Annotated in this window: 52 protein-coding genes, 2 tRNA genes and 1 pseudogene (2 of these 55 cut by a window edge); 15 read left to right on the top strand and 40 right to left on the bottom strand. The window is 59.2% G+C overall.

All coding sequences use genetic code 11. The annotated features are described in order from the left end of the window. From pheT to aceA, 9 genes and pseudogenes are all read right to left on the bottom strand, one after another. Positions 1–921, bottom strand: the beginning of a protein-coding gene (gene pheT / locus B9Z31_RS07970; RefSeq protein WP_100119019.1) for a phenylalanine--tRNA ligase subunit beta. The gene continues 1,509 nt to the left of window position 1, outside the view; the window shows 921 of its 2,430 coding nt (coding positions 1–921); the start codon lies at positions 919–921; its stop codon lies off the left edge, out of view. Positions 922–948: 27 nt separating this feature from the next. Then, positions 949–1,986 carry a phenylalanine--tRNA ligase subunit alpha gene (gene pheS / locus B9Z31_RS07965; RefSeq protein ID WP_100119018.1) on the bottom strand — a complete coding sequence of 346 codons (1,038 nt, stop codon included), beginning with the start codon at positions 1,984–1,986 and terminating at the stop codon, positions 949–951. A gap of 120 nt (positions 1,987–2,106) precedes the next feature. After that, complete coding sequence (rplT, locus tag B9Z31_RS07960; RefSeq protein ID WP_100119017.1) at positions 2,107–2,469, bottom strand: 50S ribosomal protein L20; 363 nt, start codon at positions 2,467–2,469, stop codon at positions 2,107–2,109. A 25-nt stretch (positions 2,470–2,494) separates the two neighbouring features. Next, complete coding sequence (gene rpmI, locus B9Z31_RS07955; RefSeq protein WP_019428895.1) at positions 2,495–2,698, bottom strand: 50S ribosomal protein L35; 204 nt, start codon at positions 2,696–2,698, stop codon at positions 2,495–2,497. A gap of 135 nt (positions 2,699–2,833) precedes the next feature. Beyond that, positions 2,834–3,433: a translation initiation factor IF-3 gene (gene infC / locus B9Z31_RS07950; protein ID WP_100119016.1), complete on the bottom strand. Its 600-nt coding sequence runs from the start codon at positions 3,431–3,433 to the stop codon at positions 2,834–2,836. An 86-nt stretch (positions 3,434–3,519) separates the two neighbouring features. Then, positions 3,520–5,439, bottom strand: a complete 1,920-nt coding sequence (gene thrS / locus B9Z31_RS07945) for a threonine--tRNA ligase (protein ID WP_100119015.1) — start codon at positions 5,437–5,439, stop codon at positions 3,520–3,522. A 49-nt stretch (positions 5,440–5,488) separates the two neighbouring features. Continuing rightward, a pseudogene (locus B9Z31_RS15730) lies at positions 5,489–5,683 on the bottom strand (hypothetical protein); the annotation flags it as partial. Between the two features lie 68 nt (positions 5,684–5,751). Further along, on the bottom strand, positions 5,752–6,579 hold the full coding sequence (locus B9Z31_RS07940; protein WP_158235664.1) for an alpha/beta fold hydrolase: 828 nt from the start codon (positions 6,577–6,579) through the stop codon (positions 5,752–5,754). 306 nt (positions 6,580–6,885) lie between these two features. Continuing rightward, complete coding sequence (aceA, locus tag B9Z31_RS07935) at positions 6,886–8,217, bottom strand: isocitrate lyase (protein WP_089958116.1); 1,332 nt, start codon at positions 8,215–8,217, stop codon at positions 6,886–6,888. A gap of 538 nt (positions 8,218–8,755) precedes the next feature. Here aceA and B9Z31_RS07930 point away from each other — a divergent pair. Further along, positions 8,756–9,157: an SWIB/MDM2 domain-containing protein gene (locus tag B9Z31_RS07930; protein WP_100119013.1), complete on the top strand. Its 402-nt coding sequence runs from the start codon at positions 8,756–8,758 to the stop codon at positions 9,155–9,157. A gap of 88 nt (positions 9,158–9,245) precedes the next feature. On the opposite strand, the gene B9Z31_RS07925 is transcribed toward B9Z31_RS07930, so the two are convergent. Then, complete coding sequence (locus tag B9Z31_RS07925; protein ID WP_100119012.1) at positions 9,246–10,949, bottom strand: thiamine pyrophosphate-binding protein; 1,704 nt, start codon at positions 10,947–10,949, stop codon at positions 9,246–9,248. A 78-nt stretch (positions 10,950–11,027) separates the two neighbouring features. Then, entirely contained in the window at positions 11,028–13,634 is a 2,607-nt protein-coding gene (gene clpB / locus B9Z31_RS07920; protein ID WP_100119011.1) for an ATP-dependent chaperone ClpB, read from the bottom strand. Positions 13,635–13,719: 85 nt separating this feature from the next. Here clpB and B9Z31_RS07915 point away from each other — a divergent pair, with 85 nt between their 5' ends. Further along, a complete protein-coding gene (locus B9Z31_RS07915; RefSeq protein WP_199174457.1) occupies positions 13,720–14,271 on the top strand; it encodes a hypothetical protein in 552 nt (183 codons plus the stop codon). Positions 14,272–14,327: 56 nt separating this feature from the next. Here the strand turns inward: B9Z31_RS07915 and B9Z31_RS07910 are convergent, their stop codons facing one another. The 6 genes from B9Z31_RS07910 to B9Z31_RS07885 are packed head-to-tail and all read right to left on the bottom strand — an operon-like array spanning position 14,328 to position 20,394. Continuing rightward, positions 14,328–14,816 carry a molybdenum cofactor biosynthesis protein MoaE gene (locus tag B9Z31_RS07910; protein WP_100119010.1) on the bottom strand — a complete coding sequence of 163 codons (489 nt, stop codon included), beginning with the start codon at positions 14,814–14,816 and terminating at the stop codon, positions 14,328–14,330. A 4-nt stretch (positions 14,817–14,820) separates the two neighbouring features. Next, on the bottom strand, positions 14,821–15,072 hold the full coding sequence (locus B9Z31_RS07905; RefSeq protein ID WP_100119009.1) for a MoaD/ThiS family protein: 252 nt from the start codon (positions 15,070–15,072) through the stop codon (positions 14,821–14,823). Next, positions 15,069–16,328 (bottom strand): gephyrin-like molybdotransferase Glp, encoded by a 1,260-nt coding sequence (glp, locus tag B9Z31_RS07900; RefSeq protein WP_100119008.1) that lies wholly within the window; start codon positions 16,326–16,328, stop codon positions 15,069–15,071. Before glp ends, B9Z31_RS07905 begins: the two co-directional genes overlap by 4 nt. A gap of 5 nt (positions 16,329–16,333) precedes the next feature. Continuing rightward, positions 16,334–17,779, bottom strand: a complete 1,446-nt coding sequence (gene thrC, locus B9Z31_RS07895; protein ID WP_100119007.1) for a threonine synthase — start codon at positions 17,777–17,779, stop codon at positions 16,334–16,336. Next, positions 17,779–19,101 (bottom strand): homoserine dehydrogenase, encoded by a 1,323-nt coding sequence (locus B9Z31_RS07890; protein ID WP_100119006.1) that lies wholly within the window; start codon positions 19,099–19,101, stop codon positions 17,779–17,781. Before B9Z31_RS07890 ends, thrC begins: the two co-directional genes overlap by 1 nt. A 51-nt stretch (positions 19,102–19,152) precedes the next feature. Beyond that, positions 19,153–20,394 carry a pyridoxal phosphate-dependent aminotransferase gene (locus B9Z31_RS07885; RefSeq protein WP_100119005.1) on the bottom strand — a complete coding sequence of 414 codons (1,242 nt, stop codon included), beginning with the start codon at positions 20,392–20,394 and terminating at the stop codon, positions 19,153–19,155. 133 nt (positions 20,395–20,527) lie between these two features. Between B9Z31_RS07885 and B9Z31_RS07880 the strand changes: the two genes are divergently transcribed. From B9Z31_RS07880 to B9Z31_RS07870, 3 genes are all read left to right on the top strand, one after another. Next, entirely contained in the window at positions 20,528–20,905 is a 378-nt protein-coding gene (locus B9Z31_RS07880; protein ID WP_100119135.1) for an Mth938-like domain-containing protein, read from the top strand. 160 nt (positions 20,906–21,065) lie between these two features. After that, positions 21,066–21,551 (top strand): peroxiredoxin, encoded by a 486-nt coding sequence (locus tag B9Z31_RS07875; protein WP_100119004.1) that lies wholly within the window; start codon positions 21,066–21,068, stop codon positions 21,549–21,551. Between the two features lie 149 nt (positions 21,552–21,700). After that, entirely contained in the window at positions 21,701–23,413 is a 1,713-nt protein-coding gene (locus tag B9Z31_RS07870) for a PhoH family protein (RefSeq protein WP_100119003.1), read from the top strand. 27 nt (positions 23,414–23,440) lie between these two features. On the opposite strand, the gene dnaB is transcribed toward B9Z31_RS07870, so the two are convergent. From dnaB to uvrC, 8 genes are all read right to left on the bottom strand, one after another. Beyond that, entirely contained in the window at positions 23,441–24,859 is a 1,419-nt protein-coding gene (dnaB, locus tag B9Z31_RS07865) for a replicative DNA helicase (RefSeq protein ID WP_100119002.1), read from the bottom strand. A gap of 174 nt (positions 24,860–25,033) precedes the next feature. Beyond that, positions 25,034–25,109, bottom strand: a tRNA-His gene (locus tag B9Z31_RS07860). A 26-nt stretch (positions 25,110–25,135) separates the two neighbouring features. Then, complete coding sequence (locus B9Z31_RS07855) at positions 25,136–27,067, bottom strand: SurA N-terminal domain-containing protein (RefSeq protein WP_100119001.1); 1,932 nt, start codon at positions 27,065–27,067, stop codon at positions 25,136–25,138. 64 nt (positions 27,068–27,131) lie between these two features. Beyond that, a tRNA-Val gene (locus B9Z31_RS07850) sits at positions 27,132–27,207 on the bottom strand. A 278-nt stretch (positions 27,208–27,485) separates the two neighbouring features. Beyond that, entirely contained in the window at positions 27,486–28,571 is a 1,086-nt protein-coding gene (locus tag B9Z31_RS07845) for a tartrate dehydrogenase (RefSeq protein WP_100119000.1), read from the bottom strand. A 78-nt stretch (positions 28,572–28,649) separates the two neighbouring features. Then, the gene (locus tag B9Z31_RS07840) at positions 28,650–29,561 is read right to left on the bottom strand and encodes a DMT family transporter (RefSeq protein WP_100118999.1); all 912 of its coding nucleotides are present in this window, start codon (positions 29,559–29,561) and stop codon (positions 28,650–28,652) included. Continuing rightward, complete coding sequence (gene pgsA / locus B9Z31_RS07835) at positions 29,558–30,127, bottom strand: CDP-diacylglycerol--glycerol-3-phosphate 3-phosphatidyltransferase (RefSeq protein WP_100119134.1); 570 nt, start codon at positions 30,125–30,127, stop codon at positions 29,558–29,560. Before pgsA ends, B9Z31_RS07840 begins: the two co-directional genes overlap by 4 nt. A gap of 122 nt (positions 30,128–30,249) precedes the next feature. Next, positions 30,250–32,190 carry an excinuclease ABC subunit UvrC gene (gene uvrC / locus B9Z31_RS07830; protein WP_100118998.1) on the bottom strand — a complete coding sequence of 647 codons (1,941 nt, stop codon included), beginning with the start codon at positions 32,188–32,190 and terminating at the stop codon, positions 30,250–30,252. Between the two features lie 54 nt (positions 32,191–32,244). Here uvrC and earP point away from each other — a divergent pair, with 54 nt between their 5' ends. The 5 genes from earP (at position 32,245) to B9Z31_RS07805 (ending at position 35,962) form a co-directional block, all read left to right on the top strand. After that, positions 32,245–33,345, top strand: a complete 1,101-nt coding sequence (gene earP / locus B9Z31_RS07825) for an elongation factor P maturation arginine rhamnosyltransferase EarP (RefSeq protein ID WP_100118997.1) — start codon at positions 32,245–32,247, stop codon at positions 33,343–33,345. A gap of 92 nt (positions 33,346–33,437) precedes the next feature. Further along, complete coding sequence (locus tag B9Z31_RS07820) at positions 33,438–33,920, top strand: YeeE/YedE family protein (protein ID WP_100118996.1); 483 nt, start codon at positions 33,438–33,440, stop codon at positions 33,918–33,920. Further along, positions 33,917–34,351, top strand: coding sequence for a DUF6691 family protein (locus tag B9Z31_RS07815; protein ID WP_100118995.1), 435 nt, complete (start codon positions 33,917–33,919; stop codon positions 34,349–34,351). The genes B9Z31_RS07820 and B9Z31_RS07815 overlap by 4 nt, the downstream gene beginning before the upstream one ends. Positions 34,352–34,467: 116 nt before the next feature. Beyond that, positions 34,468–35,022 (top strand): elongation factor P, encoded by a 555-nt coding sequence (gene efp / locus B9Z31_RS07810; protein WP_019428318.1) that lies wholly within the window; start codon positions 34,468–34,470, stop codon positions 35,020–35,022. Between the two features lie 67 nt (positions 35,023–35,089). Further along, the gene (locus tag B9Z31_RS07805; RefSeq protein WP_100119133.1) at positions 35,090–35,962 is read left to right on the top strand and encodes a TIGR00730 family Rossman fold protein; all 873 of its coding nucleotides are present in this window, start codon (positions 35,090–35,092) and stop codon (positions 35,960–35,962) included. On the opposite strand, the gene B9Z31_RS07800 is transcribed toward B9Z31_RS07805, so the two are convergent. From B9Z31_RS07800 to B9Z31_RS07750, 11 genes are all read right to left on the bottom strand, one after another. Further along, positions 35,944–37,101 (bottom strand): MFS transporter, encoded by a 1,158-nt coding sequence (locus B9Z31_RS07800; RefSeq protein WP_369804680.1) that lies wholly within the window; start codon positions 37,099–37,101, stop codon positions 35,944–35,946. The two genes, B9Z31_RS07805 and B9Z31_RS07800, sit on opposite strands and share 19 nt — an antisense overlap. A gap of 32 nt (positions 37,102–37,133) precedes the next feature. Continuing rightward, positions 37,134–38,525 (bottom strand): DNA recombination protein RmuC, encoded by a 1,392-nt coding sequence (locus tag B9Z31_RS07795; protein WP_100118993.1) that lies wholly within the window; start codon positions 38,523–38,525, stop codon positions 37,134–37,136. Beyond that, the gene (locus B9Z31_RS07790; RefSeq protein WP_100118992.1) at positions 38,522–39,508 is read right to left on the bottom strand and encodes a D-glycerate dehydrogenase; all 987 of its coding nucleotides are present in this window, start codon (positions 39,506–39,508) and stop codon (positions 38,522–38,524) included. The genes B9Z31_RS07795 and B9Z31_RS07790 overlap by 4 nt, the downstream gene beginning before the upstream one ends. Further along, positions 39,508–40,914: a sodium:proton antiporter gene (locus B9Z31_RS07785; protein ID WP_233200852.1), complete on the bottom strand. Its 1,407-nt coding sequence runs from the start codon at positions 40,912–40,914 to the stop codon at positions 39,508–39,510. Before B9Z31_RS07785 ends, B9Z31_RS07790 begins: the two co-directional genes overlap by 1 nt. Positions 40,915–40,982: 68 nt before the next feature. After that, complete coding sequence (pncB, locus tag B9Z31_RS07780) at positions 40,983–42,167, bottom strand: nicotinate phosphoribosyltransferase (RefSeq protein WP_100118990.1); 1,185 nt, start codon at positions 42,165–42,167, stop codon at positions 40,983–40,985. An 87-nt stretch (positions 42,168–42,254) separates the two neighbouring features. Then, the gene (locus tag B9Z31_RS07775; protein ID WP_100118989.1) at positions 42,255–42,905 is read right to left on the bottom strand and encodes an ABC transporter ATP-binding protein; all 651 of its coding nucleotides are present in this window, start codon (positions 42,903–42,905) and stop codon (positions 42,255–42,257) included. Continuing rightward, a complete protein-coding gene (locus tag B9Z31_RS07770) occupies positions 42,892–43,737 on the bottom strand; it encodes an ABC transporter ATP-binding protein (RefSeq protein WP_100118988.1) in 846 nt (281 codons plus the stop codon). The genes B9Z31_RS07775 and B9Z31_RS07770 overlap by 14 nt, the downstream gene beginning before the upstream one ends. After that, complete coding sequence (locus B9Z31_RS07765) at positions 43,734–45,602, bottom strand: ABC transporter permease (protein ID WP_100118987.1); 1,869 nt, start codon at positions 45,600–45,602, stop codon at positions 43,734–43,736. The genes B9Z31_RS07770 and B9Z31_RS07765 overlap by 4 nt, the downstream gene beginning before the upstream one ends. A gap of 26 nt (positions 45,603–45,628) precedes the next feature. Next, positions 45,629–46,366 (bottom strand): nitroreductase, encoded by a 738-nt coding sequence (locus B9Z31_RS07760; protein ID WP_100118986.1) that lies wholly within the window; start codon positions 46,364–46,366, stop codon positions 45,629–45,631. After that, positions 46,363–46,815 (bottom strand): thioesterase family protein, encoded by a 453-nt coding sequence (locus tag B9Z31_RS07755; protein WP_100118985.1) that lies wholly within the window; start codon positions 46,813–46,815, stop codon positions 46,363–46,365. Before B9Z31_RS07755 ends, B9Z31_RS07760 begins: the two co-directional genes overlap by 4 nt. Further along, positions 46,812–47,741 (bottom strand): histone deacetylase, encoded by a 930-nt coding sequence (locus B9Z31_RS07750; protein WP_100118984.1) that lies wholly within the window; start codon positions 47,739–47,741, stop codon positions 46,812–46,814. The genes B9Z31_RS07755 and B9Z31_RS07750 overlap by 4 nt, the downstream gene beginning before the upstream one ends. 200 nt (positions 47,742–47,941) lie before the next feature. Here B9Z31_RS07750 and phaP point away from each other — a divergent pair, with 200 nt between their 5' ends. Next, entirely contained in the window at positions 47,942–48,475 is a 534-nt protein-coding gene (phaP, locus tag B9Z31_RS07745; RefSeq protein WP_100118983.1) for a TIGR01841 family phasin, read from the top strand. Positions 48,476–48,624: 149 nt separating this feature from the next. Here phaP and B9Z31_RS07740 read toward each other — a convergent pair whose 3' ends face one another. Beyond that, complete coding sequence (locus B9Z31_RS07740) at positions 48,625–49,551, bottom strand: patatin-like phospholipase family protein (protein WP_100118982.1); 927 nt, start codon at positions 49,549–49,551, stop codon at positions 48,625–48,627. Between the two features lie 81 nt (positions 49,552–49,632). Between B9Z31_RS07740 and B9Z31_RS07735 the strand changes: the two genes are divergently transcribed. Beyond that, positions 49,633–50,676, top strand: a complete 1,044-nt coding sequence (locus tag B9Z31_RS07735) for an extracellular solute-binding protein (protein WP_100118981.1) — start codon at positions 49,633–49,635, stop codon at positions 50,674–50,676. Positions 50,677–50,759: 83 nt separating this feature from the next. Here B9Z31_RS07735 and ahpF read toward each other — a convergent pair whose 3' ends face one another. From ahpF to B9Z31_RS07720, 3 genes are all read right to left on the bottom strand, one after another. Next, complete coding sequence (gene ahpF, locus B9Z31_RS07730; protein ID WP_100118980.1) at positions 50,760–52,310, bottom strand: alkyl hydroperoxide reductase subunit F; 1,551 nt, start codon at positions 52,308–52,310, stop codon at positions 50,760–50,762. A 159-nt stretch (positions 52,311–52,469) separates the two neighbouring features. After that, the gene (gene ahpC, locus B9Z31_RS07725; RefSeq protein ID WP_100118979.1) at positions 52,470–53,033 is read right to left on the bottom strand and encodes an alkyl hydroperoxide reductase subunit C; all 564 of its coding nucleotides are present in this window, start codon (positions 53,031–53,033) and stop codon (positions 52,470–52,472) included. 188 nt (positions 53,034–53,221) lie between these two features. After that, a complete protein-coding gene (locus B9Z31_RS07720) occupies positions 53,222–53,620 on the bottom strand; it encodes a DUF423 domain-containing protein (RefSeq protein WP_100118978.1) in 399 nt (132 codons plus the stop codon). A gap of 201 nt (positions 53,621–53,821) precedes the next feature. Between B9Z31_RS07720 and B9Z31_RS07715 the strand changes: the two genes are divergently transcribed. The 3 genes from B9Z31_RS07715 to B9Z31_RS07705 form a co-directional block, all read left to right on the top strand. Next, positions 53,822–54,580 (top strand): 3-hydroxyacyl-CoA dehydrogenase, encoded by a 759-nt coding sequence (locus B9Z31_RS07715; RefSeq protein ID WP_100118977.1) that lies wholly within the window; start codon positions 53,822–53,824, stop codon positions 54,578–54,580. A gap of 183 nt (positions 54,581–54,763) precedes the next feature. After that, the gene (locus B9Z31_RS07710; protein ID WP_100118976.1) at positions 54,764–56,578 is read left to right on the top strand and encodes a gamma-glutamyltransferase family protein; all 1,815 of its coding nucleotides are present in this window, start codon (positions 54,764–54,766) and stop codon (positions 56,576–56,578) included. Positions 56,579–56,686: 108 nt separating this feature from the next. Then, positions 56,687–57,209, top strand: the 5' portion of a protein-coding gene (locus tag B9Z31_RS07705) for a tripartite tricarboxylate transporter substrate binding protein (RefSeq protein ID WP_100118975.1). 461 nt of this gene lie beyond the right edge of the window; only the first 523 of its 984 coding nucleotides appear in the window; the start codon lies at positions 56,687–56,689; its stop codon lies beyond the right edge, outside the window.

The following is a 57,209-nucleotide window of genomic DNA, read 5'->3' as shown; positions in this document are numbered from 1 at the left end:
ACCCACCTTCTCGTCCACCGTCACGGTATTGCCATTGAGCAGCTTGAGCGACTCCCCGGGCTGGCCCCAGCGCACCTGCAGGCCACCGTGGATCTTGTCGAGGTCGAAAATGTGCGAGGGACGCCCGAACTCGAACATCACGTAATTGGAGATGTCCACCAGCGGGCTCACGCTGCGCTGGCCGCAACGCGCCAAACGGTCCACCATCCACTGCGGCGTTTGGGCCTGGGTGTTCACGCCCTTGACCACACGCCCGCTGAAACGGCCGCACAGGTCCAGGGCCTGCACCCGCACCGCGAGCTGGTCACTGATCTGGGTGGCCACAGCCGGGAAAGTCGGGGCCTTCAAAGGGGCGCCGGTCAAGGCCGAGACTTCGCGGGCGATGCCGTACACGCTCAGGCAATGCGCCAGGTTGGGCGTGAGCTTGAGCGTCATCAGGGTGTCGTCCAGGTTCAGGTACTGGCGAATGTCCTGACCCAGGGGCGCATCTGCAGGCAACTCGAGCAATCCACCATGGTCATCGGCAATTTGCAGCTCCTTGGCTGAGCACAGCATGCCCTGACTTTCAACACCGCGCAGCTTGCCGACCTTGATCACGAAAGGCTTGCCGTCTTCGCCAGGCGGCAACTCGGCCCCCACCATGGCACAAGGCACGCGAATGCCCACGCGTGCGTTGGGTGCACCGCAAACAATGTTCAGCAAGGCGCCCTGCCCCACATCCACTTGGCAAACACGCAGGCGGTCGGCATTGGGGTGCTGCACGGCCTCCTTGATTTCACCGACCACGATTTTCGTGAACGGCGGTGCCACGGGCTCGAGCTCTTCCACTTCGAGACCGGCCATGGTCAGGGTGTCGGCCAGTTGCTGGGTCGTCAGGGACGGGTTGCAGAATTCGCGCAACCAGGATTCAGGAAATTGCATGTCTCGTGTCTCGGACTTGGAAGGGAATTACTGGAACTGGCTCAGGAAGCGCACATCGCCATCAAAGAACAGGCGCAGGTCGTTCACGCCGTAGCGCAGCATGGTGAAGCGGTCCATGCCCATGCCAAAGGCAAAGCCGATGAATCGTTCGGGGTCCAAGCCCATGTTGCGCACCACATTCGGGTGCACCTGACCGGAGCCGCCCACTTCAAGCCAGCGACCGGCCAGCGGGCCGCTCTGGAACTGGATGTCGATCTCGGCGCTGGGTTCGGTGAAGGGGAAGAAGCTGGGGCGAAAGCGCAGCACCAGATCGTCGCTTTCGAAGAAAGTGCGGCAAAAATCCGTGACCACGACCTTGAGGTCCTTGAAGCTCACGTTCTCGCCAATCCACAGGCCTTCGCACTGGTGGAACATGGGCGAATGGGTGGCGTCGCTGTCCACGCGGTAGGTACGGCCCGGCGCGATCACGCGGATTTCGGGCATCCCTTGGCCCGCGTCGAGTTGGTTTTTGTAGCGTTTGACGTGCTGCACCGCATGGCGAATTTGCATGGGGCTGGTGTGTGTGCGCAGCAGATGACCGCCTTCAACATAGAAAGTGTCGTGCATGGATCGGGCTGGGTGGTCTTCGGGCGTATTGAGCGCGGTGAAGTTGAACCAGTCGGTCTCGATCTCGGGGCCCTGGGCCACTTCAAAGCCCATGGAGCCAAAAATGTTTTCGACCCGCTCGAGTGTGAGGGAGACGGGGTGCAATCCGCCCACGTTGGCGCTGCGACCGGGCAAACTCACATCCAACGCCTCGGCCTTGAGCTGGGCTTGCAACTCGGCGTCAGCCAGGCATTGACGCCGCTCATTCAGCGCCGACTCGATGGCCTGCTTGGCGAGGTTGATGGCGGCGCCTCGGGTTTTCTTGTCTTCCACGCTCAGAGCGGCCATGCCCTTCATCAGCTCGGTGATGCGTCCAGCTTTGCCCAGAAACAGGGCTTTGGCGTTTTCGAGGTCAGCAGGTGTCAGTGCCTGCACAAAACTCTGGCGGGCGGATTCGACCAGGGTGTCCAGCTCGTTCATGGTGTGGGAGATCGGTGATCTGTGTGAGAAAGAACAAAAAAGGGATTGAAGCTTTTGCGAGCCTCAATCCCTTTGATCGAGTGCGCGGCACAGGCCCAAAGGCCCATGCCACTCATGAACTCAAGCTGCGGCCAGTTTGGCTTTGACTTGGTTCACGATGCCAGCAAAAGCGGCCTTGTCGTGCACGGCGATGTCCGCCAGCATCTTACGGTCGATTTCGATGACAGCCTTTTTCAGGCCGTTGGCGAACTGGCTGTAGGTCAGACCGCATTCACGCGCAGCGGCGTTGATACGGGCAATCCACAACTGACGGAACACACGCTTTTTGGTGCGGCGGTCACGGTAGGCGTATTGGCCAGCCTTCATCACCGCCTGTTTGGCGATGCGGAAGACATTGCCGCGGCGACCGCGGAAACCTTTTGCAAGGGCCAAAACTTTCTTGTGACGGGCGCGTGCCGTTACACCACGTTTAACGCGAGGCATATTTATTCTCCTTGTTCGTCAGTAATTACAGGCCAGCCATGGGCAGCATCTGAGCGATGTGACCCATATTGGTCTCATGCACAGCAACTGCACCGCGAAGGTGACGCTTGTTTTTGGTGGTCTTCTTGGTCAGGATGTGACGTTTGAAGGCTTGGCCGCGTTTAACGGTTCCACCGGGACGAACACGGAAGCGCTTTTTAGCACTGCTTTTGGTCTTCATCTTGGGCATATCAATGCTCCTTTAATTGTGCTCGCGAGGCGTCTGCAAAAAATTTGCAGCCTTGTTGGCCCCGAGCCACTTTTAACAAGAGTCACCCGAAAGTGACTCTCGACCCAATCGGCCCGAAGGCCGATCAAATTCTGTTTATGCTGTCTCAGCAGGCGCAGACGCATCTGCCGCCTTGCCACCCGCAACCGGCTTTTTACGGCCAGGTGCAATCATCATGATCATTTGGCGGCCTTCCAATTTGGGAAACTGCTCCACGATGATCGAGTCGGCCAGTTCGTCACGAATCCGGTTCAGCAAATCCATGCCCAACTCTTGGTGGGTGATCTCGCGACCACGGAAACGCAATGTGATCTTGCACTTGTCACCATCGGCCAAAAAGCGGCGAATGTTGCGCATTTTGATGTTGTAGTCACCATCGTCAGTACCGGGACGGAATTTGACTTCTTTGATGTCAATGACCGTCTGCTTGGCTTTGGCTTCTGCCGCACGCTTTTGCTCTTGGTATTTGAACTTGCCATAGTCCATCAGACGGCATACCGGAGGCGTGGCTGTGGCGGCAATTTCAACCAAGTCCACATCCATCTCACCTGCAAGGCGCAAGGCCTCGGCCAAGGACAAAATGCCCATCGGCTCATTTTCAGGGCCGGAAACACGGACCTCAGGGGCCATGATTTCACGGTTCAAACGGTGTTTACGTTCTTCGCGGTGGCGACGATCACGAAATTCGGTAGCGATGACTCAATCCTTTACGGAACAAAACTGCAACAAGCAGCCCATCCATCTTTGTGCCCACGGGCCAAAGCTTGTGGCGAAAAACACCTTCAGGCTTTAGAAGCAATGTCGGCTGCAATGAGTTCAATGAACGCATCGATCGACATCACACCGAGGTCTTTGTTGCCTCGGGCGCGCACTGCGACGGTACCTGCTGCCTTCTCTTTGTCGCCAGCGACAAGGATGTAAGGCAGCTTTTGCAACGAATGCTCGCGTATTTTATACGTGATTTTCTCGTTACGCAGGTCCAAATCCACCCTAAGGCCTTGATTTGACACTGATTTTTGCAGTTTTGCAGCGATTTCACGACAGTAATCGGCTTGGGCATCGGTGATGTTCAAGACGGACACATGGATGGGGGCCAGCCAGGTGGGCAAGGCGCCGGCATGCTGCTCGATCAAAATGCCGATGAAACGCTCCATGCTGCCCACAATGGCGCGGTGCAGAATCACCGGGCGTTGGCGGCTGCCGTCTTCGGCGGTGTATTCAGCGTCCAGGCGCTCAGACAGGTTGAAGTCCACCTGAATCGTGCCGCACTGCCACTCACGGCCAATGGCGTCTTTCAGGGTGTATTCGATCTTTGGCCCGTAGAACGCACCGTCGCCTTGCGAAATCACGAATTCGCATCCTGACGCACGCAAGCTGTCCATCAAAGCTTTTTCGGCCTTGTCCCACAACTCATCTGAACCGATACGGGCAGCAGGACGTGTGGACACTTTGTACAAGATGTCGGTGAAACCAAAGTCGGCATAGACCTTCTTGAGCACCTTGGTGAAGGTACCGCACTCGGGCAGGATCTGGTCCTCGGTACAGAAGATGTGGCCATCGTCCTGAGTGAAACCGCGCACACGCATGATGCCGTGCAAACCGCCCGAAGGCTCGTTGCGGTGGCACTGGCCGAACTCGCCATAGCGCAAGGGCAAGTCACGGTAGCTCTTGATGCCCTGCTTGAAAATCAGGATGTGACCCGGGCAATTCATCGGTTTGAGGGCGTAGTCGCGCTTTTCCGACTCGGTCGTGAACATGTTGTCACGGTACTTGTCCCAATGCCCCGTCTTTTCCCACAGGCTCTTGTCGATGATCTGCGGGCCTTTGACCTCTTGGTACCCGTTGTCACGGTACACCTGGCGCATGTACTGCTCAATCGTTTGCCAGACAGTCCACCCTTTGGGATGCCAAAACACCAGACCCGGCGCATGCTCGTCGATGTGGAACAGGTCCAATTCACGGCCCAATTTGCGGTGGTCGCGCTTTTCAGCTTCTTCCAGGCGCACCAGGTACTGCTGCAGGTCATCCTTGCTGGCCCAGGCCGTGCCGTAGACGCGCTGCAGCATTTCGTTTTTGCTGTCACCGCGCCAGTAGGCGCCCGCCACTTTCATGAGTTTGAAGTGCTTGAGTTTGCCCGTACTGGGCACATGGGGGCCGCGGCACAGGTCCTCAAAACGGCCTTCGCGGTAGAGGCTGACGTCCTGATCGGCCGGAATGCTGGCAATGATTTCGGCCTTGTAATGCTCGCCCAGACCTTTGAAATAGGCCACCGCCTCGTCGCGCGGCAAAACTCGGCGCACCACTGGCTCGTCCTTGCCCGCCAGCTCGGTCATGCGTTTTTCGATGTTGACCAGGTCGTCTGGCGTGAAAGGACGCGAGTACGAGAAGTCGTAATAAAAACCGTTGTCGATCACGGGGCCGATGGTGACTTGCGCCTCGGGGAACAAATCCTTCACGGCATAGGCCAACAGGTGAGCCGTTGAATGGCGAATCAGCTCCAGGCCCTCGGCGTCTTTGGCGGTCACGATGGCCAAATGGGCGTTGGCCGTCATGCTGAAACTGGTGTCCACCAGTTGGCCGTCGACCTTGCCGCCTAAAGCAGCTTTGGCCAAACCAGCGCCAATAGAAGCGGCCACTTCGGCCACGGTCACAGGACCTGGAAATTCTCGCAAGGAGCCGTCGGGGAGAGTGATCTGAACCATGTGTCTACAAATAATAAAGCGCGGCTCAGGCCGCGCTTGGAAGGAATGTCTAAACGCTGAGGGCGGATTTTACGCCGCCCTCACCTTCAGCACACCAAAATGGCTCGGTGGAACTGCTCTTCTCGGTCGAACCGGTCAGGGCATTCACAGAAGACAAGCCGCCCTGGATCACGGTGATCACGTCCTCGAAGTGGCCTGCGCCCACTTCTTGTTGGTGTGACGCGAAGGTGCAGCCCTTGCCACGTCAACTGCAGCGTCATGTTGAAGCGAAGTCAGCACTTGACAGATCACCCTGCCCTGCCCCACGAAATTTCATGGAGCGGCGATCGAATCAACCCAGGCAACAATGTGTTCAAGTCCATCCATGGGTGTCCGGAAGTGGTTGCTGCCAATCTCGACATACTGACTTTTAGGGTTCTGCGGCAACGAGTCAAATACATAGCCTTTACCAAGCTTGACCAATGCGTCATTGGATCCAATGATCCACAGCACGGCCGTACGTGGAGGTAACTTCTGAGCAGCAACCGACATTTCTGCATCCCCCGTTGGATCGAAGTAGCTCATGAACTCGTTGGCCGTTGCAAAGTTAGCGACTCTCGAACCTTGGTTGATATCTGTAAACCGGCCCTTTTGGTCACCCTTGCCTGACGCGATCATTGATCTGGCCTCATCGAGCGATTCTTTGACAGCACACAGTGAGATCGGTGCAATCCGCGTCAAACATTCGCTGTAAAGAAGGGGTACATGGCCAGGTGCCATCATGGCGACACCGTCAACATCTCGGCTTTGGGCAGCATACGACAACGCTGCTGGACTGCCGATGCTGTGCCCAGCAATCACAATTTTCTTAGCCCCCTTCGCCCTCAACTGGTCCACGGCCGTCTTGATCTCGGTCATGGCTTGCTGCCAGTGACCTTCCAGATACCTTTTGCGAGACCATGGCATCTCTGGCCTGCTCACCACATATCCCCTGGACGTCAATGCATCAAAGAGCTTATTGATCGGGCTGAACGACCCTTCCGGCATCCCTTGCTTTCCATGAAGTATCAAGACCCCCACTTCTTGCGGGGAAGCAGCCGCCGCGGAAAAAGACCCGAGCAAAGTCAAAAATGCAAAGACAAACTGGAGGATTTTTTTCATGCGACAAGAGACCTCGGTTGAAATGAAAGAACCAAAACAATGGCATTCTACGAAGCACGTGAACAAACCAACAGAGGTGAATGAGCCCCTCCCAGCCGCCAAGGCAAAAAGGGAAATCCACTTGACCGCCAGAGCTTGAGCAGCCGTCTTTGCAGCATCCCACAAAGTCTCCTGATTGGGTGGAATGACCGTCAGCCTCAGTCTTCCCATCACTTATTGGACAAACGCCGACAAAAAAGCCACCTGACACCGAAGCATCAGATGGCTGGTCTTGAAAGCACCTCTTCAGGCGCTCTCCAATCAAGATCAGTGGAACTGCTCTTCTTCAGTAGAACCTGTGAGGGCTTTCACAGATGACGAGCCGCCTTGGATCACGGTGGTCACGTCGTCGAAGTAACCGGCGCCCACTTCTTGCTGGTGCGACACGAAGGTGTAGCCCTTGTCGCGTGCTGCGAACTCAGGCTCTTGCACCATGTTGACGTAGTGCTTCATGCCTTCGCCGTTGGCGTAGGCATTGGCGAACTGGAACGTGTTGTACCAGTTGATGTGGATGCCCGCCAAGGTGATGAACTGGTACTTGTAACCCAATGCAGACAAGTCTTCTTGGAACGAAGCGATTTGGCTGTCGTTGAGGTTTTTCTTCCAGTTGAAAGAAGGTGAGCAGTTGTAAGACAAGAGCTTGCCTGGGCATGCGGCGTGCACAGCTTGAGCGAATTCGCGTGCGAAGCCGATGTCTGGCACACCTGTTTCGCACCACACCAAGTCGGCATAAGGCGCGTAGGCCACGCCGCGGCTGATGGCTTGCTCCAAACCGTTTTTGACACGGTAGAAGCCTTCTTGTGTGCGCTCGCCTGTCAAGAATGGCTTGTCGTTGGCATCGTGGTCAGAAGTGATCAGGTTGGCAGCTTCCGCATCGGTACGGGCCAAAACGATGGTGGATGTCCCCATGACGTCGGCTGCGAAACGTGCAGAGATCAATTTTTCGCAGGCTTCTTGTGTGGGCACCAACACTTTGCCGCCCATGTGGCCACATTTCTTCACCGCCGCCAATTGGTCTTCGAAGTGAACACCCGCAGCGCCGGAAGCGATCATGTTCTTCATCAATTCAAAAGCGTTCAACACACCACCGAAACCGGCTTCAGCGTCGGCGACGATGGGCAAAAAGTAGTCGATGAATTCTTTGTCGCCGGGGTTGATGCCACGGCCCCACTGGATTTCGTCAGCACGCTTGAAGGTGTTGTTGATGCGGCGAACCATGGTGGGCACCGAGTCGTACGCGTAGAGCGATTGGTCTGGGTACATGGTTTCAGAGGTGTTGCCATCCGCAGCCACTTGCCAGCCTGACAAGTACACCGCTTCCAAACCAGCTTTGGCTTGTTGCATGGCTTGGCCAGCAGAGATCGCGCCGAATGCGTTGACGTAGCCTTTCTTGGCGCCGCCGTTGACTTTTTCCCAGAGTTTTTCTGCACCGCGCTTGGCCAGTGTGTGCTCAATGGGCATGCTGCCGCGCAGACGCACGACGTCGGCAGCGGAGTAACCACGTTTCACGCCTTTCCAGCGTGGGTTGGTGGCCCAGTCTTTTTCGAGGGCTGCGATTTGTTGTTCACGGCTCAGTTGTTCGGTGAGGTTTGCGGGCATGAGAAGACTCCTGAAGTCAAGTTGAAATCGGGCGATTTGGGCAGCGAATTCTGCTTTGTCGGTGGATCCATCTTAACTCTTATAGAAGACTTATTGCGATTCTTATGTCTTATACAAGACTTATTTTTTATTGTTTAAAAACAATGGCTTGAGATTGAAATTTCACAATATGATTTTAATTTTTCCATATTGAGAAATATTTTAGATCATCGAAGTCGTTAAATTTTGCATTATGGAATTTGCAGATGTATCCTGAAATACAAGAGTCTCCAATAAAGTGACGCCAGAACTCAAGCGGACGAATCCGATAGCAGCGCTAGAAAAAACAGGTCACGGTGGCGTTCCAATCGTCAACAGCCATGAATGAGATGACTGAGCGCCAACAAATTGCCCTGCACCTGTCAAAAAATCAGGATCAACCCCTATAGAAAAATGAGATTTCGGGTTGGAAAGGCGCCGTTTCTCCAGTAGCATGCTCTCAGCTGAAAACAAACTGTGAATCAGCGACGAACTCTTTTCCGATCAAAGGAACATCATCATGGCAACTGCGAAAAAAACCCCGGCAAAAAAAGCTGCTCCCGCTACCAAAGCAGCCCCAGCCAAAAAAGCTGCTCCTGCTAAAAAAGCGGCTGCAAGCGCGCCTAAAGCTGCTGCAAAAGCACCCGCCAAAAAAGCGGCTCCTGCAGCCAAACGCACCCCTAACCCTGCGTTCATGAAGGCTTTGACACCCAGCGCTGCATTGGCTGCTGTGGTCGGCGCCACACCACTGCCACGCACCGAAGTGGTCAGCAAAATGTGGGTTTACATCAAAAAGCACAACTTGCAAGACAGCGTGAACCGCCGTGCCATCAACGCCGACGACAAGCTCAAGGCTGTGTTTGGCAAAGCCCAAGTCACCATGTTTGAAATGGCTGGCTTGATCGGCAAGCACCTGAAGTAATTCAGCAACGCTTGTGCGCAACAAAAAACCCGCCTTGGCGGGTTTTTTGTTTCTGGGCTGAAGTGCCCAGAATCCAATGAACAAAAGATCAGCTTTGAGGGGCTTGCTTGGCCAAGGCCGCTTGGGTGATGGCGCTCAGGGTTCCGCGCGTGGTGATCACCTCGGGGTCCAGCATCACCTCGATCAAGGTGCCTTTCGCACGCGCGAGGGCCTCGAGCAAGGCGGCTTCAAAGTCTTCGGTCTTGTCAAGGCGGACCCCCACATAGCCATAGGCTTGGGCCAATGCCACAAAATCAGGATTTTGAAGACTTGAACCGGTCACATGCTGGGGGTATTCGCGCTCTTGGTGCATGCGGATGGTGCCGTACATGCCATTGTTGAGCAAAACAATGATGCTTTTACCGCCATGCTGGACCGCCGTGGCCAACTCTTGACCGTTCATCAAAAAGTCACCGTCACCGGCGATGGTGAATGCCAGACGACCCGTCAATAAGTTCGCCGCAATGCCAGCAGGCACGCCGTAACCCATGGCACCCACGGTGGGCGCCAACTGGGTTTTGTGGCCTTTCACCAAGCCATGGTGTTTGAAAAACCGGTGCACCCAGCTGGCAAAGTTTCCTGCGCCGTTGGTGAGCACCGCATCGGTTGGCAAATGCTTCTGTAGCGTCGCGACGATGGCGGGCATGTCAATTGGTCCGGGCAGCGCTTGTGGCTGCAAGTTGAGCAGATAGTCCGCATGTGCGGCCTGCGTCCAGCCAGACCAAGGCAACTCCGGGGGCGCCGTCAAGACCTCCAGGCTGCGAGCGGCGGCGTTCATGGTGGCGTGGATGGCCAAATCCGCTTGGTACACCCGGTTGAGTTCTTCCGCACTCGAATGGATGTGCACCAGTTTCTGACGGGTTTTAGGCGCTTGCAGCAAGGTGTAGCCCCCCGTGGTCATTTCCCCCAAACGCGGGCCAATGGCCAAGATCAAATCCGCATCACGAACGCGCTGAGCCAAAGCGGGTCCAATGCCAATGCCCACATCACCCGCATACAAGGGGTGGTGGTTGTCAAAGGTGTCTTGGTAGCGGAAAGCGTTGGTGACCGGCAATTGCCAGTTTTCAGCAAACCGCTGAAGTGCTTGGGCCGACTGCGTCGTCCATCCGCCGCCCCCTGCGATCACCAAGGGCTGGCGTGCCGCCAACAACATGTCACGCAGGGTGCGCAATGCGCCAGGGTCGCTCCAAGCCTGTATGGGATCCAAACGGGGCAATGCCTCGGCCTTGACGGCCTGGGTCAGCATGTCCTCGGGCAAGACCAACACCACAGGGCCAGGCCGGCCGTTCATGGCGGTGGCAAAAGCACGGGCCACATACTCAGGCAGGCGCTCGGGATCGTCCACGCGCTCGACCCGCTTGGCCATGCCTTTGGTGGAAGGTCCAAAAAAATGCGTGTAGTCCATTTCCTGGAAAGCTTCACGGTCGCGGGTGTCGCTCGCCACGTCGCCCACAAACAAGACCATGGGTGTCGAGTCTTGGAACGCGGTGTGCACGCCAATGGATGCATTGGTGGCACCCGGGCCGCGGGTCACAAAACAAATGCCGGGACGCCCGGTGAGCTTGCCTTGCGCTTCGGCCATGAAGGCGGCACCGCCTTCTTGACGGCAAGTGACAAACTGGATGCTGTCGCGGTGCAAGTGAAAGCCATCGAGCACCGCCAAATAACTTTCCCCAGGCACACCAAAAGCATGGGTAACGCCTTGGGCCAGAAGGCATTCAACGAGCAGGTGGCCGGCAATTTTTGAAGTCATGCCCCATTGTGCCCAAGACCACCCTGCCCGACTGTCACAGCCGTGCACAGGGGGCGTCATCCTCCCCAAAAATACCCATCAAACGGGAAGTTCAAGCACCTTGAAGTCAAATTGCCCAGGGTTACGGACCGGGTCCACAGTCACTTCGATGGTGCATTTGGGTGAGAAACGGCCTTCCAACAGCAACTTCGACAAGGGGTTTTCCAAGCGTTGCTGGATGGCTCGCTTCAGGGGGCGGGCACCGAACACCGGGTCAAAGCCCACTTTGGCCAATTCCGACAATGCGGCCGGGCTGACGTTCAAATTCAGGTCCATGCGGGCCAGTCGCTCTTGCAGGACCTGCAGCTGAATTTGCGCAATGCTGGCAATGTGCTCCGCATCCAAACCATGGAAAACCACGGTCTCATCAATGCGGTTCAAAAACTCCGGACGGAAATGGGTCTTGAGTTCATCCCACACCGCATCCTTGATGTCCTCCGCGGGCTGACCCACCATGGACTGGATCAGGTGCGAGCCCAGATTGGAGGTCATCACAATCACCGTGTTTTTGAAGTCCACCGTGCGGCCTTGGCCATCGGTCAAGCGACCGTCGTCGAGCACTTGGAGCAAGACATTGAACACATCGGGATGGGCCTTTTCCACTTCGTCCAACAGCAACACGCTGTAGGGTTTGCGGCGCACAGCCTCTGTCAAATACCCGCCCTCTTCGTAGCCCACATAGCCGGGGGGGGCACCGATCAGGCGTGCCACCGAGTGCTTTTCCATGAACTCACTCATGTCCATCCGGATCAGGTGGTCCTCGCTGTCGAACAAAAACCCGGCAAGGGCTTTGCACAACTCGGTTTTGCCAACGCCTGTGGGCCCCAAGAAGAGGAAAGAACCTGTGGGCCTGTTCGGGTCGGACAGGCCCGATCGTGAACGGCGAATTGCGTTGGCCACAGCGGCAATGGCCTCGTCTTGCCCCACCACACGCTGGTGCAGTTTGACTTCCATTTGCAACAGTTTTTCGCGCTCGCCCTGCATCATCTTGGCCACAGGAATACCGGTTGCGCGCGAGACCACTTCGGCAATTTCCTCGGCGCCCACTTGGGTTCGCAGCAAGCGGTGTACCGGTTTTTCACCCGGCGCAGACTCTTTGGCCTGGACTTCTTTGAGTGTTTTTTCCAGCGCGGGCAACTTGCCGTATTGCAGTTCAGCCACTTTGTTGAAGTCGCCCTTGCGCGTCAGATCTTCTATTTGTTGACGCAACTGGTCAATCTCTTCACGCACTTGCTGGCCACCCTGGGCCTGGGCTTTTTCAGCGTGCCAAATTTCTTCCAGATCCGCGGCTTCTTTTTTGAGCTTGTCAATTTCCTCTTCAATCAAGGCAAAACGCTTTTGCGATGCTTCGTCGTGCTCTTTGCGAACCGCCTCGCGCTCAATCTGCAACTGGATCAAACGGCGGTCCAGCTTGTCCATCACCTCGGGCTTGGAATCGATTTCAATTTTGATTTTGGCCGCCGCTTCGTCGATCAGGTCGATCGCCTTGTCGGGCAAAAACCGGTCGGTGATGTAACGGTGGCTCAGTTCGGCTGCGGCCACAATGGCCGGATCGGTGATGTCGACACCGTGGTGAATTTCGTACTTCTCTTGCAAACCACGCAGGATCGCGATGGTGGCCTCGACAGAAGGTTCATTGACCAGAATTTTCTGGAAGCGGCGCTCCAATGCAGCGTCTTTCTCAATGTATTTGCGGTATTCATCCAGGGTGGTGGCACCCACGCAATGGAGCTCGCCGCGGGCCAGCGCGGGTTTGAGCATGTTGCCCGCATCCATCGCGCCTTCGGCTTTGCCAGCGCCCACCATGGTGTGCAGCTCGTCAATGAACACAATGGTCATGCCCTCGTCTTTGGCCAACTCACTGAGCACGGTTTTCAGACGCTCTTCAAACTCACCACGGAACTTGGCCCCAGCCAGCAAAGCGGCCATGTCGAGCGACAGCACCCGCTTGCCCTTGAGGGAATCGGGCACCTCCCCCGCCACGATGCGTTGGGCCAATCCTTCGACGATGGCCGTTTTGCCCACACCGGGCTCGCCAATCAAAACCGGGTTGTTTTTGGTACGCCGTTGCAAAACCTGGATGGCTCTGCGGATCTCGTCGTCACGGCCAATCACCGGGTCCAGTTTGCCCATGCGGGCCCGTTCCGTCAGATCAATGCAGTATTTTTTCAGGGCCTCGCGCTGGCCTTCAGATTCGGCGCTGCCCACGTTTTGACCGCCACGAACGGCATCAATGGCAGACTCCAGGCTCTTTCGGCTCAAGCCCTGCTCTTTGACCCAACGCCCGATGTCTCCTTTGTGATCGGCCAAGGCCAACAAAAAGAGCTCACTGGCAATGAATGCATCGCCCCGTTTGATCGACTCCTTTTCGGCAGCTTGCAGCAGTTTGGCCAGATCAGGGCCCACCTGGACTTGGTCTTGGCCGGTGACCTTGGGCAAGCGGTTCACCGCTGTTTCAGCGGCCAACAGCAAACCGGGCACTTGCACGCCAGCCCGCATCAGCAGCGATTTGGGGCCGTCGTCTTGTTTAAGCATGGCCAGCAAAACGTGTGCAGGCTCGATGTAAGCATGGTCTCCACCCAAGGCCAATGACTGCGCATCGGACAAGGCTTCGTGGAATTTGGTTGTCAATTTATCTAAGCGCATGAAAGTTCTCCAATGGGACCTAGCTTGGGGGTTATTGGCCATTTTCAAGCGGCTCAAGCTGGGCTTTGTTGCCTAAAATCAAGAAATGCAGATCCATCAACTGTCCGTCAGCCATGAAGAAGTCCAAGACCGCTTGTTGGTGCGCCTGAACACACAAGAGGCGCATGAATTCCGTTTTTGGCTCACCCGCCGCTTGGCGCTTCGCTTGGTGCCGGCCTTGGACCAATCCCTGATTCGTTTAGAGGCGGCCCAGCCCGGTGTTGCGGCCTCTGACTTGACTACGCAAAAAATATTGACGGACATCCAGCGTGATGCCTTTTTGCAAAGCGCCGATTTCGCCACCCCCTATGCCGCTGCGGCACAACACTTGCCTTTGGGTCCTGAGCCCCTGCTGGTCACTGATGTGCACATGACACTGCAAGCCCAAGGCAACTTGGAGGTGGTTTTTCAACAAAAAAACGGCACCCACGTTCAGTCTTGCCACCTCAACTTGCAAGCCCAATTGGTGCATGGATTGATCCATTTGCTGAAAGAGTCCCTGGTCAAAGCCGAGTGGGAGATGGCCACGCCAACTCAGCCGCCCAGCCAAGAAAATCCAGTCACATCGCCCATGGGCCCTGCGGCCTACAAACACTGAGTGCCAACCGTGCCTGAATGACCCGGCGAGTCACCCACCCCGATGGAAAAAACGCCTCAGCGGTTGTTGCTCTGAATGCCCCACCGGGCCAATGCGGCATCGTCCGACACTCGGGCATCCACCCACTGCGCACCTTGTGGGGTTTGCTCTTTTTTCCAGAACGGCGCTTGGGTTTTGAGGTAATCCATCAAAAATTCGCAAGCCTTGAAGCTTTCACCCCGATGTGCGGAAGTCACGGCCACCAACACAATCTGATCCGCAGGCAACAAACGACCGACACGGTGCACCACCCGAGCCGCATAAAAGTCAAAGCGTTGGTGTGCTTGCTCAATCATGGCTTCGATTGATTTTTCGGTCATGCCGGGGTAATGCTCCAACTCCATCGCTTGAACTTCATCCTGCGCTTGACCCGTGAGCGCGCGGGTGTCACGAACCGTGCCCACAAAACTGCACACGGCCCCTACGCGCATGTCTTGGGCACGTAAAACTTCGATCTCTTGCGACACATCGAAGTCTTCGGTTTGAATCGTCACTGGCGGCCGCATGTGTTCAGCCTCCGGTCACAGGGGGGAAGAACGCCACTTCGCAGTCACCCACCAAGGCCGTCTTGTCGTTGGCCATGACCTGGTTGACGGCCACACGGACAGGCAAACCGGGGGCCAGGCATTGTGCGTGTGCGCCACCGCGTGCGATCAGCAGTTGGCGCAGGGCCGCCACATCGGCCGCCGAAGTGTCGATGGTTTCGCTGCCCACACCGATGGTTTCGCGCAAGGAAGCGAAATAACGCAGCTGAATTTTCATGACAGCCAATCCGAAAAGGACCAAAAATTGAGCATATCGCCATGGGTGATGGTTTGCTCGGCCGGGTTGTCAACCACACCCTCTCCCCACACCACGGAGGTTAGAACACCGGAGCTTTGGTTCGGGAACAAATCCAAGCCACCTTGGGCGTTGCGCCGCACGCGCAGGAATTCACGCCGTTTGTCGGCCTTGGGCAGATCGAAGTGCGCTGGCAAGCGATACGCCACAGGAGGCTGAGCCACGGCACCTTGCAGCGCGAAGATCAAGGGTTTGACCAAAAGCAAGAAAGTGATGAAGCTGGAGACGGGGTTACCGGGTAAGCCCACAAAATGCGCTGCCCCCGCCACGGACTCACGCCGCACATGGCCATAGGCAAAGGGTTTACCGGGTTTCATGGCAATCTGCCACAGCGACAATTCTCCCAAGGTTTGCACCGCGGGTTTGACATGGTCTTCCTCACCCACCGACACACCGCCGCTGGTGACGATCAAATCGTGGTGCTCAGCGGCCGATTGGAGTGCGGCCACTGTCGCGTCCCGGCGATCAGGAACGATGCCCAGATCACTCACCTCGCAGCCCATTCGCTGCAACAAAGCCCGCAAGAAAAATCGGTTGGAGTTGTAAATGGCGCCGGGTCGCATATCGCCTGGGGCCACATCGCCAGGCATGACCAACTCGTCACCCGTCGAAAACAAGGCCACTTTGGGGCGCGCCATGACTTGCACATGCGACAGACCCAAGCTCGCGGCCAAACCCAATTGAGCTGGACCGAGTTTTTGGCCGCGCTGGAGCACCGTGTCACCGACTCTGACATCTTCGCCACTGCGGCGAATCCACTGACCGACCTTGGGGGTGGTCAAGAACCGTACCCGCATGCCGTCTTGCCCGCTGACCGGCTCGGTTTGCTCCTGCATCACGATGGCATCGGCACCCGGGGGAAGCGGCGCTCCGGTGAAAATGCGTGCCGTTTGTCCGGTGAGCAAGTCCTCGCCAAAGTGGCCTGCCGCAATGCGTTGGGTCACGGTCAATTCGGTTCCTGGTTGCGCAATGTCAGCGCTGCGCACCGCGTAACCGTCCATGGAGGAATTGTCGAAAGCCGGCACCTGCAAAGCGGAGACCACGTCTTGTGCCAAGAAGCGCCCATCGGCATCCAAAGTGGCCACGGTGTCAAACCGTGTCAAAGGATGAACATGTGCCAACAAGGCCTGCAAGGCATCGTCCAGTGACATCAAGGGCGCGCGGGAGGGATGGCTCATGCTGTTCAGTCGCAGTGCTGGGAGATGTAAGCCTTGATCAAATTCACATCCGCCTTCATGACCTGCACCCGTTTGGGCAAAGACTCAATGCCTTCAAACTGCGGTGGGCGCTCGGGCTGTCGGCCCAGCGCTTCGACGATGGTGGCTGCGAACTTGATGGGCAAAGCGGTTTCGAGCACCACCATGGGCACGGCCGGGTTCAGATGCTCTTTGGCCACCTTCACGCCATCCGCCGTGTGGGTGTCGATCATCACGCCGTAGTGGGCAAAGACCTGTTGGATGGTATTCAGACGGTCGGCATGGGTGCTGCGGCCACTGTCAAAACCATAAGTCGTGGCCGCTTGCTGAAAACGCGCGTCACCCGACAAGTCGAAGAAGCCGTGGCGGCTCAAACCTTCGCCAAAGATGGCTTTGGTTGTGGCGGCATCGCGCTCGAGCAGGTCAAACACAAACCGCTCGAAATTGCTAGCCTTGGAAATGTCCATCGAGGGGCTTGACGTTTCGTGCGTGTCGGCCGTGCCGCGAACGCGGTAAATACCCGTGCGGAAGAACTCGTCGAGCACATCGTTCTCGTTGGTCGCGACCACCAAGCGGTCAATCGGCAAACCCATCATGCGGGCCACGTGTCCGGCGCAGACGTTGCCGAAGTTGCCACTGGGCACGGTGAAGCTGACCTTCTGGTCATTGCTTTGGGTGGCTTGGAAATAGCCCGCAAAGTAGTACACCACCTGGGCCAACAAACGCGCCCAGTTGATGGAGTTCACCGTTCCAATTTTGTACTGGCGCTTGAAATCCAGATCGTTGGAGACCGCCTTGACAATGTCCTGGCAGTCGTCGAACACGCCTTCGATGGCGATGTTGTGGATGTTGTCGTCGAGCAAACTGAACATCTGAGCCTGCTGGAAGGGACTCATGCGGCCGTTCGGGCTGGTCATGAAGACGCGCACGCCCTTTTTGCCACGCATGGCATATTCGGCCGCACTGCCTGTATCGCCGGAAGTCGCGCCAAAAATGTTCAGCTCTTCGCCTCGGCGTGCCAGTTCGTACTCAAACAAATGGCCCAGCAACTGCATGGCCATGTCTTTGAAAGCCAAGGTGGGGCCGTTGGACAGGGCTTCCAAATACAAATCGGGCTGGGCTTGGCCCGAAGTCTGCAAAGGCTTGAGTGGGACAATTTCTTTGGTGCCAAACACTTCAGGCGTGTAGGTCTTGCGACACAAGACCTGCAGGTCATCGCGTGGAATGTCGTCAATGTAGAGCGACAAGACCTCGAAAGCCAAGTCCGCATAACCTTGGTTTTGCCAGACACTGCGCAAACGGCTCAGGGCTGTCGCATCGATCTGCGGGTAGCGCTCGGGCAGGTACAAACCACCATCCGGGGCCAAGCCTTCAAGCAGGATTTCACAAAATTGTTTGCGGTCAGCATGACCACGCGTAGACAGGTAGCGCATCAGTTCAACTCTTCCTTGCGAATGCGCACGATGGGCGCCATGACCGTGGGCAAGGCCTGCATTTGGGCCAGCACGTTGTTCAAAGTGCCTTCACGGGTATCGTGGGTCAAGATGATCACATCGGTTTGATTTTCACCCGCCTGGCTGACTTGATCGGCTTCGCGCTGCAAGACGGCGTCGATGCTGATGCCTGCTTCGGCCAGCAGACCGGTCAACTTGGCCAGCACGCCGGCTTGATCGGCCACACGCAGGCGCAGGTAATAACTGGTCACGACCTCCGACATCGGCAACACCGACAAGTTGCTCATGGCGCCGGGTTGGAATGCCAAGTGCGGCACGCGGTTGAGGGGGTCGGCTGTGTGCAAACGGGTGATGTCCACCAAGTCGGCGATCACCGCGCTGGCGGTGGGCTCGGAACCTGCGCCTTTGCCGTAATACAAAGTGGTGCCCACGGCGTCGCCTTGCACCATCACCGCGTTCATCGCGCCTTCGACATTGGCAATCAGGCGTTGGGTTGGCACCAGGCTGGGGTGCACACGCAGCTCAATGCCATGCGACGTGCGCTTGGTGATGCCAAGCAGCTTGATGCGGTAGCCCAGTTGCTCGGCGTACTTGATGTCGGCCGCGCCCAGCTGGGTGATGCCTTCGACGTAGGCCTTGTCGAACTGAACAGGGATACCAAAGGCGATCGCGCTCATCAAGGTCACCTTGTGTGCAGCGTCCACGCCTTCGATGTCAAAGGTCGGATCGGCCTCGGCATAACCCAGGCTCTGGGCCTCCTTGAGCACCACACCAAAGTCCAGACCCTTGTCGCGCATCTCCGACAAGATGAAGTTGGTAGTGCCGTTGATGATGCCCGCCACCCACTGAATGCTGTTGGCCGTCAGGCCCTCACGCAGCGCCTTGATGATCGGGATGCCCCCGGCCACGGCCGCTTCAAAAGCCACCATCACGCCCTTGGCTTGCGCCGCCGCAAAAATCTCGGTCCCGTGGACAGCCAGCAGCGCTTTGTTGGCTGTGACCACATGTTTGCCTGCAGCAATGGCTTCCATGACCAAGGCTTTGGCAATGCCATAACCACCGATCAGCTCGATCACGATGTCGATCTCGGGGTTGGCAATCACAGCGCGGGCATCGCCCACCACCTGAACGCCCTCACCCACCAGAGCTTGGGCGCGCGCAACGTCCAAGTCGGCCACCATGCTGATCTCAATGCCACGACCTGCACGGCGCTGGATTTCCTCTTGATTGCGCTTGAGCACATTGAAAGTGCCGCTGCCCACAGTGCCCATGCCCAAAAGGCCCACTTTGATCGGTTTCATTTTTATCTTCTTTACTGCTGTGCGCCCGAATGGCTCAGGCAAGGATTGAATTCAGGCCACCAAGGCGTCGGTGCCAAAGCGTTGACGAGCGCCTTCCAAGAAGCGCGCCACGCGCGCAATCGCTTCGCGCAAATCGTCTTCATGCGGCAAAAACACAATGCGAAAGTGATCCGGATCGGGCCAGTTGAAACCCGTGCCCTGCACCAACATGACTTTGGTTTCTTCCAGCAGTTGCAAAAAGAAATCCTGGTCATCCTGCACAGGGTAAATCTGGGGATCGAGCTTAGGAAACATGTACAGCGCAGCACGCGGCTTGACGCAGCTGACACCGGGAATCGCGGTGATCAACTGGTAGGCCAGATCGCGCTGCTTGCGCAACCGTCCACCCTCACCCACCAATTCGTTGATGCTCTGGTGACCACCCAAGGCCGTTTGAATGGCCCATTGGCCCGGCACGTTCGCACACAAGCGCATGTTCGAGAGCATGTTCAAGCCTTCGATGTAATCACGCGCTCTTTTTTTGTCGCCCGAGATCACCATCCAGCCCGCACGGTAACCGCACGAGCGGTAGCTCTTGGACAAAGAGTTGAAAGTCAGGGTCAGCACATCTTGCGACAAACTGCCTAAAGGCGTGTGTTTGACGCCGTCGTACAGAACCTTGTCATACACCTCATCGGCAAAGATCACCAAACCGTGTTCACGGGCAATGGCCACAATGCCCTTGAGCAACTCATCCGAATACAAAGCACCGGTGGGGTTGTTGGGGTTGATGACCACAATGCCTTTGGTGCGAGGGGTCACTTTGGCGCGGATATCGGCCAAATCGGGCATCCAGCCATGGGCTTCGTCGCAGCGGTAATGCACAGGCGTGCCGCCCGACAAACTCGCCGCCGCCGTCCAAAGGGGGTAATCGGGGGAAGGCAAAAGCAACTCGTCGCCGTTGTCGAGCAAGCCATTGGTCGCCATGACGATCAACTCGCTGGCACCGTTGCCCAAGTAAATGTCGTCCAGCGTGACGCCCAAAATACCCTGCTTTTGGGTTTCGTGCATCACGGCTTTACGGGCCGCAAAAATGCCTTTGCTGTCCGAGTAACCCGCCGAGTTGGGCAGGTTGCGGATCATGTCCTGCTGAATTTCCTCAGGGGCATCAAAGCCAAAAACCGCCAGGTTTCCGATGTTCAATTTGATGATTTTCTGGCCGTCTTCTTCCATTTGACGCGCGCGGTCCATGATCGGGCCGCGAATGTCATAACAAACGTTGGCGAGCTTGGCTGATTTTTGAATAGGCTTCAAAGTGCCTCCAAAAGGAGTTTCAAGAAAGAGAAAACCTATAATTTGACCACATTTCAAGGCTGTTCCGGCCCAAAATTCCAGAGGTTCGCCTCTATTGTTCCGCTGGCAAGGCCAAGCCTTCAAACTCATCGTCATGAAATTACAACCCGACAAATCCAATAGCCTGACCATCAACGCCTATGGGCCAGGCTGGATCGAGGTCAATGGACAGCGCTTCACCAGCTCTTTGATCGTCAGCAGCTTGGCTGGCGCGACCCCGCAAGTGTGGGATGCGGCGCGCTTTGAAGACCTGAGCCCCCTGGATTTTGAAATTTTGGCCCAAAGTGGTGCGGAATTGGTCTTGTTCGGCAGTGGCCAGCGCTTGCGCTTTCCACAAGCGGCTTGGTTCGCCCCTTTGATCCAACGAGGCATCGGGATGGAGACCATGGACACGCCTGCCGCCTGCCGCACTTACAACATTTTGGCCAGTGAAGGCCGCAAGGTTGTGGTCGCCTTGCTGCTGGAAGCTTGAAGCATGAATCAGAGCGACAAATGGGTCATGAGAAGGACTGATCAGTCTTTGGCCTTGCATTCAGAGTAAAATCTAGAGTTGCCGAGGCCCAAGGCCTTTAGCGTTCCAGTCGACCGTGCAAGTCGACAGCGCTCCACCTGTCAAGCGAGTTCAAAGTTTTATGGCGATCGTTCTTAACAAACCCCTCCCCGAATTTGAAGCCAACGCGACCAGCGGCCTGAAAGTTTCCAACGTTTCTCACCTCGGCCAACCCGTGGTTTTGTTCTTCTACCCCAAAGACAACACCCCCGGCTGCACCACCGAAGCCATGCAGTTCCGTGACAAATACAAAGACTTTGTGAAAGCCGGCGCACTGGTGTTGGGTGTCTCGCGTGACAACATGAAATCGCACGATGACTTCAAAGGCAAGCTGGAATTGCCCTTCGAGTTGATCGCTGACACCGAAGAAAAAATGTGCCACATGTTTGGCGTGGTCAAAAACAAGATCATGTACGGCAAAAAAGTCAAAGGCATCGAACGCAGCACCTTTTTGGTGGGCGCGGATGGGACCCTGAAACAAGAGTGGCGCGGCCTGAAAGTGCCAGGCCATGTGGAAGAAGTCCTCAAAGCCGTTAAAGACCTGAAAAAAGCCGCTGCAGTGGCCTGATGCCCTTGTCTCGGTTCTGACTTTTGGCTGGTGCATAATGAATTCATGCCGCTGAAAATCAGCCCTCTCTATGAAAAGCCGCCTGGTGACCCAGGCGGCTTTTTATTTTTTGATTTCTGAATCGTTTATCCATCGAGAGACCATTGCCCATGCCACTGCCACCCGCTCCCACTCAACGTGCCAGCCGTTTGACGCAAGCCGCTTTTGCTGCATCTGGTGCGGAGGATGAAAATGCCCAGCCGCTGATTCAGGTCGAAACCAAGGCCGCCAAGGCGACCACGGGCCCAGAAGAGGCCGCATTGCCCGTCCGCACCCAGGACAGCCCACGCCCCCCCCGCGCACGCAAACCTGCAGCCACGGCCCCGCGCACAGAGCGGCAAACCAGCAGCCTACTGGCCCCGGAACAAGCGAGCGCAGCGCCCAAATCGGCATCTGGCTCCAGCAAGGCAACACGTACGCCACGCAAAAACGGTCCCAAGAAACTCTTCGTGTTGGACACCAACGTCCTCATGCACGACCCCATGAGTCTGTTTCGCTTTGAAGAGCACGATGTTTTCTTGCCGATGATCGTGCTCGAAGAGCTCGATGGTCACAAAAAAGGCATGACCGAAGTGGCGCGCAATGCCCGCCAAGCCAGCCGTTCACTGGACGTTTTGGCGGCAGGACAAGGGCAAGACCTGAGCCAAGGCTCGCCGTTGAGCGTGACAGGCCACTCGGACGCCACAGGCCAGTTGTTTTTCCAAACCCAAGCACTCGACTTGAGCCTGCCTTTGGCACTGCCCCAAGGCAAGGCCGACAACCAAATTTTGGGCGTTGTCAAAGCGCTGGGGCAGATGCATGCCCCCCGCGAAGTGGTTCTGGTGTCCAAGGACATCAACATGCGCGTCAAGGCCCGCGCCTTGGGTCTGCAAGCCGAGGACTACCAGAACGACAAAACCCTGGAAGACGGCGATTTGCTGTACCCGGGCTCTTTGGCACTGCCCGCCGATTTTTGGGTCAAAAACGGCAAAACGGTGGAAAGTTGGCAACAAGGCACGCACACGTTTTACAGAATCTCTGGCCCCATCCTGCCCAGCTTGTTCATCAACCAGTTTGTGTATTTCGAAGCACCGGGCGAGCCGAGTTTGTACGCACGGGTGACTGAAATCCGTGGCAAAACGGCTGTCTTGCGGACCCTGAAAGATTTCGGCCATCAAAAAAATGCGGTGTGGGGCGTGACCGCACGCAACCGCGAGCAAAATTTCGCCGTCAATTTGCTCACCGACCCAGACATCGATTTCGTGACTTTGGCAGGGACCGCGGGCACGGGCAAAACCCTCATGGCCCTGGCAGCGGGTTTGACCCAAGTGCTGGACGACCGCCGTTACACCGAGATCATCATGACCCGCGCCACGGTGAGCGTGGGCGAAGACATTGGCTTTTTGCCTGGCACCGAGGAAGAAAAGATGGGCCCCTGGATGGGCGCACTGGACGACAACTTGGAGTTTCTGGCCAAGGGCGATGGCGGCAACTCCGGTGAGTGGGGGCGCGCAGCCACCAACGAGCTGATCAAGAGCCGCATCAAGATCAAGAGCATGAACTTCATGCGCGGGCGCACCTTCATGAACAAGTACGTGATCATCGACGAGGCCCAGAACCTGACGCCCAAGCAAATGAAAACCCTGATCACCCGCGCTGGCCCGGGCACCAAAATCATTTGCATGGGCAATTTGGCCCAAATTGACACGCCGTATTTGACCGAAGGATCTTCGGGCTTGACCTATGCGGTGGACCGATTCAAAGGCTGGGCGCATGGCGGCCACATCACCTTGGCCCGTGGCGAGCGTTCGCGTTTGGCCGACTTTGCCAGCGACGCCCTCTGAACGTCTGCCAAGAGGGGCTGCCGGGTCTCAGTAATCGTCGCTCAGACCCGACGCCAAACTCTCGAAACGCGTCAGGTTCTTCAGGAAGGTCAAACGGACCGTGCCTGTGGGGCCGTTTCGTTGTTTGCCGATGATGATTTCGGCCACACCTGGATCTTTGGAATCCTTGTTGTAGTAATCGTCGCGGTAAATGAACATGATGATGTCGGCGTCCTGCTCGATGGCGCCCGACTCCCGCAAGTCACTCATCATGGGGCGTTTGTCGGTGCGTTGCTCCACGCTTCGGTTGAGCTGGGACAGCGCAATGACAGGGCATTGGAGTTCTTTGGCCAGCATCTTCAGGCCCCGCGAAATTTCGCCCAACTCGGTGGCGCGGTTGTCGCCCCCTGAGCCACCCGAGCCACTCATCAACTGCAAATAGTCGACCACGATCAGGCCCAACTTGCCGCACTGGCGAGACAAACGACGGGCATTGGCACGCAGCTCGGATGGCGTGAGGCCAGGTGTTTCATCGATGTGCAAAGACACGGTGCGCAGCTTTTCAATGGCTTCGGTCAAGCGTGGCCATTCCTCGTCGCTGAGTTTGCCCGTGCGCAGATGGCCTTGATCGATCCGACCAATGGAACCCACCACACGCACCGCCAATTGGGATGCGCCCATTTCCATCGAGAACACCGCCACAGGCAGTCCCTCGTTCAAGGCCACATGCTCGGCGATGTTGATCGCAAAAGCGGTTTTGCCCATCGATGGACGCGCGGCCAGCACCACCAAGTCTCCCGCTTGCAAACCAGAAGTCATGCGGTCCAAATCGTAAAAGCCGGTCGGCACCCCCGTGACTTCATTGGGGTTGTCGGCCATCTCTTGAACGCGGTCCAGAAGTTCCACCACCAGCGTGTCCATCGACTGAAAGCCCTGCTTCATGCGCGAGCCTTCTTCACCGATGTTGAAGATTTTTTGCTCCGCCTCATCCAAGATGCGGTCAATCGCCTTGCCTTGCGGGTTGAAAGCATTGGTGGCGATTTCGTCGCTGGCGGACACCAACTTGCGCAAGATCGAGCGCTCACGCACGATCTCGGCGTAGCGGCGGATGTTGCTGGCGCTGGGCACGTATTGCGCCAAGGAGTTCAAGTAGCCCAGCCCCCCCATCTCGGCCGTTTTGCCCTGGTTTTGCAACTGCTCACTCACGGTGATCACGTCAGCAGGCTTGGAAGTGTTGATCAAGGCCCCAATGGCGGCATAAATCAACTTGTGCTCATGGCGGTAAAAGTCTGTATCCACCAGCAAATCGCCCACACGGTCCCAAGCGCTGTTGTCCAGCAGCAAGCCCCCCAACACGCTCGACTCGGCTTCAATCGAATGCGGTGGCACACGCAACTTGGCAATTTGACTGTCAGAGGAATAGTCAGCGGGAAATTCGCTCAGATGGGGGGAGAAAACAGCAGACATGGTGTACCGGCAAACGAAACAGCAATGTTAGCCCCTGCGCCCCCGTGAGTCACGGGATAAACCTGTGGATAAACAGGGTGTAAACGGTGATCAAGCAGGGACAACGTGGGCACACAAACAAAGTGACACACAAACAAAAAAGCCCTTCCGGCATCGGAAGGGCTTTCAGGATTTTGGGGTGGCTGATGGGGCTCGAACCCACGACAACAGGAATCACAATCCTGGACTCTACCAACTGAGCTACAGCCACCGTAGGTCGATATTATAGCCCGAGACTCAGGGTTTTTCGGAAGCGGCATCACCCAAGTTTTTGGGTTTTTGAGCCAGCATTTGGACTTTGAATTGGGCCTTCAGGCTCGCCAAATAAGCTTGAGACTCCGCCTGCGACCACAGGCGGGCAAATTGGGTGCGGCTTTGTTCTGCTTGTTGGGCATTGGGCTCTGGGCGAGACACAATTTTGTTCACCCGAACCACGGCGTAGCCTTGCCCCCCCAAATCCACGCCCACCAAAGCAGGCAGTTTGGCGGGGTCAGCACGAAGGGCTGCATCCACCACGGCAGCCGGCTGTGCAGCGGCTTGATCGCGCGAAACGGTCAGCGGCTCACCCAAAGCGGCCTGCGCTGGTGACGACTTCCAGGCGGTCAAACTGGCCTGGCCCTCGGCTTTCGCGAGCGCCGCCGATTGGTCCTGAACCCAGCGCCCGCGCACTTCGGCTTTCACCTCGTCAAAAGCGCGCACGGTGGCGGGACGGTGCGTGACGATCCGAGCGGACACCAAGGTGTTGGAAGCGACTTCAACCGCGGCTGTATTGCGACGCTTGGCCACGGCATCTTCCGAAAAAATGGCTTGCAGCAATTTCGGGTTGTTCAAAACGCCTTGGGCACCGGGAACTGGCGTGCGGGTCAGGCCTTGTGCTTTTTGGAGGGTCAATTTCAAGCGCTCGGCCACGGGTGTCAAGCTGTCAGATTGCTCGTACACGCTGTTGCTGAAGGTCTCGGCCAATTCGGCGAACTGGCGTTGCGCCTGTTGCTTGCGCAAATCGGCTTGCAGCTGAGGGCGCATCGATTCAAACGTCGGCACAGGCGGCTGCTTCACATCGGTCAAAAGGATGATGTGAAAACCAAAATCCGAGGTCACGATGTCACTGATTTCGCCCTTTTTCAGTGCGAAAGCCGCGTCCTCAAAGGGCTTGACCATGGCGCCTCGGGCGAAAAAGTCAAGGTCACCGCCATTTTGTGCGGAGCCCGTGTCATCGGAGTTTTTGCGCGCCACTTCGGCAAAAGATTTGGGGGCTTTGCGCACGGCGGCCAACAATTCATCGGCTTTGGCCCGAGCTTTGGCTTTGTCGGCGTCCGGCAAGTCTTTGGCGGCATTGACCAAGATGTGGCTGGCACGGCGTTGTTCTTGGCCAGACAGGCGCTGGAGGTTTTGCTCGTAATAGGTTTTCAGGTCTTGCTCGGGCAATTCGATGCGTGACTGCAGGGTGGGCAAATCCAAGACCAGGAATTCCACATCCGCATTTTCCACAGAGCGGAAACGCTCTGAATTGTCTTTGTAATAGCGCTCCAAATCGGCATCGGTCACCACCACTTTGGCGGCGAAGTCAGCGGCTGACCAACGCTTGACTTGCACATCGCGGCGTTGCAGGTAGGCGTCCAAGGCCGTGTCGGTTTGTTTTTGGGTGGCGAAAGCGGAAGCCTGCAAACCCGCCAAGACCTGCTGGTTCGACAAATCACGGCGGACACGGGCTTCGAGCATTTCAGGCGTCATGCCTTGGCTGGCGGCCAACTGGCGGTAGCGCTCCATGTCCAACTTGCCGTCGGCGCCGCGCAAACTGGCAATAGACGGGTCTTGCTGGAGATAACGCGCCAATCGCTGGTCGCTGGTGACCAGCAATTGCTTTTCAGAGGCCAAAGCGATCAAACGGTCATTCACCAATTTGTCCAGCGTGGCGTAGCGGGCCTCTGCCGAGTCCAACATTTTGGGATCGATGTTCGGGACAGAGGCGCGAATGCGATCCACCTCTTGCTGGTGGGCTGCGTCCCACTCTGACTGGGTGATCTTGTTGCCATCGACTCGGGCGACCACAGCGCCCTTGTCCTCAAACTGGCTGTAGCCTTCAATGCCGAACAGCACAAACGAGGGGATCACCAGCAAGAACAACAAGCCCATCAAAATTTTGGAGTTGTTGCGAATCGAATCAAACATGTTTGAAGTCTCGTGTAATCAACAAAAAAGGCGAACACAGGGGTTCGCCTTGGTTTGTATGTGGTGGTGGGCGCTGACGGTCTCGAACCGCCGACCTACTCCGTGTAAAGGAGCCGCTCTACCAACTGAGCTAAGCGCCCCACATAAAAAATCTTCAATTCAAAACCGCATCAGGAAGATACAAGATGAGGCTCTGAAATTTGGGCAATCTTGATTTTAATCGCACCGACAAGGTGCAAAGGGTCAAAACCGCCTTGTTCAACAGGGCCTTGTTGTGGGTCACAGGCCATGCAGGAGGGGAAAAGCCCACAAAGGCTCTGCCCAACGGGTGCCAATTTTATCCTTGAATGGTCCACAAAACAGGCGGCACACTGCTAAATACACGACGCCGCAGCCTTTGCATGGGCTTTGCGAACGCTCAGAGTGCTTGGGCAATGGCTTTGCCGACATCTGCCGTTTTGGCAGTCCCGCCCAAATCAGGCGTGCGAGGCGCGTCTGATCCTGCAGCCAGTACTTTCTCAATGGCGGCCAATACGGCGTCATGCGCTGGTTTGTGGCCCAAAAACTCCAACATCATCGCGCCACACCAAATTTGACCAATGGGGTTGGCAATGCCCTTGCCTGCGATGTCGGGTGCCGATCCGTGCACGGGCTCAAACAAGGATGGGAATTTGCGGTCCGGGTTCAGGTTGGCGCTGGGCGCGATGCCAATGGTCCCCGTGCAAGCCGGGCCCAGGTCACTCAAGATGTCACCAAACAGGTTGCTGGCCACCACCACATCGAAAAAGTCGGGGCGCTGCACAAAGTGCGCGGTCAAGATGTCGATGTGGAACTTGTCGACGTGCACGCCCGGGTAGGCCTTGGCCATCTCGGCCACGCGCTCATCCCAATAAGGCATGGTGATGGCAATGCCGTTGGATTTGGTGGCACTGGTCAGGTGTTTTTTGGGGCGGGACTGGGCCAACTCGAAAGCGAACTTGAGCACACGGTCGACGCCAATGCGGGTCATGATGGATTCTTGCATCACGATTTCGCGCTCGGTGCCGGGGAACATGCGGCCGCCCACGCTGGAGTATTCACCTTCGGTGTTTTCACGCACGATGTACATGTCGATCTCGCCAGGCTGGCGCGCGCTGCCATCACGCCGCACCACGGGCGCGATGATGCCGGGCATCAGGCGCGCTGGGCGCAAGTTGATGTACTGGTCAAACTCGCGGCGAAACAAGAGCAAAGACCCCCACAAAGACACATGGTCAGCAATTTTTTCGGGCCAACCAACAGCACCAAAGTACAGGGCGTCATGGCCACCGATCTGGTCTTTCCAGTTGTCGGGCAGCATTTGGCCGTGCTTTTCGCAGTAATCCCAGCTGGAAAAGTCGAAATGGTCAAAGTGCAAATCAATGCCGAACTTGCGGGCTGCTGCATCCATCACCCGCAAACCTTCGGGCATGACTTCTTGGCCAATGCCATCTCCGGGGATGACAGCGATGCGGTGCTTGCTCATACGGGGTACTTTCTGAATCGGTGAAACAAAGGGACAGGACGAAAAAAACGAAAGCTTAGCAACAAAGCGAAGCCCAAGTCATCGGGCGCGGGAAGGCCTAACCACCCAACTCACGCCCCAAGCCGTGAGGGCGGTGCCCAAAAGGGTGGCCAGGGTGATGGATTCATCAAACAAAAACCAAGCCATCATGGCCGTGGTGGGGGGCACCAAATACATGAGGCTGGTGACCGAAGCGGCCGCGCCTCGCTGGATCAGCAGGTACAGCAGTGAACTGCCACCCAAGGTCAAGCCGAGGACCGACCAGGCCATGGCCCCCACCAATTCGGCATTCCAACGCATCGATTCGGTCTCCATCAGTGCCAGGGGCAAGGTGACCACCAAAGCGGCGAACAATTGCACGGTATTGGCCGAGCGCACATCGCAGGCTTGCACAAAACGCTTCTGGTAGAGGGTGCCCACGGTGATGCTGAGCAGCGCGGTCACGGCAAAGGCCATGTTGGCAGGCGTGACATGGTCCAGGGCTGTGCCCAAAGTCAATTTGCGCCAAACCACCATGAGCAAGCCGACAAAACCCAGACACAAACCGAGCCACTGCCTGCGCGAGATGCCGGGCTGGTCCGTGCCGCGCAAGCTGTACGAGAGCCAAATGGCGGTCAAAACGGGTTGAAACCCCACCACCAAAGACGACAAGCCAGAGCCCATGCCCGCCTTGACGGCCACCCACACGCCGCCCAGATAGCCTGCGTGCATCAAGATGCCCGTGACCGATAGATGCAGGAATTGCTGGCGACTTTGCGGCCAAGCCACCTTGGCCAGCACAATCCAAACCCCAAAGCAGGCGATCGACAAGGCGTATCGCATCGATAAAAAAGACAAAGGGGGGGCATGGGGCATGCCAAAACGGGCGACGATGAATCCCGTGGCCCAAATCAACACAAACACCACGGGTGTTGCCTTGACCCAAGCGTCAGACGAACGCAGGCCGGTCATTTCACCCGGGCTCGAATCTCGGGCAAAGCCTTTTGCATGTAGTACACCATGGACCAGATGGTCAACACGGCGGCGATCAGGATCAAGACAGCGCCCCAATCACGGGTGTCGATCAGGCCGAACAACATGCCGTCATAGAGCAAGAAAGGAATCGCCACCATTTGCACGGTGGTTTTGAGCTTGCCCACCATGTGCACCGCCACACTCTTGCCCGCGCCAATTTGTGCCATCCATTCGCGCAAAGAAGAAATGGCAATCTCACGGCCAATGATGACCAAGGCAATCAGCACATGCACCCGGTTCATGTGCACCAAAATCAGCAGCGCTGCGCACACCAAAAACTTGTCGGCCACCGGGTCCAAGAAAGCGCCAAAAGCCGATGTTTGGTTGAGTTTTCGGGCCAAAAAGCCATCGAGCCAATCGGTGAAGGCAAACAGCACAAACATCACGGTGGCGATGGTGTTTTGCGTTTCCACCGTCAGGCTTTGCAGGTAATACACGCCAATGATCAAGGGGATCGCGACGATGCGCGTCCAGGTCATGATGGTGGGAATGGTGAAAAACATGGGCTCATTGTGCACCAAGCACATGGCTGTGGGTTGACGCTGTCGCAGCCCCACCCCGGAGCGATGGGTCGAGGTCTGCGCTTGCAATTTCATGGCGAGGGCGGCGCGCCTGCCAGCCGGTTTCAGTGCAGGGCGTTGTAAATGGCCTCGGCCAAGTCCCTGGAAATGCCGTCCACACCCAGCAAGTCTTCCACACTGGCACTTTCAACACCGCGCACACCGCCAAAACGCTGCAGCAGTTTGGCCCGTTTGCGTGGACCGATTCCGGGAATTTCCTCGATCTTGCTGCCGCCCATGCGCACCTTGGCGCGCTGTGCCCGCATGCCGGTGATGGCAAAACGGTGCGCTTCATCGCGAATCTGGGCCACCAACATGAGCGCGGCCGAGTCCTTGCCCAAATAGACCTTTTCGCGGCCATCGGCAAACACCAGCTCCTCCAAGCCCACCTTGCGGCCCTCGCCTTTTTCGACACCCACAATGCGTGAGAGGTCCAGTCCCAAATCCGTGAACACCTCACGCGCCATGCTCACCTGGCCTTTGCCACCGTCGATCAGCACCAAGTCCGGCAATTTGGCCGTGCCCTCGCCCGACCGCAAGGCTTCGGCCAATTTGCCGTAGCGGCGCATCAGCACCTGGCGCATGGCGGCGTAATCGTCTCCGGGGGTGATGCCCTCGATGTTGTAGCGGCGGTAATCGCCGCTTTGCATCTTGTGCTGGCGGAACACCACGCACGAGGCCTGGGTGTTCTCGCCCGCCGTGTGCGAAATGTCAAAGCACTCGATGTGCAGCTGGTCCAGGTCATCGGGTGCCAGATCCAAGGCTTCGGCCAAGGCCCGGGTGCGGGCTTGCTGAGAGCCCTCTTCGGCCAGCAATCGGGCCAGTTGCAGATCGGCGTTTTTCTCGGCCATCTCCAGCCACACACGGCGGTGTTCGCGCGGCTGCGTCACGGTGCTGATCTTCACGCCCGACTGGGCCGACAGCGCGTCAATCAGCACCTTGTCCACAGCCGCACTCAAAATCAACAGCGGCGGCACGGGCACGCCAATGTAGTGCTGCGCCAAAAAGGCTTCCAGCACCTGCACCTCAACCGGGCGCTTGAGCTCACTGTCCCCATCACCCTCCTCCAGACCCAAGAGGTCCTGCGCGTCCTGAACGTGCACCGGGAAATAAGGCCGGTCACCCAAATGCCGCCCGCCCCGCACCATGGCCAGGTTCACACAGGCGCGGCCACCCTGCACTTTGGCCACCAAGATGTCGGCATCGGTGTCCACCGCCGTGTCCACCGACTGTTGGTGCAAGACCCGCGACAAGGCCGTCAGCTGGTTGCGCACCTCGGCGGCCTGCTCAAACTCCAGGCGCTCGGCGTGGGCCATCATCCGCGCTTCCATCTCTTGCATCAACGCCTGGGTCTCGCCACGCAAGAACTGCTCGGCAAGCTGCACATCGGCCTTGTAGTCTTCGGGGCTGATCAGGTTCACACACGGCCCCGAGCAACGCTTGATCTGAAACAGCAAGCAAGGCCGTGTGCGGTTGGCAAACACGGTGTCTTCACAGGTGCGCAGCCTGAACACCTTTTGGATCAGCTGGATCGACTCCTTGACCGCCCATGCGCTGGGGAACGGCCCGAAGTAACGGTGCTTTTTCTCCACGCTGCCCCGGTAATAGGCCACACGCGGGTAATGCTGGGCCTCGGGCGTCTTGACCACGGCGGGCAGCGCCACGCGACCGTTGCCCGTGAGCTTGAGGTAGGGGTAACTTTTGTCGTCCCTGAACAGGATGTTGAAGCGCGGGTGCAGCGTCTTGATGAGGTTGTTTTCCAGCAGCAGCGCCTCGGCCTCGGAGCGCACCACGGTGGTCTCCATGCGCGTGATCTTGCCGACCATGTGGCCAATGCGGGTGCCGCCGTGGTCCTTCTGGAAGTAACTCGACACCCGGCGCTTGAGGTTCAGCGCCTTGCCCACGTAAAGAAGCTGCTCCTGCGCATCAAAGTAGCGGTAAACCCCCGGCAAGGCGGGCAGCGCGGCAACTTGCGCGAGCAGGGCTTCATCATGGGTGTGCGACATGGCGGCTATTGTCAGTGAAAAAAAGTCGGTGACATCTCCAGCGACAATCGGCGCATGCCGCCGCACACACCATCTGGCCCCATCTGGGACATCTTCTGCACCGTCATCGACAACCACGGCGACCTGGGCGTGTGCTGGCGCCTGACGCGCCAGCTGCGCGACGCCGGCCAGCGCGTGCGCCTGTGGGTGGACGACGCCTCGGCCCTCGCCTGGATGGCGCCCACCGCGCACCAGGAACCGGGGATTGAGGTTCACCCCTGGGCCGCTGCCTGCCAGGCCAGCACCCTGCAAGCCCTGCCCCCGGCAGACGTCTGGGTCGAAGCCTTTGGCTGCGACATCCCCGAAGCCTTTGTGGCGCACGGTGCGGCCACCCGAGCGCAACAACCCCGGTGGATCAACCTCGAATACCTGAGTGCCGAAGACTGGGTGCCCCGCATGCACCAGCTGCCCTCACCCATCATGAGCGGCCCGGCCAAGGGCTGGACCAAAACCTTCTTTTACCCCGGCTTCACGCCCGACACGGGCGGCCTGCTGCGGGAAACCGATCTGCTGGAGCGCCAGCAAAACTTTGACCGCACGGCCTGGCGTGCGCAACATGCCCCCAAGCTCGCTCCGGGCGGCCTGCTGATCAGTCTGTTCTGCTACGAACCCGCCGCCCTGTCCCTCTTGTTGAGGCAACTCGTGGGCACACCCCACCACCTGCTGGTCACCCCCGGCCGCCCACTGGCGGCGGTGCGCCAAGCGCTCAAGGGCATGGATGAACAACCGAGCTGGAGCGCCCTGCCCTATACCGACCAAGACGGCTTTGACCAGATGCTCTGGGCCTGCGACTTGAATTTCGTGCGCGGCGAAGACTCGCTGGTGCGGGCGCTGTGGGCCGGCCAGCCCTTCGTCTGGCACATCTACCCGCAGGACGACAACGCCCACCATGCCAAGCTGGAGGCCTTTTTGGACTGGATGCAAGCGCCGGATAGCCTGCGGCAAGCGCATCGGGTTTGGAATGGGGTGCAAGAAAGTCGATGGCCGGTGCTCGATGCCAGCCAACTGTCCGGCTGGACGGCTTGCACGCAAACGGTAAGGCAAAAGCAAATGGCGCATGACCACTTGGTGCCGCAATTGCTGGTGCATTTGGCAAACACCGCCGCAACAGAATGACCGGGTTCTTGACCGGCTCAATCGCGCAAACCTGTCCGGGTCATGGCTGAACCCACAAAACAAGCTCACTTCCTCCTTGATAATCCCGACCCATGACTCTGATCGACACCCTTTTCCCCTTGGGCTGGCAGCACTACCTGCTGGGCGGCCTCATGATTGGCGCTGGCGTGGCGCTGCTGTATTTGTTCAACGGCTGGGTGGGCGGCATGAGTTCCGTCTTTTCCAGCAGCTGGTCTTTTGTCTCCCAACGGGCGTTTTTTCAGCAAGCCCGTTTCATCAACACCCGCCACTGGCGCCTGGTCTACGCGCTGGGCGTGGTGCTGGGGGCGCTGGTTTGGCGCTTTGCGTTGGCGGGCGGGGAGGCGCAGCACACCAGCGTGCCCGCCTGGCAGCTGCTGGTGGGCGGCTTTTTGGTGGGCTACGGTGCCCGCTTGGGAAATGGCTGCACCTCCGGCCACGGCATTTGTGGCCTCGGCTCGCTGCAGCTGCCTTCGCTCGGCGCGGTGCTGACCTTCATGGCCACCGCCTTCATGACCGCCAACCTCATGGCCATCGTCACGAAAGGCCTGGCATGAACAACATGAATCCCCACACCCTCTCCTTGCCCAAAGCACTGGTCACCCTCGTGGCTGGTGCCTTGTTTGGCTTTGGCCTGTCGCTGGCCACCATGGTGCAGCCTGATGTAGTTTTGGGCTTTTTGCGCTTTCAAGACTGGGGCCTGATGTTGGTCATGGGCGGCGCAGCGGGCCTGGCGATGTTGGCTTACAAAGGTTTTCCGCGCTGGTTCAGCCGCCCCCTGCTGGGTGGTCAGTTCTTGACACAAGCGGCCAGCTGGAACCGCCAAACCGTGATCGGCTCGGCCATTTTTGGCGTGGGCTGGGGATTGTCTGGCGTGTGCCCCGGCCCCGCCATCGCGGCCTTGGGCACGGGCAATACGGACATTTTGTGGGCCTTGGGCGGCATTGTTTTGGGCGCTTTGGCCCATGGCCTGACTGCAAGGGAATGAACGCGAATGGGCGGGACTGCGCGCTCACGGGCACCTTCGGCCGAAAAGCAAGCCCCGCAGGTTAGAATAATGGGCTTGGCTTCAAGCCACCCCCTTTCATTTCAGACTCTATTCCTATGAAAACCGCTCAAGAAATCCGCGTCGGCAACGTCATCATGCACGGCAAAGACCCCATGGTCGTCCTGCGCACCGAATACCAACGCGGTGGCCGCGGCTCCTCGACCGTGCGCATGAAGCTCAAAAGCCTGATCGCCAACTTCGGCACCGAAGTCGTGTTCCGCGCCGACGACAAAATGGACCAAGTCATTCTGGACAAGAAGGACTGCACCTACTCTTACTTCGCTGACCCCATGTACGTTTGCATGGACACCGATTTCAACCAGTACGAAGTCGAAGCCACCAACATGGGTGACGCTTTGAACTACCTGGAAGACGGCATGGAACTCGAAGTGGTGTTCTACAACGAGAAAGCCATCTCGGTGGAATTGCCCACCAGCGTGGTGCGCGAGATCACCTGGACCGAGCCCGCTGTCAAAGGCGACACCTCAGGCAAAGTGCTCAAGCCCGCCAAAATTGCCACCGGCATGGAAGTGCCCGTGCCTTTGTTCGTGAGCCAAGGCGACAAGATCGAGATCGACACCCGCACTGGCGAATACCGCAAGCGCGTCTGATCCGCCGATCAAGACCTGCACAAAGCCCCGCAAGGGGCTTTTTTCATGGCCCATGCACAATGGACGCATGCACAAGAAACCAAACCTTCAAGACGCCACCTTGGCCCATGCTTGGGCGGATTTGCAAAACGAGTCCCCCGCCAGCGATTGGCTGCAGCCGCAGGCTCACCGCTTGGCGTTTGCCGATCCGGAATTTTTGTTGCGCCGGGAAACCCGTGGCATCCGCTTCCAGCTGGAAATGCTCAAGCCTGATCTGGCCCAGGCCGAGGCCGGCATCGCGCACACGGTGGTGGTCTTTGGCAGCGCCCGTTTTGTTGATCGACAAAGCGCTGCGGCCAGCCTGAAAGACGCGCTTGAAACGGGCCAAGCCCAGGCGATTGCGAAGGCGCAAGCCTTGGTGCGCAATGCCGAGCATTATGAAAATGCCCGGATTTTTGCCCAAATGGTGGCCCGCTCCTGCGCTTGTTTGCCCCAGCATGAACAGCTGTTCATCTGCACGGGCGGCGGCCCCGGCATCATGGAAGCGGCCAACCGGGGAGCGTCAGAGGTGGGCGCCTTGTCGGTGGCCCTGAACATCGCCCTGCCCCACGAGCAGCAACCCAATGCGTATGTGACGCCAGCCTTGAGCTTCAAATTCCACTACTTTGCGCTGCGCAAAATGCACTTCATGATGCGGGCCAAAGCCTTGGTGGCCTTTCCGGGTGGGTTTGGCACACTCGACGAGTTGTTCGAAGTGGTGACGCTGGTCCAAACCCGCAAATCCAAACCCGTGCCGATTTTGTTGTTTGGCAGCGATTATTGGCAGCGTTTGCTCAACCTGGACCTGCTGGTGTCGGAGGGGATGATCTCTGCCGACGATGTGCATTTGTTCCAGTACGTGGACACACCCGAAGCGGCTTGGCAAGCGATTTGCGCTTTTTATCAGCTCAAGGTGTCGTGATGCTGGGGGGCGTGGCCCGGTCGCAAATGCCAGGCGGCACGCGCCCCGGACCCGACCGCCGCACCCACCACCCAAAAAACCGGAGCGACACCGGCCACCGCACCCGCTGCACCAAACAGCATGGGCATGAGCACGCTGGACGCGTTGATGCTCATCAAACGCAGGCCCAGCGCCTCACCTTGCCTGTGCGGCGGGGTGATCTGATGCAAGGTGCTCATGATCATGGGCTGCACCGTCCCCAAAACCAGCCCCAAGACCACCGAACACACCAGCATGGCGCCGGCTGTGGGCATCAAGGGGTAGACCGCGAACAGCAAACCCGTGCACAGCATCGCGCCGGTGATGATCTGGTGCTCTTTGACATGGCGGGAGATGAAGGGCAAACACACCCGAATGAAGGCCGCCGCCAAGGCAAACGCCCCCAAAATGCCGCCCACCACCGAGGCGCTGTAACCCCGCTCATGACCGAGCACCGGCACCACAAAGGTGTGCACGTCCCAGCACGATGACAGCAACCAATTGACACCGAGCAAACGCCGCATCAAAGGTTCGGCCAACAAATCCAAGGCGCGCCGGGGCGGCTCATTCGCCAACTCAGGCGACAGCGTCAACTCGGGCACCCCCCGCACCCAGGCCCAGGTGAACAGCGGAAACACCGCCATCAGCAAAAAGGCCCACCGAAATCCGATCTCGTCGGCGGCCACCGGGCCTGCGTAGTCGATCAGCAAACCGGCCATCACCGGGCCGACGAAATTCGACACCGCCGGGCCCAATGACAGCCAGCTGAAAGCGACCTTGAGCGCCGCCGCGTCTTTGGCCATGCGACCGACATGGCGCTGCAGGGCAATCACGGCCATGCCCGTTGCACCGCCGGCCGCCAAAGCACTCCAACACATCACCGGAAAAATCGGCCACAGCGCAGACAAGAAAACCCCTGAAGCGGCCAAAACCACGCTGATGCGCAGCAGTTTTTGCAGGCCACGGCGGTCGCTGTAACGGCCCGCAGGCAAGGCCAAGAACATGGGGGCCAAAGCGAACAAGGCCAACAAAGCACCCACCGCCACGGCACTGAAACCTTGTTTGAGGGCGAGCAAGGGAATCGCCATGCGGGTACCGGCCATGCAGGCGTGCAGAAACATTTGGCCTGCAATCAAGCGGGCCAAATCGGGCGTCACTCGCTGGCCTCTTCGGGCAAATCGGGCCCACCGGGCAAAAGCGCCTGGGCCTGTGAATCGGGCAGTGCGTCCACCTGCCGCAGGGCACGGCTCATGACGTTGCTGCGGGTTTGCGCTTGGTCCAAGGTGTTGAGCACGGTCTGTGTCTGGTTGCGCACTTTGGACAGCACATCGCCAAACTTGCCAAACTCGGTCTTGACGGCGCCCAGCACCTGCCAGACTTCGCTGGAGCGCTTTTCGAGGGCCAGGGTTCTGAAGCCCATTTGCAAGGCGTTCAACATGGCCATGAGGTTGGTCGGCCCGGCCAAAGTGACGCGGTGATCGCGCTGGAGCGTCTCCATCAGGCCAGGACGACGCAGCACCTCGGCATACAGGCCTTCGGTGGGCAAAAACATCACCGCAAAGTCGGTGGTGTGTGGCGGCTCTAGGTACTTTTCGGCAATGGATTTGGCTTCGAGCTTGATGCGTGTCTCCAGGGCCTTGGCGCACAACTCGGCTTGCACCGGGTCGGCCCGGCCTTGGGCCTCGAGCAAACGCTCATAGTCTTCGTTGGGGAACTTGGCGTCGATCGGCAGCCACACGGGCTGGCCGCTGTCAGACCGCCCCGGCAGGCGAATGGCAAAGTCCACGCGGTTTTTGTCGCCCGGCTTGGTGGCCACTTGCACCGCGTATTGCTCGGGCGTCAGCACCTGCTCGAGCAGCGAGGCCAGTTGCGCCTCGCCGAACATGCCGCGGGTTTTGACGTTGGTCAGCAGGTGTTTCAGGTCGCCCACGCCTTGGGCCAGGTGGTGCATTTCGCCCAGCCCTTTGTGCACCTGCTCGAGGCGCTCGGCCACTTGTTTGAAACTCTCGCCCAAGCGGGCTTGCAAGGTGGCTTGCAACTTTTCGTCCACCGTCTGCCGCATTTCGTCCAGTTTGGCGGCATTGCTTTGCTGCAGTTGTGACAGCTGGGTTTCCATGGTGCCGCGCATCTCGGTCAGGCGGCGGGCGTTGGCCTCAGACAGGGCGTTGACCTGCTGGGCCAGGCTGTCGGTCAGGCTTTTTTGCAGCAAGGCCAGCTGCTGGGCCAGCGCGTCGATTTGCTGGTTTTGGGTGCGGGTGGCTTCGGCACTTTGCTGCAACAGCGATTGCTGGAAGAGCGTGAGCGTTTGCATGGCTTCTTGACGACCTTGCACGCTGGACTGGGCCATCTCGGTGCGCAGCTCGCGCACCCAACGCTCGGTCTGGGACTGCAGCGCCCCAAATTGCTGTTGCTGCCCAGCGGCCTGCGCGGCCGCCTCCTCCAGCTGCCGCTTCGGTGCGGCTTGGAATCGAAACCACAAAAACACCAACACCAACAGATTCAGACCCCCGAGGGCCAAAATCGCCAACATCAGCCCATCGCTCATGCCGCCGAGCCCGTCACGCTGTTGAGCGGTGTCAGGGCTTGGCCACGGGTCAAGTAAGCCACCAGGTTGTCGGCCGCCAACTGGGCCATGGCCTTGCGGGTCTTGACGGTGCTGCTGGCGATGTGGGGCGTGAGCACCACATTGGGCACTTGGAGCAAGTCGGGGTGGACCGAGGGCTCGCCCTCGAACACATCCAGACCTGCGGCGGCAATTTGGCCGGCGGCCAAGGCCTTGGCCAAAGCCGCGTCGTCCACGATGCCGCCACGGGCAATGTTGACCAAGGTGGCGGTGGGCTTCATTTGCGCCAACTCGGCCGCGCCGATGGTGTGGTGCGACTCGGCGCTGTAAGGCACCACCAGCATCACATGGTCGGCGGTTTGAAGCAGCTCCTGCTTGGACACATAAGTGGCCTTGCACTCGGCTTCGAGCTGGGCACTCAGGCGCGAGCGGTTGTGATAAATGACATGCATGCCAAAGCCGTGCGCCGCCCGGCGGGCAATGCCCTGCCCGATGCGGCCCATGCCCATGATGCCGATGGTGCTGCCGTGCACCTCTGCGCCGGCAAACATGTCGTAGCTCCACTTTGTCCACAAACCCGCACGCAGGTAATGCTCGCTTTCGCTGACTCGGCGGGCGGTGGCCATGAGCAGGGCAAAACCAAAGTCGGCGGTGGTGTCGGTCAGCACATCGGGCGTGTTGCTGGCCTGCACACCGGCGGCGGTCATGGCGGGCACGTCGAAGTTGTTGAAGCCCACGGCCATGTTGGCCACGATTTTGAGCTGGGGGTTGGCCTGCAGGAGCGCGGCGTCGATGCGCTCGCTGCCTGTGGTGAGCGCCCCCACTTTGCCCTGCATACGGCGGCTCAGTTCTGCGGCAGACCAGACCTCATCGGCCTGGTTGCTCTCGACTTCAAACACCTGCGCCAAAGACTGCAGGACCTCAGGAAAAATGGCGCGGGCCACCAAGATGGAAGGTTTGGACATCACTTGAACCAAATGAAACTCATGACCACGAACAAAGGAATCAGGACAGCGCCCGACCACAGCATGTAACCAAAGAAGCTGGGCATCTTCACGCCACGGTCTTCCGCAATGGCTTTGACCATCAAATTGGGCGCATTGCCGATGTAGCTGTTGGCGCCCATGAACACGGCACCTGCCGAGATGGCCGCCAAGGTCGGCGCCAAGGTGGTCATCAAAACCTGCGGGTCGCCGCCGGCGGTGTTGAAGAAGACCAAATAGGTGGGCGCGTTGTCAAGGAATGAACTCAGCGCACCCGTGATCCAGAAATACATCATCACGTCTGGCGTGCCGTCCGGTTTGGTGACCGATTGGACGACCGCGCCAAAGGGGCCATGGACACCTGCCTTGAGCATGGCAATGACCGGGATGATGGTCAAGAAAATGCCCGCGAACAACTTGGCCACTTCGGCCATCGGCCCCCAGCCAAATTGGTTGTCTGCATGGACTTTGGCGGGGGTGATTTTGAGTGACAAAAAGGTCACGAAAATCAGGCCCACATCGCGCAGCACACCCGGCAAGCCGACGTCGGTGCCGTAGATGTTGAAGGACACCGGCGATTTCCAGAAGCCACTCATCAACACCAAGCCCACAACCGCCGCCAAGAGCCAGAAGTTGATGGCGCCGTCAAACCCGATCGATTTGGAGTCGGGGGTCGGGTCTTGCGGCAACAGTTCTTCACGGCGGTGGTAGAACCAGGAATCGAGGGCAAAGAAAATGGCCAGCAAGCTGCCCACCAAAAACAGGGTTTCCGGGAAGATGGTTTTGACGGTCCAGAAGAAGTCAACGCCCTTCAAAAAGCCCAAAAACAGGGGGGGATCGCCCAAAGGCGTCAAAGAGCCGCCCGCGTTGGAGACGATGAAGATGAAAAACACCACCACATGCGCCACATGTTTGCGGTTGTCGTTGGCGCGGATCAGCGGCCGGATCAGCAGCATGGACGCCCCCGTGGTGCCCATGAAGCTGGCCAGCACGGCACCAATGGCCAAGATGGCGGTGTTCAGGCCCGGGCTGCCGTGCAAATTACCGCGGATGAAAATGCCCCCCGACACGGTGAACAAAGCTGTCAGCAAGATGATGAAAGGGATGTATTCGGCAAACAGGGCGTGGACCGTGCTCGCGCCGGCTGCAGCGGGTCCGTACAGCATCGCGAAGGGCAGTAAAAAAGCCAAGCCCCATGCCGCGGCGACTTTGCCGTAGTGGTGGTGCCAAAAGTGGGGCAGCAACAAAGGCATCAAAGCGATGGACAGCAAGATGCCTGCAAAGGGCACCCCCCACATCACCGTCAGCTGAGCGCCGTCCAGATCAGCGGCAAAAGCGCCGCTGGACCCCAAACAAAGCGGCAAAGCCAGCCACGCCGCCCACCGCATACCTTGTCGCGTCATCGTTCAAATCTCCCGTGAAATGGTGCCGTATGTTAACGGCCCCGCAGCACCGTTCAGGGGCTGGGGTTGATCTCAAAAACCTGGCGCAAATAGGCCAGATACTTTTCATCCTCGCACATGCCTTTGCCTGGCGAATCGGACAATTTGGCCACAGGCTGGCCATTGCAACGGGTCATCTTGATGACAATTTGCAGCGGCTCATAGCCCAGGTCGTTGGTCAGGTTGGTGCCCACGCCAAAAGCGAGCTGGCAACGTCCTCGGAATTGCTCAAACAATTCGATGGTTCGGGGAACCGTCAAGCCATCGCTGTAAATCAGCGTCTTGGTTTTCGGGTCGACCCGGTTTTGCTGGTAGTGCGAGATCATGCGCTCGCCCCAGCTGAAGGGGTCGCCACTGTCGTGGCGGGCGCCATCGAACAATTTGCAGAAATACAGGTCAAAGTCGCGCAAAAAGGCGTTGAAACCGTACACATCACTCAAGGCGATGCCCAGGTCGCCTCGGTACTCTTTGGCCCACGACTCGAAGGCAAAAATTTGGCTGTCCCGCAAGCGCGGGCCCAAGGCCTGGCAGGCCTGCAGGTACTCGTGCGCCATGGTGCCCAGCGGGGTCAAGCCCAACAAATAGGCGAAATAGACATTGCTGGTGCCCGCAAACTGGCCACTCGGGCCGGTGCCCAAGCGCGCGGACAGCACGCGCAACACTTCTTCGTGCCAAGCGCGGGAAAAGCGGCGGCGGGTGCCGTAATCGGCAATCTTGAGGGTCTCAAGGCCTGGCGCTTTGAGCTGGGCAATTTTGGTGTCCAGGCGATGGCGACCTTCCATCAGGTCGGGCACTTTTTGGGTGTTGCGGAAAAAGACCTCGTTCACGATGGCCAGCACCGGGATTTCAAAAAGAATCGTGTGCAGCCAAGGCCCTTGAATGGTGATGTCGATTTCACCGGAGGGCAGCGCAGTGACCTGGATGCATTTTTCATTGAGCTTGAACAGCCCTAAAAAATCAACAAAATCACTTTTGATGAAACGCAGCGAGCGCAAGTATTGCAACTCGGTTTCCTTGAAGCTCAAAGAACACAGAGAGCGGATCTCTTGCCGAATCTCGTCGACAAAAGGTGCCAAAGGCACGCCAGGGTTGCGGCATTTGAACTTGTAGTCCACCTGCGCCCCGGGAAATTGGTGCAGCACCACCTGCATCATGGTGAATTTGTACAGGTCGGTATCGAGCAGACTGGTGATGATCATGGTGTGTTGTCTCTGGCGGCTGGGGCCGCTCGTTGTTGTCAGGCAGTGTAAGGGATGCCCACCCCGCACATGCGGGTGCGTCAAGCCTTAAGCGGCGCCAGCCATCCGCCCACTGGTCAACACCAAAACCCGCTGCGCATGCCGGGCCAGGATGCTGTTTTGCTCGGCCACCAGCATGGCCACGCCTTCACGCGCCAGTTGCAGCAAAGCGTCGCGCATGGCCGCCACGAGCACCGGTGAAATGCCCTCACACGGTTCGTCCAGCAGCAGCAGGCGGGGGCCGGTCATGAGGGTGCGGGCCAGCGCCAGCATTTGCTGCTCGCCACCGCTCATTTGGCTGGCCGGGCGGTGCAGCATGGTTTGCAATTGCGGAAACAAGGCCATCACCCGGTCAAAGCGCTGCGCGGGCGTGCCCTGAGCGCTGGAACCCGAATCTGCGGCGATCCACAGGTTTTCCTTCACCGACAAGCCGGTGAACAAACGCCGGTCTTCGGCCACGAACCCCAAACCCGCGCGGGCGCGGCGGTGTGCGGGCCAGGTCTGCAGGGCTTCGCCTTGCCAATGGATGGCGCCTTGCGCCCGAGGACCGATGCCGATCAGGCTTTGCAGCAGGGTGGATTTGCCGGCACCGTTCAGGCCCTGAATGACGACCAACTCGCCCTCGCCCACCGACAAAGCCACGTCGAACAAGGCCTGGGCTTGGCCATACCAGGCGTTCAGGCCTTCAACGCTGAGCATCGCGCAGGCCTTTCATGTCGAAGTCGCGCCCGAGGTAACGCTCACGCACCTGCGGGTCTTGTGCCACCACCTCGGGCAGGCCGTCGGCCACCAGGCGGCCTTGCATCAGCACCAGCACCCGGTCGGCCGCGCCAAACACGGCGTCCATGTTGTGCTCGGTGTACAGCACCGTCACGCCTTGCGAAGCCACCTGGCGCACCAGCGCCATCATGTCGGCCCGCTCGGCAGGGGCCAGACCTGCAGCGGGTTCGTCCAGCAGCAGCAAGGACGGCGCTGCAGGGGCACCCTGCTCGGCCATTTCAAGAGGTGCAGCGCCAGGGGCAGCAGCCTGTACAGCGCCAGGCAAGCCCGCCAAGGCCATGGCCAGTTCCAGCCGTTTTTTGGCGCCATAAGGCAAATCGGTCACGGTGGTATCGGCTTGCGCTTGCAAGCCCGCTTGAGCGGCCAACCGCAGCGCCCGCTCGGGCTGGCGGCGGTCCAGCCGGTCCCACCAGGCCAAGGGGGCAGCACCGCGCAGCACCAGCTGGATGTTTTGCAGCACCGTGAGCGCTTCAAAAGTTTGTGCCACCTGAAAGGTGCGGGCCACGCCCAGGCGCTGCCGCTCGGCAGGCGCTTTGCCCAACAGCGGCTGGCCTTGCCAGAGCACCTCACCCGCCGTGGCCACCTGTTGTCCGGCCAAGCAGGCAAAACAGGTGGACTTGCCCGCACCGTTGGGGCCGATCAGCGCCACGCACTGGCCTGCGGGCACCGCAAAGTCCACGCCGTCCAGCGCCCGCACACCGCCAAAGTGCTTGCTCAGACCGCTGACCTGCAAAGCTGTTTGGCGGTTCATTTGCGGCGCCTCTGTGAAGCGAAGCTGGCCAGGCCCATTTGCAGCCCCCCCAGTACGCCACTGGGCGCCAGCACCATCACCAGCATGATGACCAAGCCCAAAACACCGCGCCAATAGTCCAGCCCCTGCCCCAACTCAGCCCCGCCCCACACCAAAAGGGCACTGCCCACCGCCGAGCCCCAGAGCTGGTGCACACCGCCCAGCAAAATCACCAGCAAAGCGTCCACCGACATGGCAACCGAGGCCACGGAGGGAAACACCGCCCCCTTGAAAGCGGCCCACAGCCCCCCGGCCAGACCTGCCACGGTGGCACTGCCCACAAACACCTGGTAGCGCAAAGCTTGAACAGGCAAGCCGCTGGCCGCAGCGCGCAAGGGCGCATCGCGCACAGCCTGCAAAGCCGCGCCCCGGCTGGAGCGGGCCACGCGGGCCATGCCCGCCACCGCCAAAAGCATGAAGCCGCCCAGCGCCGCGTCCCACAGCGCACGCGACTCGGGGACGATCAAACGCAGGCCGATCAGGCCGTTGTCGCCCCCGGTGAGCCCCACCCACTGCGTGGCCCCCGCCCAAATCATTTGCGCCAGCGCCAGTGACAGCATGGCCAGGTAGACCCCACTGCTGCGCACCACCAAAGCCCCAAACGCCAAGGCCACGGCCAGCGCCAGCGCCATGCCCGCGGCCAAAGCCGCCGGCAAACCCGCACCCCAGTGCAGGTGCGACAGCGCCGCGCCATACGCGCCCAGTGCAAAAAAAGCCGCGTGGCCAAAGCTGACCAGCCCCCCCAGCGCCATCATCCACTGCAGGCTCAGGCCAAACAGCATCATCACCATCACGTCTTCGGCCAGGCTGCGGCCGTAATCGCCCTGCCCCCAAGCCAGCAGCGTCAGGCCAACAAAGACCGCCACCCCCATTGCCCGACCCGCCATGCCCACAGGCCACAGTGCAAAAACCGGCACGCTTTCGCGCTGCTCGGCATGGGCGGCCGTCCCGGCCAAGCCTTGCGGCCGCCAGACCAGCACCACCGCCATGGTCAAAAACACCAGCACCAAAGTCGCCTGCGGGAAAAAACTCAGGCCCACAGCGTGGATCACCCCGATCAGAAGCGCCGCCACAAAGGCCCCGCCAATGCTGCCCAGCCCGCCTGTGACCACCACCACAAAGGTCTCGACCACCACGTTCACGTCCATTTGCAAATGGGCGGGCTCGCGCGGCAATTGCAGCGCCCCGGCCAAACCCGCCAAGCCGCAGCCCAGCATGACCACACCCAGCATGAGTGGCGCGGGGTTCACACCCAGGGCGCCCAGCATCTCGCGGTCCTGTGTGGCGGCTTTCACGCGCTGGCCCCAGAGGGTGCGTGTGAGCAAGAGGTGCAAGCCCAGCCAGACCAGCGGGCCCAGCACCAAGGTGAAGACTTGCCAGGTCGGGAAATACGACTCGCCCAGCGGGATGGCGCCTTTAAGGCCAGGAAAGCGCGGCGCAAACACCTCTTCGGGGCCAAAAAACCAGCGCATTGCGTCGTGCAGCGCCAGCGTCAGGCCAAAGGTGGCCACCAGGGGGTAGAGCTGCGGCGCGTGGCGCATGCGCTTGAGCAGCAAGACTTCGGTCGCCGCGCCCAGCAAGGCGGCCACACCAGCCCCCATCAAGATCACCGCGCCATAGCCCCAAGCGGTATCGGCCATGGCGGGCCACCAGTGGGTCAGCGCGTGCGCCGACCACAAAGCCCCCAACATGAAGAAACTGCCGTGCGCGAAATTGACGATGCGGGTCACGCCAAAAATCAGCGTCAAGCCCGAAGCCATCAAGAACAAGGTGGTGGCGTGGCTCAGGCCATTGAGCAGTTGCAGCGCGAGTGCTTCGAATCCCAAACCAAGCCCTTGTCTTTATGGAGGCGTCATTCCACCCAATGGGTGAAGTCTTGCGCGGGCACACGGGTGGTCTGGAAGGTGTTGACCAATGCCGCCTCGTCGGCATAGCCCAGCGCCATGCCGCAGACCACCATCTCGTTCTCCCCTGCGCCCACATGGGGCAAGATGATTTTGGAAAAGCCGTTCCAGGCCGCTTGCGGACAGGTGTGCAGACCACGCGAGCGCGCGGCCACCATGATGCTTTGCAAAAACATGCCGTAGTCCAGCAAGCTGCCCCGGCCCATGACTTTGTCGATGGTGAAAATCAGACCGACGGGCGCGTCAAAGAATCGGAAGTTCTTTTGGTGCTGGGCGTGCATCAAGGCCTTGTCGCCCTTGCCGATGCCGAGCACCCCATACAGGCCAAAACCACACTCGCGGCGGCGATCGATGTAGGGGCTGACCCATTTTTCGGGGTAATAGTCGTAGGCTTCGGCGTATTCAGAGGCCAGGGCCGGATTGGCGCTGATGGCATCGTGTGCGGCGCAGGTCTTGGCCACCAACTCGTCGCGCTTGTCGCCCTGCATCACATAGACCTTCCAAGGCTGGGTGTTGGTGCCGCTGGGTGAGCGGGCGGCAACGCTCAGCACCTCTTGCAAAACACTCCGCGCCACCGCTTGGGGCAAATAAGCCCGGGCCGAAAAACGGCTGAGGATGGCGGCGTCCACGCTCGCGGCGTCGTTCACACGGGTGCTGACCTGGGGTCCGATGTTCAGAATGCTCATGTCAATGTCTCCAAAAATGCTTTGAGTGCGGCTGGCAGGGGCACCGGGCGGCGGGTTTCGCGGTCCACATACACATGCACAAAGTGGCCCCGGGCGGCGGTCAGCTCTTCCCCTTGGGCGAACAGACCCACCTCGTAGCGCACGCTGGAGGTGCCCAGCTTGGCCACGCGGATGCCCGCTTCGATGGTTTGCGGAAAAGCCAGCGGCGCAAAGTAAAAACACTGGGTTTCCACCACCAAGCCGATGGTGCTGCCTGCGTGGATGTCGAGCACGCCTTGCTCGATCAAGGTGGCGTTCACTGCAGTGTCGAACCAGCTGTAGTACACCACGTTGTTCACATGGCCATAGACATCGTTGTCCATCCAGCGCGTGCCGATGGCGCGAAAGGCTTTGTAACTGCTGCGTGGGTCCGGCTGTACTTTGACAGAGGGGCTGGCTGGGGTGTTCATGGCCCGAGATTGTGCCAGCGTTGCCAGTAGGACAAGGCCACGCCCCAAGTCTGCATTTGCACCTGAACAGTGGTCTCGATGTCATGACCATAGCCGCCCCCCATGCACATGACCACCGGCAGCCTGCGCTGCCAGGCCCAGTCCAGGACCACCCGGTCTCGGGCTTGCATGCCGTCCAAGGTGAGCTTAAGTCGCCCCAGCCGGTCACCCTCGTGCGGATCGGCGCCGGCCAGATAAATGACCAAATCCGGATCGAACCGGTCTTGCAGGGTTTGCAGCGCCTGGTGCAGAGCGGCCAGATAGGGCTCATCGGTGCAGCCGTCAGGCAAGCCCACATCCAAATCGCTGGCCTCTTTGCGGAAGGGGAAGTTTTTTTCGCCATGCAAGGACAAGGTAAACACGGTGGGGTCGCCCGCAAACACATGGGCCGTCCCATTGCCTTGGTGCACGTCCAAATCGATCACGGCCACGTGCAGGGTTTTGCGCTGGTGCCGCCAAGCCTCGGCCTGCATCAGGCGAGCGGTCACGGCGATGTCATTGAACACGCAAAAGCCGCCGCCCTTGTGCGAATAAGCGTGGTGCGTGCCGCCTGCGAGGTTGCCCGCCAAGCCTTGCGCCAATGCATCACGGGCGGCGGCCACGGTGGCCCCCACCGATCGGCGGGCCCGCTCGGCCATGGCGGGGCTCCATGGGAAACCGATCTCGCGTTGCACGGCCGCGTCCAAAGTGCCTGTGCTCACACCCTGGATGTAGGCGGGTGTGTGCACCAAGGCCAGCTCTCCATCGCTGGCGGCGGGGGCTTCGCGCATGGCCACGCCGGGCAGCTCTTGCGTGAGGCGGTCGCGCAAGCGGCTGTACTTGAGCATCGGGAAACGGTGGCCCTCGGGCAAAGGCAGAACAAAGTGGTCGGCGTAATAGGCGTGCATTCTTATAGGTGCGTGACTTGATCCCGCACAAGGCGATTCTAGAAAACCCTCTCTAAACTGAGCGGCAAGCAGGACCATCCCCTTGCAATACCCCGTGGAAACCCTAAAATTCAAACCATGCTGCACTGCAACAAAGTTGTACGGCCCCGGCCAGTTACGGCGCAGTCTCTTTGAAACCAAACTTTTATCTGGAGATTCTCATGATGACCGCTGAACAAATCGTCGCTTCGCACAAAGCCAATGTGGAAACCCTGTTTGGCCTGACCGCCAAGGCCTTCGAAGGCATGGAAAAACTGGTGGAATTGAACCTCTCCGCCGCCAAAGCCGCTTTGGACGAGTCCGCCAGCAACACCCAATCCGCCCTGAGCGTCAAAGACGCCCAAGAACTGGTGGCCATGCAAGCCAACCTGTTCCAGCCATTGGCCGAGAAAACCGCTGCTTATAGCCGTCACCTGTATGACATCGCTTCCGGCACCAGCAACGAATTCACCAAAGCTTTCGAATCGCAAACCGCCGCTGCCCAAAAGCAGTTCGCCAGCTTGGTGGACACCGCCGCTCAAAACGCCCCAGCCGGCTCTGAGCAAGCCGTGGCCATGATGAAGGGTGCTGTGACAGCCGCCAACACCGCTTTTGAATCGGTGCAAAAAGCCGTCAAGCAAGCCACTGACCTGGCCGAATCCAACCTGGCTTCGGTGACCCAGTCGGCCGCGCCCAAAGCTGCCAAAAAGAAGTGATTTTTTTCTGATCCGTGTGCGCACAACGCGCCGCACGGATCTCAAGACAAGTTGTCTCCTCGGATCCTTTTGAATTTCAACAGGGAAACAAGGATCCCTTCAAGGGTCAATCGCAAGATCGGCCCTTTTTTTCGTCTCGGCTGACCGGTTCAGCGGCCTTCTTCGAACTGCGCCATGCGCGCTTTCAATGCAGGCAGCGCTGCCCGCATCGCCACCCGCCCTGCCTCGATCGAACGCATCCGGGCGCTGAAGTCCGCACTTTTGACGCCGGTCAAAGCCGGGCGGACCACGAAATCGGCTTCTTTCAAGGCCAAAGTGTTGATGGTTTTGCCCATGATCGTGAAGGTCTGCATCAGGATTTGAAATGTGTCCGAAGAGGGGTTGCCCTCTGGGTCGCTGGAGATGTCCACCGCGATCACAAAGTTAGCGCCCATCTCACGGGTCTGGCGTACCGGAACCGGGGCCACCAAACCACCGTCCACGTATTCGCGCTCGCCAATGCGCACCGGCTGAAACACCGCCGGCACTGCACTGGAGGCCCGCACAGCAGCGCCTGTGTTGCCGCGCCGGAACGTGATCGCATCGCCGCTTTTCAAGTCGGTGGCCACAATGCCGAGCGGGATTTTCATTTGCTCCAAATTGCGCCCACCCACCTGGGTGTTGACGTAGCGGGCCAAGGCCTCACCGCGCAAAGCACCACGGTTCAGGATGGGCAGCATCCAGTCTGTGATGTCCGCCTCCTGCATGGTTTCGGCCATGCGGGCCAGCTCGGCCGTGCTTTTGCCACTGGCATACAAGGCCGCCACCAAACTGCCTGCGGATGTGCCCACCACGTGGCCGGGGCGCAATCCGGCTTCTTCCAGCACCTCGATCACCCCCAGGTGTGCAAAACCTCTGGCCGCCCCACCCCCTAAAGCCAAGCCCAACTTCAGCTCTCGCCGATCAGCTTGCATAGGACTTTTGGCCCCTTCGACCGAGGGTGTGGTCGTTGACAAGCTGCCGCACCCCGACAAGGCGAGCGCCATGCAAAGGCCCGCGCCAAAGCGCCCGCTCGAGAAGATGGGCCCTAATGGCATGAATTTCCGAAGATTTTCAAGGGACTTGTTGAGAATCGTTCTCATTTGCACTAAACTCTCATCAACTGCACAGGACATCACATGACTTTCAAAAAAACTTTCTTGGGCTTGACGTGCACCCTGCTCGCCATGACCACTTGGGCTCAAGACAAAACACTGAACATCTACTCGGCCCGCCACTACCCGACCGATGAAGTCATGTACAGCGACTTCACCAAAGCCACCGGCATCAAGATCAACCGCGTGGACGCCGACGATGCCGGTATTCTCGCCCGTCTCAAAGCCGAAGGCGCGGCCTCACCGGCCGACGTGATTTTGCTGGTGGACGCTGCCCGCCTGTGGCGTGCCGAGGTCGATGGCCTGTTTTTGCCCATCAAATCCAGCAAACTCGAAGAAGCCATCCCCGCCAACCTGCGCGCCAAAGCGGCCGACAACGGCGGCACCGCTTGGTTTGGCCTGTCCACACGGGCGCGAGTGATCGTGTACGACAAGCTCAAGTACAGCAAAACCGATGTGGACAGCTACGAGAAGCTGGCCGACGCCAAATTCAAGGGGAGCCTGTGCATCCGATCTGGCTCGCACCCCTACAACCTGAGCCTGTTTGGCGCCATGACCGAGCACCTGGGACCTGCCAAAACGGAAGTCTGGCTCAAAGGCTTGGTGGACAACATGGCCCGCAGCCCCAAAGGCGGTGACACCGACCAGATCAAAGGCGTGGCCTCGGGTGAGTGCGGCGTGGCTGTGACCAACAGTTATTACTTGGCCCGCATGATGCGGTCCAGCAACCCGGCCGACAAAGCGGTGACCGAAAAAATCGGCGTCGTCTTCCCCAACCAAAGCAGCTGGGGCACGCATGTGAACGTGGCCGGTGGCGCTGTGGCCCGCCATGCCAAAAACACCGACAACGCGGTGAAGTTCCTGGAATACCTGGCCAGCCCAGCAGCGCAAAACCACTTTGCCAATGGCAACAACGAGTGGCCTGCAGCCAAAGGCGTGAGCTTTGACAACCCGGCTCTGAAAGCGATGACCGGCGGCAGCTTCAAAAGCGAGCTGATCCCGATCAGCGCCGTGGGCATGAACCAAATCAAGGTGCAGCAAATGCTGGACCGTGTCGGCTTCAAGTAAGCCAGACCGACCGTTGCTCAATAAAAAAAACCGGACGCGAGGTCCGGTTTTTTCATGTCCGCGCGGAGCCGATCAAGAGGCGATCAAGAGCGAATCAGGTTGTCAAAGGCGCTGAGTGCGGCCTTGGCGCCTTCGCCTGCGGCGATCACGATCTGCTTGTACGGCACCGTGGTGCAGTCACCCGCCGCGAACACGCCCGGCACATTGGTGTGGCCCTTGGCATCCACCACGATCTCGCCGAACTTGGAGAGTTCCACCGTGCCCTTCAAGAACTCGGTGTTGGGCACCAAGCCGATTTGCACGAACACACCCGCCAGCTCGACATGGTGCTCGGTGCCCGTGGCGCGGTCTTTGTAACGGATGCCGTTGACCTTGCTGCCGTCGCCGGTGATCTCGGTGGTTTGCGCGTTGGTGTGCACCGTGACGTTGGGCAGGCTGTGGAGTTTTTTCACCAACACCGCATCGGCCTTGAGCTGCTCGGCGAACTCGATCACGGTGACGTGCTCAACGATGCCCGCCAGGTCAATCGCCGCTTCAATGCCCGAGTTGCCGCCGCCGATGACTGCGGTGCGCTTGCCCTTGAACAAGGGGCCGTCGCAATGCGGGCAGTAAGCCACGCCCTTGTTTTTGTACTCGGCTTCACCGGGCACGTTCACGTTGCGCCAGCGGGCACCGGTCGACAAGATCACCGTTTTGGCCTTGAGCGTGGCACCGTTTTCCATTTGGATGTGCACCAAACCGTCGGCCCCTGCGGGCGTCAGTTTGTCGGCGCGCTGCAAGTTCATGATGTCCACGCCGTATTGACGCACCTGGGCTTCCAAGGCGGCTGCAAATTTGGGCCCATCGGTCTCCAGCACCGATATATAGTTTTCAATCGCCATGGTGTCGTTGGTCTGGCCGCCAAAGCGCTCAGCCGCCACACCCACGCGGATGCCTTTGCGGGCGGCGTACACGGCGGCCGCTGCGCCTGCTGGGCCACCGCCGACGATGAGCACCTCGTAGGGGTCTTTGGCGTCCAGCTTGGCCGCTTCACGGGTGGCGGCGCCTGTGTCGAGTTTGGCGACGATCTCTTCCACCGTCATGCGGCCCGAGCCGAAGACCTGCCCGTTCAAAAAGACCATGGGCACGGCCATGATCTGGCGCTCTTGCACTTCCTTCTGGAAGGCACCGCCTTCGATCACCACCGTTTTGACCTTGGGGTTGAAGATGGCCATGAGCGACAAGGCCTGCACCACGTCCGGGCAGTTGTGACAAGACAAGGACATGTAGACCTCGAAGCTCAAGTCGGCGTCGAGGCCTTGGATGGCGTCGATCACTTCGGGCTCGACCTTGGGTGGGTGGCCGCCGGTCCAGAGCAATGCCAAGACCAAAGAAGTGAATTCGTGGCCGAGCGGCAGGCCCGCGAAGCGCACGCCTTGGCTTTCACCCTCGCGCACCACAGCAAAAGAAGGCTTGCGTGCGTCGTTGCCGGTGGTGTCCAGGCTGACCTTGTCGGACAGGCCCACGATGGTCTCGAGCAGTTCCTTCATCTCGGCGCCGGTTTCGCTGTCGTCGAGTGAGGCGATCAGGCGGATGGGCTGGCGCAGCAAGGCCAAGTACTGTTGCAGTTGGGCTTTGAGGGTGTCGTCGAGCATGGTGTTCTCCTGTTTCAGGCTGCAAAAAACTCAAGTCCTCGCTTGTGGCGGGACCCAAATAAAGGGTTGGGGGGAATCGTTGAGGACAGCGCACACCCGGCTTGTGGCCTCGTTGCGCTGTGCTCAACGCCCTGCCAGGCAGGGCGATGCAGTCCAGATTTAGATCTTGCCGACCAGGTCGATGGAGGGAGCCAAAGTCTTGGCGCCTTCTTTCCACTTGGCTGGGCACACTTGACCGGGGTTGGCGGCGGTGTACTGGGCGGCGGTCAGCTTGCGCAATGTCTCAGACACGTCACGGGCGATTTCATTGGAATGGACTTCCATGGTCTTGATCATGCCGTCTGGGTTGATCACGAAAGTGCCGCGCAAAGCCAGGCCGTCTTCTTCGATGTGCACGCCAAAAGCGCGTGTCAGCTTGTGTGTGGGGTCGCCGATCAATGGGAACTTGGCTTTGCCCACAGCAGGCGAAGTCTCGTGCCACACTTTGTGCGAGAAGTGGGTGTCGGTGGTGATGATGTACACCTCAGCGCCGGCTTTTTGGAAAGCAGCGTAGTTGTCAGCAGCGTCTTCGATTTCTGTGGGGCAGTTGAAGGTGAACGCGGCGGGCATGAAGATGAACACGTTCCACTTGCCCTTGAGGGTGGCTTCGGTGATTTCAACGAACTTGCCGTTGTGGAAGGCTTGGTTTTTGAAAGGCTGGACTTGTGTGTTGATCAGGGACATGGTGTTTCCTTGGGTTGGTTTAAAAAAACTATCGAATGAGAAAACTCATTGGTAGCAATCATAATTCAATCAAGGGTTTTCACTGATGAGTAGTTCCTATCGTGTCGATAGGGAAAACCGTCAGCCTGTTGAATGTGTCTTGATGAGACGTGGTGTGGCGTGATGTGCCGCGAAAGAACCCCAGCGGTTTACCGGCGGGCGAAACCCACCGCAGCCAGCAGCCAAGCCAAGATCCAGGCCCCGCCGCCCCACGGAACAGCGGCCCTGAAAGTGTCAACGCCGAACACATGACGGGCGTAAATGTTCAAACTGAACAACAACAAACCCGCCAGCATGAGCCAGCCAGCGCCGATCAAGCAACGCGAGGCGCCCAGAAGCCCCAAAGACAAGCCCACCCCGACAAGGCCCAAAGAGTGGAATTGCTGCTGGGTCAATGCCGTCTGCACCATGGGCGGTATGCCTGCCGAGAAAACAGGCAAATGGGCAAAAGCAGCACTGAACACCACACTGGCACAGGCACTGAGCGCCCCTGAAATCAAAAAAAGCTTGGCAGTGATGGGCCATGTGCCCTGAGACCTTGAACTCATGTGGACCCGATTCGAAAGCGTATGGAAGCCATGAAGAACTTGGATTGAAACACGAGATGGCCTCCTTCATGTGAACGCCGAGCGACTGGTTTTTCAAAGATGACGGCCCATGCGTTCGGGGCTCACTGCAAACAGGGGAAGACCGTGGCAAATGTGCATAATTGACGTTGACGTAACGTCAATCAAATTCTGGAGTTGAACATGGACATTCAAGGCAAGGTTTTCATCGTCACCGGCGGCGCATCGGGTCTGGGCGAAGGCACGGCGCGCATGCTGGCGGCCAATGGTGGCAAGGTGGTGATCGCCGACATGCAGGCTGAAAAAGGCGAAGCGATTGCCAAGGAACTCGGCGGCGCTTTTGTCAAATGCGACGTGAGCAACGAAGCCGACGGCCAAGCCGTGGTGGCCCAGGCCGTGTCCATGGGCCGTCTGTCTGGCCTCATCAACTGCGCAGGCATCGCCCCGGCCGAAAAAACCGTCGGCAAAAACGGCGCACACAGCCTAGCCGTCTACACCAAGACCATCATGGTCAACCTGGTGGGCACCTTCAACATGATCCGCTTGGCGTCAGAGGCCATGTGCAAAAACGAGCCCGAGGCCACCGGCGAGCGCGGCGTGCTGATTTCCACCGCCAGCGTGGCGGCCTACGACGGTCAGATTGGTCAGGCCGCTTACGCCGCCTCCAAAGGCGGCGTGGTGGGCATGACCCTGCCGATTGCCCGCGACCTGGCGCGCAACGGCATCCGCAACATGACGATTGCCCCCGGCATCTTCGGCACGCCCATGCTGTTTGGCATGCCCCAAGAAGTGCAAGACGCGCTGGCCGCAGGCGTGCCCTTCCCCAGCCGCTTGGGCACCCCGCAGGACTACGCCAAACTGGCCAAGCACATCATTGAGAACGACATGCTCAACGGCGAAGTGATCCGATTGGACGGTGCGATCCGCTTGGCGCCCAAGTGATTTGAACCACCGGCCCGTGAATGGGCCGCTGAATGGATGAGTGAATGGGCCGCTCAAAGGCCATTGGGCATGGGATTAGGCTCTTCCTGCGTTCGGCCCTGGGGCCCTGCTACAAATCCCTTGAAAATAGCGGCTCATCGCCCGTTTAGCCCATGCATGTGGCTGTCGTCCCAGGAGAGTCCTATGAACACACACCTGCCTTTGGGCCTGAGCCTGTTGGCGCTCTTGAGCGCCTGCGCCACCCAGCCCCCTGCCAACACATGGCGTTACAACGTCCCCGATTTGGCCACCCCGCCCGAGGCGGCCAGTGGCAGGTCGGCCAAACCGGGCTGGGCGTTCTCGCGTCAGGCCGTGGCCGCTGCCAATCCACTGGCCACCGACGCAGGGCATCAGGTCTTGCTTGCAGGCGGCTCGGCACTCGATGCCGCCATCGCCGTGCAGATGGTGTTGGGCTTGGTGGAGCCACAGTCCAGCGGCATTGGCGGCGGCGCGTTTTTGTTGCACTTTGACGGCCAAAAGGTCTCGGCACACGATGGGCGCGAAACCGCCCCCGCAGGTGCCCGTGGCGACATGTTCCTGGCGCAAGGCAAGCCCCTGCCGTTTCCAGAGGCGGTTCAAAGCGGGCACTCGGTGGGCGTGCCCGGCGCGGTGCGCATGCTCGAAGCGGCTCACCGCCAACACGGCCGCCTGCCTTGGGCGCAGTTGCTGCAACCCGCCATCACGCTGGCCGAACAAGGCTTTCGGATCAGCCCCCGCTTGAACGCCCTGCTGAACGCTGACGCACTGCTCAAAAAAGACCCGCTGGCCCTGCGCTTTTTCTACCAAGCCGATGGGCAGGCCTGGCCCGTGGGCCATGTGCTGCGCAACCCCGAATACGCCCATGTGCTGCGCCTCATCGCGGCCCAAGGCAGCCGCGCCCTGCACGAAGGGCCGGTGGCAGAGGCTATGGTGGCCCGCACCGCACAGGCCCCTCGCCCCGGCACCTTGAGTCTGCAAGACCTGGCCAGCTACCAGCCCCGCCTGCGCGAAGCCCTGTGTTTTGACCACATGGCCGCAGCGCGGGCCTACCGCATCTGTGGCTTTCCCCCACCGTCTTCGGGCCACATCGCCATAGGCCAGATTTTGGGCATGCTCGGCCACACCCAGGCGCAAGGCCCCGAGCTGGCCGCTGGCCTGCCCTCGCCCGACTTTTTGCACCGTTACACCGAAGCCTCACGCCTGGCCTTTGCCGACCGGGCGCAATTTGTGGCCGACCCTGACTTTGTGCAAGCGCCTGCGGGCGATTGGCGCAGCCTGCTGGCGCAGGGCTACCTGCGCGAGCGCAGCCAGCTGATCGGCCAGCAGGCCATGAAAGCGGCCCCAGCAGGCCAGCCCGGCGGGCACGCCACCAGCTTCGCGCCCATGCCCCCACAAACCGAATACGGCACCAGCCACATCAGCGTGGTCGATGCCCGGGGCCGCGCGGTGGCCATGACCACCACCATCGAAGCCGCCTTTGGCTCGCGCCGCATGGTCAGCACCGACCCGTCTCGCCCCGGCGGCTTTTTGCTCAACAACGAGTTGACCGATTTCAGTCTGGCCCCTGCCGACGCACAAGGCCGCCCCATCGCCAACCGGGTCGAGCCCGGCAAGCGCCCCCGCTCGTCCATGTCGCCCACCTTGGTGTTCGACAAAACCTCGGGCCAACTGCTCATGAGTGGTGGCAGCCCGGGTGGCGCGGCCATCATCCACTACACGGCCAAGCTGCTCACCGGCACCCTGCATTGGGGCTTGAATGCCCAAAAAGCCATTGACCTGCCCAACTTCGGTTCGCTGGGGGGGCCGACAATGCTCGAGGCCCAAGGTTTTGAGCGCAGCACCGTGGACGCGCTCAAAGCGCTTGGTCATGAGGTGCGCGAAATGGAAATGACCAGCGGCCTGCAGGCCATCGAACGCACCCCCAGCGGTTGGTGGGGGGGGGCCGACCCCCGGCGCGAGGGCGTGGTCCAGGGTGATTGAAACCAGTCGCGAAAGCGACCTCGCCTGAGCCCGGCCTCAGGTTTGCCCTCTTGTCAGGCCACAGTGCTTGCATTGGAATGTGTTGACCCATTCCCACAGGAGACTTTTTTGACCACCCCAGACACCCACCGCCGTTCATTTGTTCAGGCCACCGCCGCCGCCGCCGTCACGCTGGCCTTCCCCAGCTTGGCGCGAGCCCAGGCTTTTCCGGCCAAGCCCATCAAACTGATTTGCCCTTGGCCTGCAGGGGGGTCCAGCGATGCCGTGATGCGCGCCTTGGCCGAAAGCGCCACCAAGGCCCTGGGCGTTCAAGTGGTCATCGACAACAAACCGGGCGCCAGCGGCATGCTCGGCCCCAACGAGCTGGTGCGGGCCCAGCCCGATGGCTACACCCTGTCGCAAATCACCATCGGCGTGGCGCGTTTGCCGCACATGCAAAAAATGCAGTTCGACCCGCTCAAAGACTTCACTTACATCGCCTGCCTCACGGGCTACACCTTTGGGGTGGTGGTGCGGTCCGACTCCCCCATCAAATCGATCGCAGACTTGGTGGCCTTTGCCAAAGCCAATCCGGGCAAATTCACCTACGGCTCCACGGGAAACGGCACCACGCCGCACCTGGCCTTTGCCG

Origin of the sequence: Limnohabitans sp. G3-2, from assembly GCF_002778275.1 — a bacterium.
In the GTDB taxonomy this organism is placed as follows: domain Bacteria; phylum Pseudomonadota; class Gammaproteobacteria; order Burkholderiales; family Burkholderiaceae_C; genus Limnohabitans_A.
Note: the sequence above shows the minus strand (reverse complement) of the source record. Positions and strands in the feature narration are given on the sequence as shown.

Coding starts and splice junctions, on each gene's coding strand:
- pheS (WP_100119018.1), bottom strand. CDS start 1,986: ATGAACGAGCTGGACACCCTGGTCGAATCCGCCCGCCAGAGTTTTGTG.
- rplT (WP_100119017.1), bottom strand. CDS start 2,469: ATGCCTCGCGTTAAACGTGGTGTAACGGCACGCGCCCGTCACAAGAAA.
- rpmI (WP_019428895.1), bottom strand. CDS start 2,698: ATGCCCAAGATGAAGACCAAAAGCAGTGCTAAAAAGCGCTTCCGTGTT.
- thrS (WP_100119015.1), bottom strand. CDS start 5,439: ATGGTTCAGATCACTCTCCCCGACGGCTCCTTGCGAGAATTTCCAGGT.
- B9Z31_RS07940 (WP_158235664.1), bottom strand. CDS start 6,579: ATGAAAAAAATCCTCCAGTTTGTCTTTGCATTTTTGACTTTGCTCGGG.
- aceA (WP_089958116.1), bottom strand. CDS start 8,217: ATGCCCGCAAACCTCACCGAACAACTGAGCCGTGAACAACAAATCGCA.
- B9Z31_RS07930 (WP_100119013.1), top strand. CDS start 8,756: ATGGCAACTGCGAAAAAAACCCCGGCAAAAAAAGCTGCTCCCGCTACC.
- B9Z31_RS07925 (WP_100119012.1), bottom strand. CDS start 10,949: ATGACTTCAAAAATTGCCGGCCACCTGCTCGTTGAATGCCTTCTGGCC.
- clpB (WP_100119011.1), bottom strand. CDS start 13,634: ATGCGCTTAGATAAATTGACAACCAAATTCCACGAAGCCTTGTCCGAT.
- B9Z31_RS07915 (WP_199174457.1), top strand. CDS start 13,720: ATGCAGATCCATCAACTGTCCGTCAGCCATGAAGAAGTCCAAGACCGC.
- B9Z31_RS07910 (WP_100119010.1), bottom strand. CDS start 14,816: ATGCGGCCGCCAGTGACGATTCAAACCGAAGACTTCGATGTGTCGCAA.
- B9Z31_RS07905 (WP_100119009.1), bottom strand. CDS start 15,072: ATGAAAATTCAGCTGCGTTATTTCGCTTCCTTGCGCGAAACCATCGGT.
- glp (WP_100119008.1), bottom strand. CDS start 16,328: ATGAGCCATCCCTCCCGCGCGCCCTTGATGTCACTGGACGATGCCTTG.
- thrC (WP_100119007.1), bottom strand. CDS start 17,779: ATGCGCTACCTGTCTACGCGTGGTCATGCTGACCGCAAACAATTTTGT.
- B9Z31_RS07890 (WP_100119006.1), bottom strand. CDS start 19,101: ATGAAACCGATCAAAGTGGGCCTTTTGGGCATGGGCACTGTGGGCAGC.
- B9Z31_RS07880 (WP_100119135.1), top strand. CDS start 20,528: ATGAAATTACAACCCGACAAATCCAATAGCCTGACCATCAACGCCTAT.
- B9Z31_RS07875 (WP_100119004.1), top strand. CDS start 21,066: ATGGCGATCGTTCTTAACAAACCCCTCCCCGAATTTGAAGCCAACGCG.
- B9Z31_RS07870 (WP_100119003.1), top strand. CDS start 21,701: ATGCCACTGCCACCCGCTCCCACTCAACGTGCCAGCCGTTTGACGCAA.
- dnaB (WP_100119002.1), bottom strand. CDS start 24,859: ATGTCTGCTGTTTTCTCCCCCCATCTGAGCGAATTTCCCGCTGACTAT.
- B9Z31_RS07855 (WP_100119001.1), bottom strand. CDS start 27,067: ATGTTTGATTCGATTCGCAACAACTCCAAAATTTTGATGGGCTTGTTG.
- B9Z31_RS07845 (WP_100119000.1), bottom strand. CDS start 28,571: ATGAGCAAGCACCGCATCGCTGTCATCCCCGGAGATGGCATTGGCCAA.
- B9Z31_RS07840 (WP_100118999.1), bottom strand. CDS start 29,561: ATGACCGGCCTGCGTTCGTCTGACGCTTGGGTCAAGGCAACACCCGTG.
- pgsA (WP_100119134.1), bottom strand. CDS start 30,127: ATGTTTTTCACCATTCCCACCATCATGACCTGGACGCGCATCGTCGCG.
- uvrC (WP_100118998.1), bottom strand. CDS start 32,190: ATGTCGCACACCCATGATGAAGCCCTGCTCGCGCAAGTTGCCGCGCTG.
- earP (WP_100118997.1), top strand. CDS start 32,245: ATGCCGCCGCACACACCATCTGGCCCCATCTGGGACATCTTCTGCACC.
- B9Z31_RS07820 (WP_100118996.1), top strand. CDS start 33,438: ATGACTCTGATCGACACCCTTTTCCCCTTGGGCTGGCAGCACTACCTG.
- B9Z31_RS07815 (WP_100118995.1), top strand. CDS start 33,917: ATGAACAACATGAATCCCCACACCCTCTCCTTGCCCAAAGCACTGGTC.
- efp (WP_019428318.1), top strand. CDS start 34,468: ATGAAAACCGCTCAAGAAATCCGCGTCGGCAACGTCATCATGCACGGC.
- B9Z31_RS07805 (WP_100119133.1), top strand. CDS start 35,090: ATGCACAAGAAACCAAACCTTCAAGACGCCACCTTGGCCCATGCTTGG.
- B9Z31_RS07800 (WP_369804680.1), bottom strand. CDS start 37,101: ATGTTTCTGCACGCCTGCATGGCCGGTACCCGCATGGCGATTCCCTTG.
- B9Z31_RS07795 (WP_100118993.1), bottom strand. CDS start 38,525: ATGAGCGATGGGCTGATGTTGGCGATTTTGGCCCTCGGGGGTCTGAAT.
- B9Z31_RS07790 (WP_100118992.1), bottom strand. CDS start 39,508: ATGTCCAAACCTTCCATCTTGGTGGCCCGCGCCATTTTTCCTGAGGTC.
- B9Z31_RS07785 (WP_233200852.1), bottom strand. CDS start 40,914: ATGCGGTGGGCGGCGTGGCTGGCTTTGCCGCTTTGTTTGGGGTCCAGC.
- pncB (WP_100118990.1), bottom strand. CDS start 42,167: ATGATCATCACCAGTCTGCTCGATACCGACCTGTACAAATTCACCATG.
- B9Z31_RS07775 (WP_100118989.1), bottom strand. CDS start 42,905: ATGCTCAGCGTTGAAGGCCTGAACGCCTGGTATGGCCAAGCCCAGGCC.
- B9Z31_RS07770 (WP_100118988.1), bottom strand. CDS start 43,737: ATGAACCGCCAAACAGCTTTGCAGGTCAGCGGTCTGAGCAAGCACTTT.
- B9Z31_RS07760 (WP_100118986.1), bottom strand. CDS start 46,366: ATGAGCATTCTGAACATCGGACCCCAGGTCAGCACCCGTGTGAACGAC.
- B9Z31_RS07755 (WP_100118985.1), bottom strand. CDS start 46,815: ATGAACACCCCAGCCAGCCCCTCTGTCAAAGTACAGCCGGACCCACGC.
- B9Z31_RS07750 (WP_100118984.1), bottom strand. CDS start 47,741: ATGCACGCCTATTACGCCGACCACTTTGTTCTGCCTTTGCCCGAGGGC.
- phaP (WP_100118983.1), top strand. CDS start 47,942: ATGATGACCGCTGAACAAATCGTCGCTTCGCACAAAGCCAATGTGGAA.
- B9Z31_RS07740 (WP_100118982.1), bottom strand. CDS start 49,551: ATGCCATTAGGGCCCATCTTCTCGAGCGGGCGCTTTGGCGCGGGCCTT.
- B9Z31_RS07735 (WP_100118981.1), top strand. CDS start 49,633: ATGACTTTCAAAAAAACTTTCTTGGGCTTGACGTGCACCCTGCTCGCC.
- ahpF (WP_100118980.1), bottom strand. CDS start 52,310: ATGCTCGACGACACCCTCAAAGCCCAACTGCAACAGTACTTGGCCTTG.
- ahpC (WP_100118979.1), bottom strand. CDS start 53,033: ATGTCCCTGATCAACACACAAGTCCAGCCTTTCAAAAACCAAGCCTTC.
- B9Z31_RS07720 (WP_100118978.1), bottom strand. CDS start 53,620: ATGAGTTCAAGGTCTCAGGGCACATGGCCCATCACTGCCAAGCTTTTT.
- B9Z31_RS07715 (WP_100118977.1), top strand. CDS start 53,822: ATGGACATTCAAGGCAAGGTTTTCATCGTCACCGGCGGCGCATCGGGT.
- B9Z31_RS07710 (WP_100118976.1), top strand. CDS start 54,764: ATGAACACACACCTGCCTTTGGGCCTGAGCCTGTTGGCGCTCTTGAGC.